The sequence below is a fragment of the Shewanella sp. SM73 genome, from assembly GCF_025653795.1.
GTDB lineage: Bacteria > Pseudomonadota > Gammaproteobacteria > Enterobacterales > Shewanellaceae > Shewanella > Shewanella oncorhynchi.
Window position 1 is genome coordinate 1 of sequence record NZ_JAKKRY010000023.1, and the last position, 47,037, is coordinate 47,037.

Consider the following 47,037-nt stretch of genomic DNA (forward strand, 5'->3'; position numbering starts at 1 on the left):
GGTATTACCTGTTACTTCATTATCTGTAGTCGTGTTTTTGGGGTGAGTTTAATACTCGATTTTTACATATTAACAAGGCCGATATTCGCTGCGATGAAACAGCATAGCCCAGATGATCCGCGCCAATTTGTTTGCAATTGCTACTGCCGCTTTCTGTTTACCTCGCCGCTCAATCACCTTTAAGGCCCATACGGAGATCCTGTCATTACTCTTACTTGCATAGCGAATAATCGACCAAGCTCCCTGGATMAGTTGCCGCCGCAGATAGCTGTTACCTCGTTTGGTTATGCCGCCCAATTTTTGTTTTCCCCCACTGGAAAACTCTTTAGGAACCAGTCCTAAATTTGCAGAAAAATGCCGAGCACCATGATAGCCAGAGCCATCTCCGGCAAATGACACCGCGGCAGTGGCAATGATTTCTGCAACGCCTCTTATACCCATCAGTCGCTTGGCATCTGGGTGCGTTCTTGCCTGCAGTTTGATGTCTTTTTCCAGCGAACCTATTGCAACGTTGATCGCACGCAACTCTTCCATCAGCTCACGCATGTATTGGCGTGCAATCGTAGTGAGTTGATTACTGGCATTCTCAAGTAATTCCGGCAGCAAAAGATTCAATGGATTACGTCCTTTAGGGAGGGCTATTCCATATTCACTTAGTAAGCCTCTAATTTGATTGGTTAGTGCAGTGCGTATTCTGATCCGACGCTCGCGAATTCTGTGGGTAATGATGATATCAACCTGCGCTAAGGTTCTCGGCTGGACGAAAATCAGGTTCGGTCTCTGCGCTGCCTCACAGATAGCGAAGGCATCATTGCGATCGTTCTTATTGCCTTTGACAAATGGCTTAACATGCTGAGGCGGGATCAGTTTGACGTCATGCCCGAGAGAAAGTAACTCTCTGCCCCAATAGTTAGAGCCACTGCAGGCTTCCATCGCAATAGTGGCATCAGGGTAAGTACGCAGAAAAGTCAGGAGCTGAGCACGTTTAATCGAACGGTTAAAAACACTCTTGCCTGCTTGATTAACTCCACATACTTGGAAGATATTTTTTGCGAGATCAATTCCTATTAGTGTAACTTTCATTTTGGACACCTTTTGTTGTTATTGAACGTGCAAATTCAATATGGCGTAAATGACGCCTACTTCACAAGAGGTGTCCATCCCATCATCCTGTAAAAAAATAAGTAGTTATAGCTGATAGCTAACATAATCAATGGTGAACAGCTTAGTTAATTCTCAATAAAATTCAATTTTTTATAAATAGTACGTAACATAGAACGATCTTAAATCATGCGCACTTTCTACCCAGAATGATTTTTGCTATCGTAGAAATCAAATTCTAAATCAGTGGGTTGCGACTTATGCTGTCAAGCGATCGGTGGTGAGATTTTGCGAACGATACAAATGTTAGAACAAAAGTGGAATTAGAGAATAAATGATGGATCAGAAATTAAATAAGCGAAGGATTCCGTCGGTTGCAATGCGGGCAAAACTAATTGCAAAGCACAATAATCAATGTGCAATGTGCACCATTTCTGGAGAGGAAATCCCTCTAGAGCTAGCTTCGATTACCCCTTTTAATGAAGGTGGTAGTATGACGGAAGAGAACTTCCTTCTGCTATGCCCGAATTGTCATAGATATATGACTATGGGTCCAAAAGAAATTGAATTTGTGAACTTCCTTTATCAGGTTATTAAGGAAACAAGCCCAGATCAAAAAATCCAACTGGAAGCGATAATTGGAGAGTCACAAAGAGCTAGAGCAGACATTCTCATAGAAGATAGTCGGAACGCGAAGATTCTTATTGAGTGTAAATCCAATAAAGCAATTACAAGAAGTCACAGCTCTAAAATAGTCGAACAGATTTTGGAATATGGCAAGCTAATAGGTGAATGTAAGAAGGTCCTAGCCATACCTGGTAGATTACCGAACGAGATAAAGCAAAACATAGAATCTAATGATATAGAAGTGTGGGACGCAGACTATCTCATTAAGAATTTTAAAGCGGGAATACAAAAGGCAGACAGTAGCTACTTTAAAATGCTTCTAACTGCCATTACTGGGGGAAAAGAAGGCAGTAGAGGTCAAGATTTGCTTAGCAAGTTAAAGTCATGTAATCCGGGCCGTAAAGATTGCTACATATATCAGCGCCTCATTGGTGAAATCATAGAAGAACTATTTTGTCCTCCACTTGATAAGCCGATTCAAGAAGTTAATGATTTTACCAAGTCAAATCGAAGGGATTTCATTGTCCCAAATTATGCAACTGATGGTTTTTGGTCATTTTTGCGCGAAAAATACTCTGCAGACTATGTAGTGATTGATGCCAAAAATTACTCTAGAAAAGTTAAGAAGAGTGATGTCCTTCAAATTGCGAATTATCTAAAACCTCATGGGGCGGGTCTGTTTGGCATTATCTTTTCTAGAAAAGGAGGTGATTTTGCAGGTTGTTTACACACTATTCGAGAACAGTGGATGGTGCATCAAAAATTGATCCTCGTACTTGATGATACTGATGTAGAAAATATGCTCTTATCATCTGGCGGTGCGGCAGATTTAATCGGAGCAAAAATTGAAGAATTCAGGCTATCTATGTAAATAAATCTGGCCATCCATTTCAAATCAAGAAAAGATCCGACAGGCATAACTTTTATTCCTTAAAAATTTACCAATAACACTTGAACCAAAGGAGTACACCATCCCCTCGGAGTTGCCGCAGGGCATTAGCGTTCGTTGCGTGATCGAGGCATGGATGCCGAGATAGCGTCAGTCGAATCAGGGACGAGCGTCTGACGCGATAGCATAAGGACGCTTAATGCCCAAGAGGCTTTCAACTCCGTTGGGGACGCCGAGGGATATCCAAAAGGGGAACAGGCGCTTTTCCCCTTTTGGTCGGGTGTGGGGTGAAACCCCACGACTTTGATTTTTGCTTTGATAAAAAGTTTGTGGCCTAGCATTTGCTTATCCACCATGGCGCATTGGCAAACAGACGACAAAGCGCGATGACGCCATTATGGATAAGCCACAATAATAGGGAGCACCCGATCTGCCATGAAATCCACCACAAGAGCCATGAAAATCACCTTAGATGACCTTAAAGGGCCTGAGATTGCGGCTTTACTGCAGGAACACCTCGACGATATGCGGGCAACCTCACCGCCTGAAAGCGTCCACGCATTAGATCTTGATGGCCTGCGTCAACCCAATATTCGCTTTTGGACCCTCTGGGATGGCAATAATTTAGCGGGCTGTGGTGCACTAAAATGGTTAGATGCCGAGCACGCCGAGATCAAATCGATGCGCACCGCCGCGCCCTATAAGCAGCAAGGTATAGCGTCTAAGATATTGCAGCACTTGATTAACGATGCCAAAAGCGCTGGCGTCAAACGCCTGAGTCTAGAGACAGGTTCGATGGACTTCTTTAACCCCGCTCGCTTACTCTACTGCAAATTTGGTTTTGAAATCTGCGGCCCCTTCGACACCTATCAACTCGATCCCAATAGCGTGTTTATGACGAAGAGAATCTAAAACACATGCGCCTTAGTCTTTGAAATTCATCTCTAAGGCGCTTTGCTGCAGTTAAGTATTCGCTCGCTTAACTACTGATGCAGTTCTGTGCCCGTTCCACCAATGGATAATAAACCCAAGCAACAGTCCCCAAAATGCGCTGCCGATGCCCAGCACACTAAAACCTGATGCCGTGACCAAGAAAGTGATCACCGCCACTTCACGATCTTCGGTTTTAGCTAATGCGGCGGTCAGACTATTGGCGATAGTGCCGAGCAGCGCTAATCCGGCGATGGCCAGAACTAACTCCTTCGGGAAAGCGGAAAACAGGCCAACCACAGTAGCGCCGAGTAACCCAGTGATAAAGTAAAATACCCCGCCCCACACCGCCGCCCAGTAACGGGTCGCCGGATTCGGGTCTGCTTCTCTACCCATGCAAATCGCCGCTGTGATGGCGGATAAATTAAAGGCAAAACCGCCAAAGGGCGCGAGGATAACCCCGATTAGCCCTGTGCTCGTGATCAAAGGTGAAATGGGTGGCCTGTAACCATTACCGTGCAGCGCAGCAACGCCCGGCATATTTTGCGAGGCCATAGTCACCACAAACAGCGGCAGCGCCACGCCAATCACACTCGCCAACGAAAACTCAGGTGTCGTCCACACCGGCATCGCCAGTTGTAACTGAACGGCATCTAGCTTGAGCAAATCTAATTGAAAACTCATGCCTATACCCACCAACAAGGTCAGTAAGATGATGTAACGCGGCGCAAAAGGCTTAACGACGACAAACACCAACAACATGATCAAAATTAGACTCAGCTGGGTTTGCATCGCCTGAAATAGCCCTAGGCCAAATTGCAGCAGAATCCCCGCCAACATGGCTGAAGCGACTGACTGCGGCATGATACGAATAAGTTTATCCATCCAGCCCGCAACACCGCAAAGAGTGATTAACATCGAACTCACCAGAAAAGCGCCTATGGCTTGATTGACGCTCAATCCCGCAAGGCTTGTCACCATCAGCGCCGCGCCCGGTGTAGACCAAGCCGTTAGAATAGGATTCTTGTAGTAAAGCGATAACCCTATGCTGGTCACGCCCATGCCCACACCTAAAGCCCACAGCCATGAACTGATTTGTGCTGGTGTCGCCCCCACAGCCTCCGCCGCTTGAAAGATGATCACAGCAGAGCTGCTATAACCCACTAATACCGCAATAAATCCCGCTGATATTTTTGATAAACTCCCTGCATCTCGCCACATATCCACTCCCTTTCTCTGCAATTGATGTCGCCATTACTTTGTGCGCTATAACTTATAAAATGAACAAGATAGCTTTTGTGCGCTATAACGTACGAGATGGACAAGATAACACCTGTGCGTTATAACGTACAAACTAAATTTTCATAAAAATGATGGGGCCATTGTGCAGACGATAAACAGCTATCTCGCCACCACGCTTAAAGCACTTCGCAACCAAAAGGGATGGAGTTTAGATAAAGCCGCCCAAGAGACGGGCGTTAGTAAGGCCATGATAGGACAAATCGAGCGCGGTGAATCAAGCCCAACCATTGCAACGCTGTGGAAAATAGCCAGTGGATTCAATATCTCGCTGTCGACCTTTCTCGAACCCACACCACAGAGCCAAGGCGCAGTATTCCGTAAACCCGACGAGTTACGCCAACAACCCGCTACCGACGGCATGCTAGTCGCCTCACTCTTCCCCTTTGAAGAGCGCTTCGGTTTCGAGATGTTTGAACTCACGCTGCTGCCAAACTATGAGCGCCTTTCTGAGCCCCATGAAACGGGTGTCACTGAGCATGTCATTGTCTTGAGCGGCACTATGGAAGTGCTAGTCGATGGCGAGTGGCAACCACTCAAGCAAGGTGAAGCAGTACGATTTGCGGCCGACAAACCCCATGGCTATCGCAATCTAAACGACCAAGCCGTGGTATTCCACGACATCATTCACTATCAAAGAGGCAATGAATTTAGCTTGTAGTAGCTTATCTAACGCCAGTAATGCAGAGTTCAAGTACCAACAACGCCAAAGACCAAACCATTCACTGCCGATAATCTGCAGCGCTTGCACTCGCCAATTCATTAGAATAAACTTATTGAAAATTTTCTAATGGTAGGAGCAATGCTATGTTTCAATCTTTACTGGCTAAGTTATCCGGCAGCCACTCGGGCGAAAAATGTTGGCAATTGATTGAGCAAGGCGCACGGGTGATTGATGTGCGTTCACCAGAGGAATTTGCCTCCGGTCACTTGCCCCAAGCCATTAATGTGCCATTGCCAACGCTCGACCAATGGTTACACCAAGTCGACAATAAGCAACATCCCTTCGTGCTCTACTGTGGCGCAGGGATTCGAGCACAAAAGGGCTGCGACATTCTCAAGGCCAATGGCTTTAGCTGCGTGGTAAATGGTGGCTCGCTTAAAGATTTAGTCTGCTGCCAGCCGAGCTAATTTAAGCCTTGGTTGTGCGGCGCTAATCAGGCCAGTCTGTACATTGTGATGACTTAAATATCTGCGAGGTGGTGTATGCATAAAACAAATCATGCCAAAACGTTACAGTTTGAAGCCACACAGGTTAACCCTGCTGAAAAGCCGCTTGGAACTGAACGCCATACACGCTTTATCATCAGTCGTAATCGCGACCAAGCCTGCACTAAGGTGCGTTATATTGAGACAAGCACCCTCGCCAATGGCTGCAGCCTTTGCGAATAAACAGCTAAGCGTGCCACTTAAAACTAGCCACTCGAGTCTAGCCGCTCAAACCTAGCCACTTAAGCCAAGCGTGCTTAGCTGAAATGCACATACAAAAATGCCAGCCTATTAAGGGCTGGCATTATTTATTCAGCTAAATCAAATGACTCAGCTAATCAACGGAACAATTAAGCTTTCAGCTGATCGATACTGTGTTTCGCTTCGCCCATGCCTTTGTCGTGGGCTTCAGGACCCATGTTCAGCGCTTCGGCGTAAACCACTTCAACATTGGTGATACCCATAAAGCCTAAAACCGTTTTCAAGTAAGGTACAACGTGATCCGTTGGGCCATCTTTGTGAGCGCCGCCACGGGTCGTCACCAACACAGCGCGTTTACCTTCCACTAATCCTTTTGGACCTGTTTCAGTGTAAGTAAAAGTCACACCGGCACGGGCGACAAAATCGATCCAGTTTTTAAGTTGAACCGGAATCGTAAAGTTGTACATAGGTGCAGCGATAACAATCGTATCGTTCGCTTTTAATTCAGCGACTAAGGTATCTGATAAGGCGAGCATTTCTTGCTGACGTGCGGATAATTCTGCACCACCGCGTAACCCAGAAGCGATTTCACCGTCTACCATAGGCAGTACGTCTTTACCGCCTAAATCACGCACTGTAATAGCGGCGCCTTGGGTTTCCCAGTGACTCGCTAAGTGGTCAATTAACACGGCAGATTGTGAATAACCGCCAAGAATGCTTGATTTTAAAATTAAGACTTTAGACATAATCTGCTCCGAAAATAGGTAAATGACTCAGAGTCAGATGGAATATCTCAACTCTATGACGCTAGTGTATTAGCCCATAAAAAAGAAATAAAGCGGATAAAATCTGAGATTAGCTTCGATTTTTCAGAAAGGATATACGTCATCTTCGACGTACAGATACACTAAGTTGTTTTCGACGCATTCATACTTTCGACGTACTAACATACAGACCTTCAAAAACCGCACACAGTGAATCCATACAATACAATTGCACTTCCAGCTTCACCTTAACTCTGCGCCCCCTTTGTAACGGGCTGAGATCCACATCTGGCCATTGTACTTTTACCACAGGGTCACAAGTCACAGGAGCAAGATAACGAATATGGGCATCGGCGAGCACAATATCACCCGCCACGCCCACCAACTGTTGATTTAGCCACACGGCACCCCAGCCTGTTAAGGTCATCAAGGTATAAATGCTGCCCGCAAACATGGTCTGATGCAGATTAAGATTGGGCGTCATCGGCGCTGTGACTCGAAACTCTCCCTCGATATAATCGAGTGGCACTATCTGCATAAACTCGCTAACGGGGATCGTACGATGCCAAGTCTGGCGTAATTTAATGAGTAATTGATCCATGTATATTCTCTTAATACTCCCTTGGTACAAGCGACATTGATTATGCCTAGCACCCCATCACCTAGACCCCTAGATAAACATCACGATAGAAGCTACACCTGCAGATTAAAGGTCACAGGGCCATCATTGACTAAGGACACTTGCATATCGGCGCCGAACTGTCCGGTTTCTGTGTGAACGCCCTTAGCGCGGCAGAATGCGACAAACTCTTCATACAAGCCTAAAGCTTGTTCCGGCGTACCCGCCCCTGAAAAACTCGGCCTCAAGCCTCGGCCTGTATCAGCGGCCAAGGTAAATTGTGACACGACTAATAAAGACCCACCGACTTGTTCTAGATTGAGATTCATCTTGCCATTTTCATCGGAAAAAACGCGATAACTCATGACTTTAGTCGCCAACTTTTCCATCTTCTCGCGGGTATCTTCTTGCTCGACACCGAGCAGAACCAACAAGCCTTTATTGATTTCACCTAAGGTTTGGTTATCAACCACCACACTGGCGTGACTCACTCTTTGAATTAACGCAATCACAACTTTTCCTTTTAGATTAAGGCTTAACGGGAACCATTTGCGGCATTAGCGGGAGCGGGCGGATATATTGCTCTACGCCATCAGGCAAAGATTGTACGACTTGCGCCAAGCCGCCATTAGTCCACAGCATAAAACGACGTAACTCTTCTATTTCAATACGGTCGGCAAAGGTCACTGTACCTTGCACTTGAATCACTGCGCCTTGGTCCAGCAACACAAACTTGGCAAAATTAAGCTTCTGATTCAAGGTGCCAATCACGGCAGGCAACTCTTGGCTAGCCTGCAATTGCGGGTGCACAGCATAGAAGCGATTCATTAAAATACGGTCAATGCCCGCCGAATTGATACTCGGCTCAAGCAAGAATTGGTTATTACCAAACTGCACAGCCACTTTAGTCGGTGCAACTTGGGTGGCCAGATAATTTGCGTCAATCAACGCTTGATACAAGCGCTCAGCGGCAGTTTCATTGGTTAACCCACCGAGTTCAACAACTTTGGGCGCGACAGGGGCACTCACGACCTCCGGAGTCGCAACTTGATCAATAGCGCTTGTTTCAGATGGGGCCGTAGTAGCACACGCGGTTAATCCGAGTAAACTGGCACTGATGAGCAATGTTTTCATTGTATTTCCCTTTGATGTATCCACGACCACATAGCATGGATTTCTGCTGTAACCGCCAAAAACAAAGACTCACTATTGAGCATATGTCCGCCATCGACAACAGATTGAATTGTAATAGCATGCTCCAACCCAGCCAAAAAATCGCGTAATAGCGTCGCTGGGCAAATCGCATCCTGCATTCCTTGCAATAACACACTACGCGCCTTCACTCTAGGCGTCACGCGCTGTAACACATTCATGGCATTGAAGTAATTATGTCGAGCAAAGTGTAACTCGATATTGGCTAATGCTAATACGGATTCGGGTAACAGCCTTGGTAGCACTAATCTCGCCCCCGCAAGCTGCAACTCCCACTGTACCCAACGCCGCGCAAAATGGTATCGCACATTTTCATCGGCCGATGCCAAACCTTGATGGTACGAATCCAGTAATTCAATCAGCGATAACTGAGCCGGAAAAATGTCATTGAAGAGTCGATAAGCAGCAGGTTGCAATTTTGCCGCGCCGTCAGCGCCATAGAGCCAGTCGAGACCTTCTTTGGATGGAATAAATAACGCCCACAGTACCTGTGCAATCACCCGCTCTGGGAATAATCCGCTGTAAATTAAGCCTAATGTGGCCCCAAAAGAGCCTCCGACTAAACACCAACGCTCAATACCCAATGCAAGGCGAATCGCCTCAATATCGCTAATCAAACCAGTGAGATGGTTATTGGCTAAATCGCCAAAGGGTAAAGATTGCCCAGACCCGCGTTGATCTAAAAGCAAAATCCAATATTGATCGCCATTAAATAAAGCTAAATCACCGATATCACAACCCGCTCCTGGACCGCCGTGCAAATACAGCAGTGGGATACCTTGTGGATTACCGTATTGCGCCAGATGCAATTGCTGACCATTGCCAACGTTAAACCAGTCGCGACGGATAAAAGATGGGAAGGATTCAGGCATTCAGTGTCATCGCCATTAATAATCCTCTAATGGGGTCATTCAGATTTAGCCACCGCCTTGAGTGCCGTCACCTCAGCCGAAGTTAACACCGCAGCGGAATTTTCTTGGGAGGCATTGTCTAGGGGCTTAGCATTCAGAACGGTTTCGTCATCATCTGAGCTCGACTCATAATCTAAATACTCAGGCATAGCGGCGGTAATTTCCGCGCCGAGTAATACTATCATCCACGATAAATACACCCAGACAAAGATAATGGGGATCACGGCTAAAGCACCATAAATCGCTTCATAACTCGGAAACTGAGTGACATACAAAGCAAAGGCTTTTTTGCCTAACTCAAACAAGATTGCGGCAACAATCGCCCCTAATAGTGCATGTAGAAACTTCACTTTTTGATTAGGCACCACCATATACAACAACAAAAATGCCGCCACAGAGAAAAGCATAGGTAAACGCTCAAGAAACACGGGCACCACACCCGACAACTGACCGTCAAAGACCTTCAATGACACCACGTAGGAAGTGGCGACCAAACTGGCCCCCACCAATACCGGGCCCAAAGTGATGACCATCCAATACATAGAAAAAGCCACCACCACTGAACGCTTCTCTTTAGTGCGCCAAATGTTATTAAGCGATTTATCAATGGCAGAAATCAGCAAAATGGCAACCACGACTAAGGCCGCAATCCCGACCGCAGTCCCCTTAGAGGCATTGGCCACAAACTCATTGATATACACTTGCACAGTATCGCCAGCGGCGGGTAAAAAATTCTGATAAACGAAACCTTCTATCTGTCCACGTATCCCCTTAAATACCGGAAAAGCTGACAGCATAGACATAGTCACCGCCACCATAGGCACGAGTGACAACAGTGTGACATAGGCTAAATGTCCGGCGCGGATATTGATTTGATCTTCAACTAAACGCCGTCTCAAATGCAGCAGGAAGTGCCAGATCCCGAGGAATAAGGCGCGAATTTGTGCCAGTTCTATCTTCTTAGTCACGGGTTTCTCTTGATTCTGTTGGTATAGACTCGTTATCTTCGTACAATAAACACTTAATTTACAAGTCTAAGGAGTGAATTGATGTCTCAACAAGGATCTGCAGGTAACGTTATTTCTGCTATTGCTAGCCTATTTTTTCCTGGGCTAGGCCAATTATTGCAAGGCAGAATAATGGCCGCACTGTTATTTTTCATTATCACAGTGGTGGGTTATGCCCTCTGGTGGCTGATTGTGCCCGCGGTAATAGGTGCTATCTTTCATCTGTGGAGCATTATCGATGCGGCGCGATTTAAAGCCGATTAATTAATTTCATTCAGCGACGGAACACCCAATGAAAAGACTGATAGCTTCAGGGCTGATTGCCACAAGTCTCCTGCTTAGTGGTTGCCAGAGTGCCTACTACGGCGCAATGGAAAAGGTCGGTTACCATAAACGCGATATTATGGTCGACAGAGTTAAAGATGCGAAAAAATCCCAACAGGATGCTCAAAAAGAGTTCAGCTCTGCCCTAGAAGAAATGCAAGCACTGCTCAATTACAGTGATGGCAACTTAGAAAAAGCCTATAGCAGAGCCAAAGATGAATACGAATCGGCTCAAAGTGCCGCCGATAACGTCAGCAACCGCATCAATAAAGTCGAAGATGTAGCCGAAGCCCTGTTCGATGAGTGGCAAAATGAAATTAGCGAGATCAGTAAAGCCAACCTACGCCGCAACAGTGAAACTAAACTCAAAGAAACGCGCCGCGCCTATGAACAATTGATCAAAAGTATGCGCCGTGCCGAGTCAAAAATGCCGCCGATACTCACCGCCATGAAAGACAATATGCTGTATCTCAAGCATAACTTGAACGCCCAAGCCATTGGTGCGATTAAAAGCGAATTTGCGAGTCTGCAAACCGATATTTCGGCCCTGATTAAAGAGATGAACACCTCGATTAACGAATCAAGCAAATTTATCGAAGCACTCGAAAAATCAAAAAATTAATCCAAATGCTCCACTGAATTCCTAAGCCCTAGCAACTAAATTGCTGGGGCTTTTTATTCTTTGTGTGACCTCGCCCTATGTCCCTGCAAGCCATACTTTATTTGTGCAAGACTAAAACACTTAGCTTTGTGAGCTATGGCGCGCTTTAATTGATTGATAGCGCGAATCTTAGATCTGACGCACAATTTCACTTATTACTCAAAAACTTATCCTCAGTTCACCACTCAGAGCCTGTACTTGTAACTTATTAGCTGTATTCATCACTATGACTTTTATCGAATCACTCACGCTGATGTTGGCACTCATGTATCTCGCCTCCCTCAGCTATTGGAGCGGCCAGAAATGGGGCGCGGTCGCCACACTGTTGCTCAGTATCGGTGCGGTGGCAATGAGTCTTTATTGGCCACTGGCTCTCGGGCTTCTTATTGCACTGCCACTGATGCTACTTGGGCATAAATTTGCGCCTGATGCACTCAAGGGTGAAATTAAAATCAATACCCTTCGTGAAGGGACTCAACATGTCTTAGCGCTATCGCTCTTGCTGGTTGCCATACAATACACAATCAATACCGTACTGCTTAAGCAAGGAATCACACCTTGGCTAATGCGCCCAGACGTAGTCGATGCCTTTTTACCGATTGCGGGTGGCATTGAGCTTAAAGCCATTATCAGCCTCAATTTGTGGGATCAAACCCATCCTGCGGCAGCAGTCATGCTAGCGGCGGTATTACTCACAGGTTTACTCTGCAAGCGGGCATTTTGCGGTTGGGCTTGCCCATTAGGTCTGGCAGGGGAATACCTGTATTCCTTTAGAAAACGCTTTATTAAATCAGAGCTTACACCACCTTCTTGGCTAGATTGGCCACTGCGAATGTTGAAATATCTATTACTCCTAGCACTTTGCTACATAGTCATTGGTATGCCAGCACAATCCATCCCCCATTATCTTGAAGGTAATTATCATAAGATTGCCGACTTAAAGATGGCATTGTTCTTCCTAACACCCAGCCTAATCACGCTACTGGTATTTGCGCTGATCCTCGCTTTAGCTGCATGGCGTCGTCAGGGATTCTGCCGTTACTTGTGTCCCTATGGTGCAATGCTTGGGATCTTAAGCTTTGCGAGCCCATTAAAAATCCGCCGCAATACCCAGCACTGCCTTATCGAAGCAAAAGGGATGAAATGCGACAAGTGTACCCGCGCTTGCCCAGCAAACATCATAGTGCACACTAAAACCACGGTTCGCAGTGACGAATGCCAAGCCTGCATGCGCTGTGTCGCGGCTTGCCCTAAATCTGCCGCCCTCGGCCTTGGGCTGAAATCCGGCCACAGACTCGGTCATAAGGGATTGCTCGCATTAGTGCTTATCGCATTATTTATCCTACCGCTGGGCGCTTACTTAGCAGGTTTCTGGCATAGCCAAACACCAGACAACATCCGCATGGAATTGATCCAAGTGATTAATAGAATTGGGCACTAGAACACGCGACATCACTAGAACACCTAAAATGACACATATGATGGGATCCAATTGCGATGGAATAAAACACTAACGAAATTGAAAAACAGCAGCAGATAAGACTAGAAAACCTCAAAATGGAAACCCTTAGGTACAACTAAAGGTTGACCCGCTTAGTAGGAGTAATCTGAAAGGATTAAAATAAAATCATATAGAACAGATGCTTAATTGACACAAAATCTAATTACTGGTCTAATTCGCGCGCATTTAATAAAGGAATGTATTAACCAAAGGAATTATTGTGTGAAAAAATCATTATTGATCGCTCTTACTGCTCTACCATTATTTGCTTATGCTGGCCCATTCGATTCAATCGTTAAATCAGCAACTCAATCTGTCACTGACACAGTGAATGATACGGCGACCAATGCGTTAGACAGCGCAACGAATGAAGCGATTAAAAATACATTCGGCATTAAAGAAGGCTCAACCAAGCAAACAATCACTGAAAAATTAGGTGCGCCTGCTAGTACTTATAATGAAGCGGATCTAGAAGTTTGGGCCTATGATCTTAGTGCATTAAATGCAGCTTCTCCAATGCTGGCAGAAACCACTAAGACTTTGCTAAAAGATAATGAAGTCGCTCAGAAAAATGTGACTATCAGCTTCAAAGGTGAAAGTGTCAATGCGGTAAAATTGGCAGATAAAGCTAAGTCATAAGCTTGACTGCTCACTCGATAGGGCTCTAAGTCCTATCGAGTATCCCGATGTCCTCGGCCGCACCACAGCCATGATAGGCGTTAGCAATAAAGCCACTGCCAAGTAATACTATCCAGAAAAACCTCACCTGCCGCCTAGTGACACACTCAGCTAACGCAATCCAGTAACCTCTCATCAGCAACCCCTGCTAAGCAATACCAACAAGCTTTGCCTGATTTTGAACCAACCCAACAGGCTGTGTTAAATAATACTTGGGCTAAATGATACATTAAGTGAATACAAAACAATTTTGTCTCACAGACCATACTGCAGATAATGGCTTACATCACTCTCTGCAGTATTTTTAATATATACGTCATAAAATTGATTACAATCAGGCAACAGCTAGACTTTATCGCAGATAATATTCCTATACGGATATTAGGAAAATGGTTTTATGTTCCCCAACGGAGCTAACCTATGCGACCCGACCGACAGCAATTGATCCATTCGTTATTTGACGAATATATTGAGATGTATGCCTCCCGTGATGACAGGCTAACTCGTCGCTTTAGTGATAACTTTAGCGGCTATGCAGGGAGCAGTGACCAGCTTGTCACCAGCAGGGAAGAATGGGTGCGAATCACTCGTCAGGACTTTGCACAAGTGCCTGAGCGAATCCACATCGAAATGTTAGATCTTTCTTTACAAGACCTTGCCGACAACCTCGTGGTTGTGACTGCCTTTTTCCATATCCACTTACCTATCCCTAATCCTATGCTTTCCCGCGAAACAGCACGGCTAGTGTTGATATTTCACCGAGAAAACAACGACTGGATGATTGTCCACAGTGGCATATCCATCCCCTACGGCTTAGCCCACAAAGGGGAAATTTACCCGATCGCGCGATTAGAGGAACGTAACGTCGAACTTGAATCCATGATCACAGCTCGAACTAGTGAGCTGGCAGAAGCCAATAGGCAACTTGAAATACTCAGCAATACCGACGGTTTAACCAATATCGGCAATCGCCGCCTATTTGACATGATGTTACAAACGGAGTGGAGTCGTGGACAAAGGAGCAATTCATCACTGGCCCTCATCATGCTCGATATTGACCACTTTAAACAATTTAACGATCACTATGGCCACCTCGCCGGAGACGATTGCCTTAAACAATTAGCGAGTACACTGTCCCAGTCCGGTCGCAGAGCGGGCGAATTAGTCGCTCGCTACGGCGGCGAAGAATTTGTCATTCTATTACCGAATGTCGATAATCAAACCGTACTTGAGACAGCGCAGCATATACATCAGTTGATCCAAGCCATTGCCATTCCGCATGCAAATACCGACCTTGGGATTGTAACAGTGAGCGCAGGCGTCGCCTATCTGCAACCCTCTAACAAACAAAATGCTCTAGAACTCGTTCGCCAAGCGGACGCCGCCCTCTACCGCGCAAAATCCGCTGGCCGCAATTGCATACGGGTGATGGATGAGGACGACTAATACCAATCGTATTAAATATCTGTTCATTCAGCGCGAGTTCAACGCGCTTTAGACAAGGCGAAGGCTTGAAGGCATAGTGGTGCTCTGTCGAAAGCCTTAAACGCACTATAAAGCGCGTTACCATGTAGTGAACATCAGCCGCCCTTCGGGAGCCACACAGGCATCCCACTCCCGTGTTGCATTGACTTAAAAGGGAATAACCATTTCTGCGTCAATGCGCCTTGGATTGAGATGCCTGTGAGGCTCTGAACTGATTAGCTATTTAATGTGATTGGTATAATACCCATTACTCAATTTATCCCAACAAAAAGCCCTGCACAGTTTCCTATGCAGGGCTTTTTAAACCGATTGACTCACCTTAAGGGCGTGTCACCTGAGTTAACAGGCTGGCATTAACCGCGGTTAAAGCGCTTACGATCGTTTTCAGTCAAGTGTCTCTTACGAACACGAATGTTCTTAGGCGTTACTTCAACTAATTCATCATCATCGATGAACTCAAGCGCTTGCTCAAGTGTCATTGTGATTGGCGTAGTCAGCACTTGGGCTTCGTCAGTACCAGAAGCACGCATGTTGGTCAGCTGCTTACCTTTCAAACAGTTAACAGTCAGATCGTTTGAGCGAGCGTGAATACCAACCACTTGGCCTTCGTATACTTCAGCGGCGTGGCCGATAAAGAGACGACCGCGATCTTGCAGACCGAACAGTGCGAAGGTCAGAGCCTTACCCGTTGCGTTAGAGATCAATACGCCGTTAGCGCGTTGACCGATATCGCCACCTTTATGTGGACCGTAATGGTCGAATGAGTGATAAATTAGACCAGTACCAGAAGTCGCAGTCATAAACTCAGTTTGGAAACCGATTAAACCACGGCTTGGGATGATGAAGTCGATACGGACACGACCTTTACCATCAAGCTGCATGTCTTTCATTTCAGCTTTACGGGTACCTAACTTCTCGATTACTGTGCCTTGATCTTCTTCTTCAACGTCAACAGTCAAGGTTTCAAATGGTTCACACAGTTCACCGTCGATAGTTTTCAGAATAACTTCTGGACGTGATACGGCTAACTCGTAACCTTCACGACGCATGTTTTCAATCAAGATTGATAAATGCAATTCACCACGGCCAGATACACGGAAGCGATCTGGACTTTCTGTTTCTTCAACACGCAGTGCCACGTTGTGGACTAATTCTGTTTGCAGACGCTCCAGAATGTTACGTGAAGTCACATACTTACCTTCTTTACCTGCAAAAGGTGAAGTATTAACTTGGAAAGTCATGGTCAGAGTAGGTTCATCAACAGTCAAAGGTGGCATAGCTTCTACTGCACCAACGGCACAGATAGTGTCAGAAATTTTCAGCTCGCCTAAACCAGTGATAGCAACGATGTCGCCAGCGTTAGCAATTTCAACTTCAGTACGGTCTAGACCCATGTAACCTAATACTTGGCCCATTTTACCGTTACGAGTTTTGCCATCTGCGCCAATAATAGTCACTTGTTGGTTAGTTTTAACGCTACCACGCTTGATGCGGCCGATACCGATAACACCCACGTATGAGTTGTAGTCGATTTGCGAAATTTGCATCTGGAACGCGCCTTCGGCGTCAGCATCTGGGAAAGATACTTTTTCAACGATAGTTTGGAACAGCGGCGTCATATCATCGCTCGCTACATCCGGATCTAAAGTTGCAAAACCGTTTAACGCAGAAGCGTAGACGATTGGGAAATCTAGTTGCTCGTCAGTTGCACCTAAGTTATCGAACAGGTCGAATACTTGGTCAATAACCCAATCTGGGCGTGCACCTGGACGGTCAATTTTGTTGATAACAACGATTGGCTTTAAGCCTTGAGCAAACGCTTTCTTGGTTACGAAGCGAGTTTGTGGCATTGGACCATCAACGGCATCAACCAGCAATAATACTGAGTCAACCATAGACAGAACACGCTCAACCTCACCACCGAAATCGGCGTGGCCTGGGGTATCAACGATGTTAATACGGTAGTCGTTCCACTTGATGGCAGTATTCTTTGCCAGAATCGTGATCCCACGTTCCTTTTCAAGATCGTTGGAGTCCATCACCCGCTCAGTGGCTTCTCCTCGGGTTGCAAGGGTGCCTGACTGTGACAGCAACTTGTCTACCAGGGTCGTTTTGCCATGGTCAACGTGTGCAATAATGGCGATGTTACGTAAATTCTCTAGCACGGATAAACCTCTTACCATCAAACAAAAATAGGGATATTTCAGTAATTCGTTATGGTGATCGAGCTCGATCTACCACAATAAAAAGCGTGCCATTCTACTCCAGAGCGGCCTTGGCGCACAGGATTATTTTTGAACACTTATAAAACAATCCGCCAATCCTTGGGTAATTTCCGTCAATCATCCACTGAGTGAAATCCTCTGTAGCCAGAGTTAACGCTCTGTTTAATTGCCATATTAGTAGGAAAAATCCGAGTTAAGCAGCTGAATTTGCTATTTTTCGTATTCAATGTTCGCACTGCTAATGTCGATTTAAGCATCAGCAAAATCGACTTAGATACAGAGAAATTACCACGTGAACACACTGCAATAAATTCTGCGGCACACTTAATCTAACGTTCATGTTGGCGTTTACACCCGATGGCATTAAGACTCACTTCATTGTCACGGGATACCTTTTTACGCATCACTGATTTCACTTGGTCTGTGAACAGCAAAGACATTTCGCACATGAGAACGAACTCTTTCCTAATAATATGATAATAAACCACTATTGGATTGATAATGCGTGGCATAGTTGGACAGACTAGCGTGGTTTTATGACAATTATGCGGCGGTTATGCGGTGGTAAATATTCCCGTTCTGTGCTGCAAGTATGTGCGAGCTTCAGTGAGGCAGTACTTACTTATACTGTGAAAGCCAAAGCGTCATTGCCATCTCAGTGCCATATAAGCGGTGCATGTTATCGCTGTGCATCCCAGCTTAAGGTTTGCATGAATCAATTCAGTGCGCACCAAAATGGAGTAATGCACCAAAATGCCACAGACAAAAGCACCATTATGGTGCGCACACGAATCCAATTAAGTGCAACAAAGATTTTAAATCATGTTAATCAGTAAGTTAAATTATTGGCATGGATATCGCTTTATAGCTCGTAAGTTTGGCTCAAGATAAATAACTTGAGTTAAAAGATTATAGAAGGGGCATCCCTTTACCCTACCGGAGGCTTGAGAATGTCAGTTGAATCAGTTTTAAAGCAACTTGAAGAATTAGAAGTTAAGTTCGTTGATTTACGTTTTACCGACACTAAAGGTAAAGAGCAGCACGTATCTATTCCTTCTCATCAGGTAGATGCTGATTTCTTCGAAGACGGCAAAATGTTTGACGGTTCTTCTATCGCAGGTTGGAAAGGCATTAACGAATCAGACATGGTACTGATGCCAGATCCAACAACATTCGTACTGGATCCTTTCACCGAAGAAACTACAGCGCTGATCCGTTGTGACATTCTTGAACCCGGTACCATGACAGGTTACGACCGTGACCCACGCTCAATTGCTAAAAAAGCAGAAGCTTACCTGATCTCTACTGGTATCGCTGATACTGTATTGATTGGACCAGAACCAGAATTCTTCCTATTTGACGATGTCCGTTTCGGTACTGACATGTCAGGTTGTTTCGTTAAGATCGACGCTAAAGAAGCGGCTTGGAACTCAGGCACTAGCTACGAAGGCGGCAACACAGGTCACCGTCCATTTGTTAAAGGCGGTTACTTCCCAGTTGCACCGGTTGACTCATCACAAGACCTACGTAGCGCTATGTGTTTAGTGCTCGAAGAAATGGGCCAAGTGGTTGAAGCGCATCACCACGAAGTGGCGACTGCAGGTCAAAACGAAATCGCAACTCGCTTCAACACCTTGACTAAGAAAGCGGATGAAATCCAAATTCTGAAGTACGTAGTGCACAACATGGCACACGCTTACGGTAAGACTGCGACTTTCATGCCTAAACCCATCGTTGGTGACAACGGTAGCGGCATGCACGTTCACCAATCTCTGGCGAAAGACGGTGTTAACTTGTTCGCTGGCGACAAATACGCAGGTTTAAGTGAAACGGCTCTGTACTACATAGGTGGTATCATCAAGCACGCTCGCGCGCTGAACGCTTTCACTAACCCAAGCACTAACTCTTACAAGCGTTTAGTGCCACACTTTGAAGCACCTGTTATGTTGGCCTACTCTGCCCGTAACCGCTCTGCATCAATCCGTATTCCAGTGGTACCAAGCCCTAAAGGCCGTCGTATCGAAGCACGTTTCCCTGATCCACATGCAAACCCATACTTAGGTTTCGCAGCGCTGCTAATGGCGGGTCTTGACGGTATCCAAAACAAGATCCACCCAGGTGAAGCGATGGACAAAGATCTGTACGATCTGCCTCCAGAAGAAGCGGCTGAAATCCCACAAGTGGCGACGTCATTAGAAAACGCCCTTGAAAATCTGCAAGCTGACCATGAGTTCCTGACTAAAGGCGGCGTGTTCAGTGAAGATTTCATCCAATCTTATATCGTACTGAAAACAGCAGAAGCTGAGCGCGTAGCACGTACAACTCACCCACTTGAGTTTGAAATGTACTACAGCCTGTAATGGCTAGCGCTATACAACCGGCTCGCTTTATGTAATTGATATAGAAAATATAAAAGCCTCGATAGCAACGCTATCGGGGCTTTTTGTATTTTGAAGGTATATACAACTTTTATTCTGATTCAATCATCGCATTGTTCTCTAAATAGGCATCATCGCCAATCACTCTTTTATCATTCAGAGAAGGCACGCCAGACACCGCGGCAACAGCAACAATAGAGATAGATAGTTAAAAACCGATCTAAACTAAACATGGATGCAGCAGAAAAACCACCTATATAGTCGGAAGTTAACTACCGCGCCATTATTGTTAAGTGTCCACGCTTTATTCAACTAGGCTGGTTATTGTCAGGGGCAAAATCTACCAGTTGGGCAGGTTCGCCTGACTCAAATGACGCAAATGGTACACCATCTAACACGCGCTCATTTTTAAATACACGGATTTCAGAATCAGGTAACTGCGTCATCAGCAATGACAAGATAATGTGCATCTTATCCAATGGGCAATGAAGACGGATACTTGCACGTAAGCCCATTGTTCGTACATCCGATTGGCAGGCAATAAATGGACGATTCCGCGTTACCTTAATCAAATGACGATACCCATTTTTTATAGGACTCTCGTAAGTAGTCTCTACATTTTTAAAACCAGTAAAGAAAAATGCCCCCAGAGCCATTCCACCTACACCAACCAGCGCTGCTGGGCCTAAAAAGGCCACCCCGACAATACAAACCACCACACCAAACCAAGCCAGCCCCCGCACTACCGCATAGGCTGCATCCGGAATAGCATCATGATAGGTGGTGACCAGCCCCTCGGTGGTGAGCCGATAGTGGTACTGTTTGTCAGCCAACCAGAGGTAGCGCATAAATGGCCCAAAAATCATCGCTATGATGAGAAAATAATACCATTGCTCAAATCCATACCAGTATGTCACCGACCCAACTAGAGCCGTAATCCCGCACGGAATAAGGACCATGATCCACCCAATGCCATACACAGTCGCTACCTTAATATCCCACTCATAGAGGGTGGGCGCCTCACGCACCCGCTGCTGACGCAGCTTATTGAGCCGGTCTTGCTCCTCTTGGGGTAATTGCAGGTACTCACTGCGCGGCAGGTCTTCATACCGACTGTCGTCCAACGGTTGTGTCTCTTGCTCTGTCGACGCCAACTGCTGCGGCGCTGCTCTCTTATTCATATAGCTATTCCTTTGCTGTACCCACGGACTGCACGGTCATCGTTAACCTACCCACACAGCTCGTACTTAATGTTTTCTCACCCTTGACGACCTTGCCGCTAAAAAGTCTGTTAGCATCTTGGTGGCAAAGCTGTCACTGATGGACACCGAGTCTCGCGCCAATAACAGGCGCGAGAAAAAACGTTAACTGGGCTGGGTATTGTCAGGGGCAAAATCTGATAGTTGGGCTGGTTTGCCTGACTCAAATGACGCAAATGGTACGCCATCTAACACGCGCTCATTTTTAAATACACGGATTTCAGAATCAGGTAACTGCGTCATCAGCAATGACAAGATAGTGTGCATCTTATCCAATGGGCAATGAAGACGAATGCTTGCGCGTAAGCCCATTGTTCGTACATCCGATTGGCAGGCAATAAATGGACGATTCCGCGTTACCTTAATCAAATGACGATGCCCATTCTTTATAGGACTCTCGTAAGTAGTCTCTATATTTTTAAAACCGGTGAAGAAAAATGCCATCACGGCAAAACCACCCGCGCCGACCAAGGCTACCGGGCCTAACAATGCCACGCCAACGATGCAAACCACTACCCCAAACCAAGCCAGCCCCCGCACTACCGCGTAGGCTGCATCTGGAATCGCATCATGATAGGTGGTGACCAGCCCCTCGGTGGTGAGCCGATAGTGGTACTGCTTGTCTGCAAACCAGAGGTAACGAGCAGATAGGCACATTATTAGGGCCATGATGATTAACCCCACACCCAAGCTAGTATCGCCAGATAGCAAATAGCTCCCTATAAGTGCTAAACAGCCACACGGGATCAGGAAGGTTAACCAAAATAGACCATAGACAGTCGCCACCCGAATATCCCACTCATAAAGCGTGGGCGCCTCCCGCACCCGCTGCTGACGCAACTGATAGAGCCGGTCTTGCTCCTCTTTGGGTAATTGCAGGAACTCACTGCGCGGCAGGTCTTCATACCGACTGTCGTCCAACGGTTGTGTCTCTTGCTCTGTCGACGCCGACTGCTGCGGCGCTGCTTTATTGTTCATCCTGTTACCTCTCGGTAGACTCTACTTGTAGCGTGGCCATCGCCAAGCAGTAAATCCAGTCATCCATTTTAAATCAGCAACATAATATGCTCTCGGCCTACCCTCAAGCGAATATTTACTGAAACAGTTTTAAGGAAAGTAATAAAAGTAGCTAGATGGCCAGTGAGGGAAGTGGAGACTGATTTTAAAGAGTATGTTCAAAACTCATCTGAGTTCTGCGAGGACACGGCATACAAACCTCCATGATTAATGCTTATCCAAAACAAGAGTCGCCGTTAACAACTAGGTTATTGAGCTTGGTTGTATCTCATTTCTGTTGATGAATAATTGACAGATATAATCATATAGTTAGAATGCCAAGCTGTTGAAACAAAACAGGTTGGCGTCAAATGAAACCAGATCTGGTTCCACATCACTAACGCTCTCAGTTGATCAAGTAAGTAGATCATACCGAAGCAATACAGTTTTTCACATATAAACAATGGAGTGGTTATGCGTTGGTTGACTTGGTTGGTCGTGTGCTGTTCTCTCACGGGATGTGCAACAATAACGTCGAGGATGGGAGAAGATTCAACTTGGGGTCATTCTTTCTCAAGTGTGCAAACGGCTGTTGATAATGGCGAGGAGTGTATGATTATCTCCGCGTTGGCGGCCCCGCCCTTGCTGCTCTTTACCATCCCGCTGACACTCGTTGATATGAGCAGTGCGTTGATCATCGATACTGTTATGCTACCTGCAGATTTAGCGATCACGCCCAGCGATCCCAAGCTCCACACCCCGCGACCTATGGTCTGCCGCTATGACTACAAGATTTAAGCATGATCGCACCCAATAAATAACCTCAAGTTGCCTGTGTGACGGTGAGTTAACGCCGGCATACGGGAACGACCATGTCGCGGTTTGCCTCCCAGAGTGTTGTGCCTTGTTAGTTGTAATTACGTAGTACAACCTAGCCTAGTAAGCCATTTTAAATCATTTAAGTTAGCGATTGGCTTTAATCACATCTAGTAACAGCTTGATATCGGCCATATTGTTATAAATATGCGGAGAAATCCGGATCCCCATACTGCGGGCGTCGACACTAATATTCGCGTTCGCTAATGCCGTCATCATTTGATGCTGCTGTTTACCAAACTGCAGAATAAGCGTGCCGCTGCGCTTTTCAGTATCCCGCGGCGACACAAACTCATGGTCGAGCTCTTGCGCCACAGCATCAATCAATTGCTGATTGTATTTACGCAGCAACGGAGTACCTAAACCAGCAAGATAATGAATGCTATGGGTGGCAATGGCATAAGGCGCGATTGATGGTGTCCCTCCCCAAAAGCGCAGCGCGGAATGCTGGTAACGAAAATCATGGATATCAAATTCGAACGGATTCTCGTGGCTAAACCAACCCACATCCTTAGGCTGACAACTCTCCAATATGGCGGGATTAACCCAAAGATAAGCAGCACCAGGGCCGCCGCAGAGCCATTTCACACTCGAACCGATTAAAAAATCGGGTTGTAGGCGCGCGAGATCCAGCGGAATAATCCCCGCCGATTGCGCTACATCCACTAAGCTCAAACAACCTCGCTCACGGGCTATGGTGAAAATATTGGCTAATGGCGCCTGCTGCCCCGTATTCGAGTAAGCATGGCTGACAAACACCAGATCCACATCGCGGCTGATATGCGTATCCCACACATTAGGGTCGGTGATATCGAGCCCTTTAGGAATAAAGCGTACTTCGCAACTGGCAGGCAGCGCTTTTTTAAGGGCAAAACCCATGCTGGGAAAATCAATCTCACTCATTAACACAACGGCGTGTTCGCGGTTCAATCTGTCGAGGGACATGACAATTTTAGTCAGCGCACTGGAAAGATTGACCTGAGGGCAAAAATCCTTCTGGTGGCCGTTAAATAGTTTAGATAAAGCAAAGGTAAAATCATCAATCACACCCAGCCACTGGCCCCAAGGTTCACGCCCCGACTCCTGCCAAGGCGCAAAAAAGGCTTCTTTAAAGACCTGCTCGGTCGATTTTAATGGCCGGCCAACGGAATGGTTTAATAGATATCCTGGACCTGCTAGGTAAAAGTCCTTTTTAAAATCTTCAAACATAGTGTTATCTCAAACTCTCTTTTAGTTTTTTAATATCACAATAACGAGTCCGAATATCGCTGCGTTGAGCGGCGGCGCGTCTGTCTCTGAGTCGCTCCAATGAGCCGAGTAGCACATGCAGTGGCGGACCACTCGCGGTAACTTTAGCTAAATGCTGCTGCTCCATACTTGTCGAAGGCTCAGCAATATATTTAGTCACTAACTCATTATGGTGCTGAATCGCAGTCTCGCCATGTAATTCGCAGACTTCGATAAAGAGTCGCAAGTTTTCTTGATACCAATCTTGGGTTGAGCAGTCTTTTGCCTGCAGGAAGTCATCCATCAAATTCGGCCGACGCATGCACTCGCGCAATATCTGTTGATCCTCCGGCATCATGTATAAAAACTTGTCCACCAGCATTTGCGAATAGGAGGCTTCGTTTGCAAAACAAAGACCTAGCGTTAAATCGATTACATTAATCCCCGCAAAATCCCCGGCGTTAGCGCCGCGATAAATGACCGAGCCCACCCGATAAGGTTTGTAGTAAGGGCGAACACAGTAAAAGAAACGGTCCGTATCTAGTCGATTAAATAATTGGGTATTCGACTCAATCACATCTTGCAAGGCCTGTTTAGCGACTCGCAGTAAATCGTGACTGATGGGATGGGAAATGCCCAAAGGCTGGATCTTCAATAGCGCATCGGCGGCGCGTTTATAGGCCAAAATGCCCTTAGTGTTGTAATCCACAAACAGCTTTTCAGCGGACAGATCGGTAAAGCGCTTATAAATGCCATTGTGGGCACGATTGTGAGTAGTTAAATGTGCGGTGGCAAAACGCGGCGTGACGCCTATTGAAGCGCCAATATGCATGGCGAGCGCAGAAGCCTCAGCTAATGGCGATGTCGTTTCCCGCGAGGGCTCAGTAATTTCATGGCGCCGACAGGCCGCCATATACAAGCCCACATTGCCGAGTAAATCGAAGGCACTGTCGAAACCTTCATCAGTATTCCCCTCATCGAGCAAGGTTTTAATCAACTCTCGCCCTTCGCTCTCCAGCGCCAACTTAGCTTCTGCGCCGATATCGAGCACATTGGCCCGATCTGTTTGTTGGTAGTAAAGCTGTTCTAGCTCGGAATTGAGTTCCACAAAGCGGCTGCGGATCCAATCATCAAAGGCTTCGGTATTAAAGGTGGCAGGTTTCACGGGCTTATCCTTGAGTATTGTTATCGTTCTTTTAAACGGAGTGAGCTCAAAGCGTTAGCCCAATCCGTAAAACTCGTAACCAGAATGCAACTTATCGCCACATGTTTCTAGCGTTAGGTCAAATTTCCGAAAAAACTAATGCCATTTTTTATTTACACCATGCGCCAGCGCAATTTTTCAAACACTTTTACTCCGCAGAATGTTCCTGAAGACACTCATCACTCAACTAATAGCTAAGCGGTAAGTTCCGCAGAGGTAAATCGGATGATTTTAATGGAATTTATAGTAGTGCTTAGCTGCCTACTGCTAGGTACCCGCTACGGCGGCATGGGATTAGGCCTCATCAGCGGTATTGGCTTATTTTTACTGATTTTTGTTTTCGGTTTAGCGCCGGGCCAACCGCCAGTGCAAGTTATGCTAACGATACTTGCAGTCATTGGCTGTGCGGCCGTATTGCAAACCGCGGGTGGATTAGATGTGATGATGCAGTATGCCGAGCGCTTACTGCGCCGTCATCCACAATACATCACGATTCTAGCACCACTGACCACGTGGACGCTGACCTTCCTTTGCGGTACTGGTCATGTGGTTTACACCATGTTCCCGATTATTTCCGATATCGCGCTGAAGAAAAATATTCGCCCAGAGCGCCCAATGGCGGTGGCATCTGTCGCCTCGCAAATGGCGATTTGTGCTTCGCCCGTGTCGGTAGCTGTGGTGTCTATGGTGTCGATTCTGGCATCACAACAGGGTGTAGGCCGCGCTTACAATCTGCTCGAAATTTTAATGGTGTCAGTGCCAGCATCGCTTTGCGGTGTCATGGCCGCTGCACTTTGGAGTCTGCGTCGTGGTAAAGATTTAGATAAAGATGAAGAATTTCAAGAACGCATTAAAGATCCAGTCCAAAGAGCCTTTATCTATGACAAGAGCGAAACCCTGTTAAATCAAAAATATCCGAAGGAAGCTTACTGGGCAACGGGGATTTTCTTCACCGCTATCGCTGCTGTGGTACTGTTAGGTTCATTTAGTGAATTGCGTCCCGCCTTTGACGTTAAAGGTAAGTCGACCTTGCTCTCGATGAACTTAGTGATCCAGATGATGATGTTAATTGCAGGTGCTTTTATCCTGATGACCTGTAAAGTCAAACCGACCAACATCTCTAACGGTCCCGTTTTTAAAGCGGGCATGGTAGCAATTTTCTCAGTATTTGGTGTGGCTTGGATGAGTGATACTTTCTTCATCAGCCATATGGATGTACTGCAGGAAAACCTGTCCCATGTAGTACAAAGCCAGCCTTGGACCTATGCCTTAGTGCTGTTTCTCATCTCTAAGCTTGTTAATAGCCAAGCGGCAGCACTCACAGCAATCGCACCTATGGGACTCGCCTTAGGGGTCGATCCAAAACTCTTAATCGCCTTCCTCCCTGCAAGCTACGGTTATTTCGTGCTACCAACCTATCCAAGTGATCTGGCCTGTATCGGCTTTGACCGTTCAGGTACGACTAAAATAGGTAAGTTCATTATTAACCACAGCTTTATCATCCCAGGGTTTATAGGTGTAGCGACAGCATCGGCTGTCGGTTATCTACTCGCAACCGCTTTACTCTAACCGCCACAAATAACAAAGGCCGCTGATGCGGCCTTTATTTTAGATAACCTTAGATCACCCAAAAGTATTAACCTGTGCCAATATAAAACCCATACCCTAGACGCCCATATTCTTCAGAACATAAAATACGCAGCCCGAAAGTGAGATAAGTATCTTACTCAACAACTCTTTTTAGCTTGCCGTACTAAAGATGATTAGACGCTTATCCATTCTATTAGCTTTTTTCGCGATACTGATGGGGCTCGTATACTGTGCCTACAGTCTGATAACTCGGATTAACTTTAATTCCCACCATCAAGTAGGAGAAGTCATCGACACTCTAAACGGGGTTAATATCTATTATAACGGAGGAGTTAATACCCATTCAGGACGCAACCTATCTATAGATGGTTATAACTTAGGTATTCAATATCAATGTGTTGAATTTGTTAAGCGCTACTTTTACCAACGCTACCAGCATAAAATGCCTGACGCTTTAGGCCATGCTAGAGACTTTTTTGATAACAAGTTAAGCGATGGCATGTGGAATGAAAAACGCGCTATGTGGCAATACACTAATGCGAGTCAGACCAAACCTATGCAGGATGATCTACTCGTGTTTTCTCCATGGATATTTAACCCCTACGGTCACGTTGCAATCATTGCCTCAGTTACCGATAGCAGTATTGAAATTGCCCAGCAAAATCCCGGCCCCTTTGGCCCATCACGCGAACGGTTGGCATTAATTCAACAAAACGGCCTCTGGTATATTGATGCGCCTCGAGTAAAAGGTTGGTTAAGATGGCAGGCCCCGGAAATCACAGCATCCCCGATAGCAGAATCCGCAAATACGCCATTCCCCAGTAAGCTTCACTGAGAAATAACAATAATGTCAGTATTAACTTGGATTAAACAACGCCTTGTGCGTAATAGTGATAGCCTCAAGCAATCTAGGCCACAAACTGAGTTACGCACTGTTTTTCATCAAACCCAGATGCCCAATATCAGCTTGCCAATCATACAAACCTATCCACTCGTTGTACCTATGAACAGAGAAGATATTTTTGCTTATCAATTGCATTGCTTGCTGACTTACCAAGGGAAAGAGGCCTTAAACACTTTACTTAGCCAGGCAGGCTTTAACACATTGCCCGAGCAAACGGTCAACTTTAACGGTTTTATCGAACACCCAACCCAAGCGACCTGCGTATTACTGAACCAATATGACGATTTTGCGGGTGTGTGCATAACCTTAGTGACCAATGACAAACCCTTGCTAGAAGCATTAATCAGATTCAAATCCGCCCCGCCCAATCCATGGGAAAGCTTTCCCAATATCGATCCCGATACTCTCGGCAGTCTTCAAGGTAATATCGACTTTTGGTGCAGCTATTTTTGGCGCCCCTATTGGCTATCACTCTCAGAAGCCGAGCACTTGCAATATCCTGAAAGTTGGCGGGAATTTAGCGAGTTTCATTAAAACTTAAGGTACGCAAACACTTAATGCAGGATAAAAAATGAAATTGAAATATGTTGGATTAGCACTGACGTTACTGCTACTTGGTGGTTATCTGATCCCTGAGTCACCCGCGATCCCAGTAAAAGGTGCCAGCAGTAAAGATTGGAACAGCCAAACCTTTTGGTATGAACCTTGGGGTCCATCGGGCGTTCACAAGGGGATAGATATTTTCGCCGCCAAAAACACCGCAGTGATTGCGCCAACGCCTATGCTGATCTTGTATCGAGGTGACTTCTTCAAAGGAGGAAATGTAGTGGTTGGTTTAGGTCCTAAATGGCAAATTCATTACTTTGCCCATTTAGCACAAATTGAATCAGCCACAGGATTGATTGCCTACCAAGGTGACACTTTGGGCACTGTCGGCGATACGGGCAATGCACAAGGTAAACCGCCCCATTTGCACTATTCCATTTTGAGCTTATTACCTAAACCTTGGCTGATGGATACTTCAACCCAAGGTTATAAAAAGGCCTTTTATCAAAACCCTATCAAGTATTTAACTGCACTATAGGCTTAACAACTTACTTTAATCAGCTTATTGGCAGTGCAATATCAAGCTGAGGTTCTGCGGTTTTTGATGGGATTTCATGCTCAACTGCCGCAGCTAATGCTTCTCTCTCTGCCTTCGCAATATATTTAGGTTTATTGCTAGATTGCAGTTTGGCATTGGCCTTTTTTGCCTTGCTCTTCAAGGTTTGATTAATCTTCTTTTTACGGTTCATCAGAGTACCAATGCGAGATACGGTATAAAGGGGCGCGATTATAGCCTTCCATCAACACGCCAGACAATCGAAGCACTAAGGCAAACGCGTAGCCCAATCAAATAATCAAACCTGCGACTAAAACATAGGTCTCCTAAATCAAAGACAAATGCCAAACAAGGTAATGCTTTACCGACATGAACTCGCACTATATGCATGGCCTTTACAGTAAAACCTCTCGATACCGAGTGCTGTGTCGCAATTTATTCATACTGTCGTCAAATCATGCAATTTCCTGTATGGCGTGACTAGACAAGCTGTAATTCCTCCCCTAAAATCGCGAATAATAAAAATCGTTATCATTTGTAATACAATTTAATGGAATATTAACCTATGCCAAGGGAGCCGGTGTAACAAACTCATTCGCCCTTAGCAGGAAGTTATATGACATTCAAAACCTCGTTTGTTGCTTTAGCCGTATTGGCAGCGTTAACCCAATCCGCTGCGGCCCAAGATGCCACCGACAACAGTCCAAACAACAAAAATAAAGACATAGAAAAAATCACTGTCACCGCGAGTCGAATGGATAAATCCCCCAGCTCGATCCCCAATACTGTCACTATCATCGACCGCGCCCAATTAGAAGAACAGTTCCGCACCACTAAAGATTTATCGACTATTATCGGTAACTTAGCGCCTAGCTTTTCACCGAGCCGCCAGAAGATGAGTAACACAGGTGAAACCCTGCGTGGTCGTCCGCCATTGATTATGATCGACGGCGTGCCTCAATCGAACCCACTTCGCAGTGGTGGTAGAGAGGGACAAACTATAGATCCTGCCATGATTGAGCGCATCGAAATCATTCACGGCGCCAATGCCATGCACGGTCTCGGTGCCCAGGGCGGTATCATCAACTACATCACTAAAAAGCCTACAGGCGACAGCGAACAGGTTGCTAGTTTCGATGTCACAGTGCCTGATTCAATGAAATCCAATGGCTTAAGCTTTGGTGCTAGCTATGCGTTTTCTGGCGAGTCAGAATTTATCGACATGATAGGTTCGGTTAGCTACCGCAATAATGGCGTCTATTACGATGCCAATCATAACGTAGTGGGTGTCGACACGACTCAAGGCGAGTCGATGGATAGTCAAAGTAAAGACTTCTTCATCAAGCTTGGCCATAACTTCGATGAGTCACGCCTTGAATTAATGGTTAACCATTACAATGCAGACAACAATGGCGATTGGATGCCCGTTGCAGGTGACAAGCCCAATGGTGTACCCACAGGTGCAGTTAAAGAAACTCAGCCATGGGAAGCCGCCAACAACCAAGTGACCACCACAAGTTTGACTTACACCCACGCCAACATTGGTGGCCAGCAACTTAGCCTGCAACTCTTTAATCAAGATTTTAAAGCGGTTTATGGTGGCGGCTGTTTCGATAGCTTCTACGATCCATCCTTCGAAGGCAGCGACCAAGTCATCCAATGCGGTGTCGGCAGTAAAGGTGAAAGCTTGTACTACGAGCAATCGCGTAACTCTTCGGTTAAATGGGGTTTAAAAAGCGCCTTAATCGCTAAGGATATTGCAGGTTCAGGAATTGATGCGGCCTACGGTGTCGACCTTTTCCGCGACACCACTGAGCAAGATTTAGTAAAAACAGGCTTTTCATGGGTTCCCGAAAGTACCTATGACAACGTTGCGCCATACTTGCAGTTAGATTATGACTTAATTGAAAATTTAACCTTATCGACTGGTGTTCGTTACGAACATGCCGAGTTAAGTGTAGATGACTACAAAACCCTATGGGGTGCAGGCAATAAGCAAATTGCGGGCGGTTCAGCCACCTTCGATGAAACCTTATTTAACGTCGGTATCTCTTATAAAATCACTCCTGACATTCGTGTTTATACCAGCTATAACCAAGGTTTTGGCATGCCGGATATCGGCCGAATTCTGCGTGATGGTAAAAGCTTCCCCGGCGACAATCCTAGCATAAATGGCTCACTGGCACTCACGCCGATAGTCACAGATAACGTTGAAGTCGGCGCCGATTACCAAGGTAAATACTTAAGCGCTAAGCTAGCTTACTATCGTTCCGCCACTGATTTTGGTTCACGTTTGGCCTTAAATAGTGATGGTTTCTACGACGTGAAGCGCGAAAAGAGTGTGATCGATGGTATTGAAGCCAATGTCACCGCCTACATTACCAGCAATGATGATCTCGGCATGAATATCGCCTTCCAGCAGGGCGAATACGATTCAAATGGTGATAGCCAAGTCGATACCGATCTCGATGGTGCAAATATTTCACCAAACCGTATCAACCTGTTCTGGACCCATAGCTTCGATAATGAAATGTCGACCCGCGTTCAAGCCAATTACTACATGGACCGCGATTTTAAAAACGCGGCGGGCAATAAGTATGCAGAGTTTGATGGTTACACGACAGTCGATGCTTCCTTCTCAATGCCGCTTTACACTGGCACCCTGAGCCTAGGTTTGCAAAATCTATTTAATAAGGATTATTTCAATTATTACTCACAAACCATGGGTACGAATGATCGTTATTTCAAAGGGATGGGACGTACTGCAACAATAGGCTACACCTTACCTTTCTAAGTGAAAGGCCCATTTTGAAACATAAAAAGGCGCAATTAAATTGCGCTTTTTTATTGTGTGGAAGAAAGCAAATTATGCCTTGGTCACGACCCAGAGTGCGTGTAATAAACCAGGGAACCAGAACAGTAAACATAACACGATGTTTATTAGCAGATCTTTACCCGCTCCCGCCTTCAAAAATACAGCAACTGGGGGCAATAAAATCGCAATAATGACTAAAAGTAGTTTATTTGTATCCATAACAGAACATCCTCAAAACGGAGATTGTAGGCAAATCAACAAGATCTAACTTCGCAGGAAGACTCAGAATTTGCAAACCTTTTAGTTTGCAAGGCGTAAATAATCCCAGCCGCAGCCTAAATGAAGGCCCTTACCATTCCCTAAAATGAAAAAGGATATTCAACCCATTATCTGTCCAGAGTAGACTAAGATATCCACTAAACTCCAACCGAAAATCCCTAAAAGCATCTATAGTTAAAGAAAAATATGAAGTAAAAGAATGATATTTGATCCCCAAGCCTTATTACTCATCAAGTTTATTTGCCTGCTTACTAGCACGGCTGCCATCGCATGGGGACTCATTGCACAACCGTTAAAAATTGCCACTCAAGCCAGTATGCGCTTTTCTCTGGCGAACTTGTTCGTCCTCCTTGGCATCATACTCAACAGCCAACGCACCGAAGCCTCCAGTTACTTTTTTTGGTTCTGCTCGGATATGGCGATTTTATTTGGCTTCATTCTAGCGCGTTGGGGAACGAAGGCGCTTTTTAGACTCAAGCCCAGCGTAAAATCGGATCTTATTCTTTTAGCACTCACCGCTGGTGTGATGCTCTTGGTTCCACCTAATTTCAGCTCCGAACGCATTTTGGCCATCGCATTCTCAGCCTGCGCCGCGCTCATTTTCGCCATGTTAACTCGAGATAACTATCTTGCCATCAAACGCGATACGGGAAATCGAGTTGCCATCGCTATGGTCATGCCCTTAGTCGCCATGGTGGGTATTTTTATCATTCGTATCTTCATCGCCCTGCTTTCTCCCGAAGAAAGTCCGATGTTTATCGCCATGCACACGCAAGAAGCCATACCTGTGCTTTGGTTCTATGTATTTCTGGCCCTATTGATCAATATCGTGATGATAGGTAATGCCATGACGCGGCTTGTCAGTAAAATCCGCATGTTAGCGGAGCGAGACCAACTCACAGGCCTGTGGAATCGCCGTGCTATGCATAAGTTTTTAAACAATATCCATCAACGCTGGCTGCGGGATAAAGTACCTTACAGTATGATTTTATTGGATCTTGATCATTTTAAAGACATCAACGATCAATACGGGCACGATGCGGGCGATCTCGCCCTGCTGACGGCGGCGAGACTGTTTGGATCAGTATTGCGAGAAAATGACGCCCTATGTCGTCACGGTGGAGAGGAGTTTCTGGTAATTTTACCCGCAACTGATGCCCCCGCGGCCAGAGTCGTCGCCGAGAAATTACATCAAGTACTTAAGGACAATTCATTTATCTGGCAAGGTGTTACGATAAAAATTCATGCCAGTTTAGGTTACGCCACGATTTATCAAGGATGCCAACCTGACAAACTACTCATTCAAGCAGACCAAGCTATGTACCGCGCAAAATCTGAGGGCCGAGACCGTATTTGCCAAGCTTGTTAGGCTTTTGCAACATAACGCTGCAAAGATTAATCTCCTTTCGCAGGCCAAGCCAAAGTATCGGGCTCACGCCATGAAACTAGCGCCTCAGTGACACCTTCAGCGTCAAAATGCTCACCTTGAGTCGGCAAATCCCGATAAGCGTAATCACGCCAACCTGTCACGTCATCACCATAGCGAAAATGCAGACAATATGCATGCAGATAACACCGATCCGCGGCCTCTCCGCCGTATAAATCATCCCCTAAAATGGGTACACCTAAGCTCGCCAAGGCGACTCTTAATTGATGGGTTTTACCTGAGTGAGGTTTAAGCAAATATAAACGCAATCCCTCGCCAACACTCAAGGAGAAAAACTGCGTAATCGCTGGATTCTCTTTAGTCCGCAGTAACTTAAACATGCTACGACGCGACTTTGCCATGTCACCAATCACCCAGCCTTGCTTCTTCTTCGGCTTGCCTTTCGCGAGGGCGAGGTAATATTTCTGCACTTTATGGGCGGTAAACAGCTCAGTAAATTGCTTGGCGGCGACCGCGCTCTTAGCCAGAATCAACAGACCGGACGTGGGTGTATCGAGTCGATGAACAGCAAAAAGCTTAATCCCTAAATCTTGCTCAGCCTGCGCCACCACGCCTGCAGTCCCATCCTGACTGTGGAAATGCACTTTGGCTGATTTGGAAATAACAATAAAATCAGCCTCATCGGCTATGATTCGATACATGGAGTACTCGGCGTTGTAATGCGGATCATCGACTTAAAACTGAATAGTGACGACTAAGCCAGGATGATTATCCGTGAGATTAATTTTGGCATTGTGCCGTGAGAGAATCGCTTTGACCATAGATAATCCTAAACCAGTGCCCTGTAAATGCCGGCTAGGGTCGAGGCGCACTAAGCGTTCGAACACTCTTTCTTTACTCTCGTCTGGAATACCGGGCCCATTATCGCGGATCTGAATTTGTGGGCCTGACTGAATAATCTCAATCCGCGCACCTTGGCCAGAATACTTCATCGCATTATCGACAAGATTATATAAGGCTTGGAATAATAAGTATTTGTCCCCAAAAACCTTATGATCTGTCAGTAGCGATAAACTCAAGGTTTGCTCGTTAGATTCAGCCACAGCATCGGCCATATCCAATAAGTCAGTACACAGTTGCGCTAGGCTTAGCTCCTGCAAATCGAGTGTCTGCTGACCTTCTTCGATACGCGTGAGCGACAACATGGCATCAAACGTCGCTAAACAATGATCGAGCTCCTCGGTCAAAATGGCGCAACCTTCGCTAATCTCATTGCTCGGCTTACTCGCCAACTCTTCAATACCAATACGGATATGTGACAGTGGAGTACGTAAATCATGGGCGATATTATCGGTCGCACCACGCACTGCCATCAGGTTATTTTCGAGAATATCCAGCACATTATTAAACTGCAGCGCCAACATATCGAACTCATCCTGACGCCAACTCAAGGGTAAGCGGGTGTCATAATGACCGCGTTCAATCTGTTCACTCAAGCGGTTGTATTGCACTAATCGACGTAAAATCGCCTTAGAAAACAGATAGCCGAGCGCTAAAGTCAACACTACGGTAAGCATGACAGCCGTCGCGGCGGCACTGATAAACTTATCAATTAACGTCGCTAAGTTATCGGTACGGGTCGCAATCAATACTGGGCCGTAGCGGGTCATCACCAGACCGCCGGTAAGAATATGCAGCTTATCTGGACCACCGGTTAAGATAGGAAAATCCCGCGTTTGCGGCAGCATGGGCATGCCTTCGGGCATAAAACTCAAGGCACCGACCATATCGTAGCTATTACGCCAAGCGATCAGGGCCGTTTGTGGATCGGCGGCGCGGATTTGAGCGGCAAAACTACGGCGATCAACCGTTAGGGCAAGTTGCTGATAACGTTGGGTCTCTGACTCTAAATATTGAGTCACTTGATACTGCTGCTCAATAATCAACTGCCGATAAAGGGCAAATAGCAACGCCCCGATGATCACTATCACTAAGGTCGAAAAAACGATTGTGATGCGCCAGGCGCTGCTTTGGTAAGGCTTAATGCCTTTGTCGTAAGCGATAACCCGCTCCCCTCACGGTTTCGATAAGCTCGCCATGGCCTAACTCTTCAAATTTACGGCGTAATTTTGCGATATGCACATCGATGACGTTCGTGCGCGGGTCGAAGTGATAATCCCACACTGCTTCGAACAATAAGGTGCGGCTAATAACTTGATTAGCATGTTCCATGAGATACTTAAGTAGCTGAAACTCTTTAGGCTGTAGCATCAACTCCTGCCCGTCTAAAGTGACATTACGGGTCAGTAACTCCATCTTCAAACCACCAACAACGAGATCAGTTGTCACAGGCACAGATTGCCCACGGTGCATCAGTTTTTCAGCGCGGACTAATAACTCGGAGAAAGCAAACGGCTTAGTCATATAGTCGTCGCCACCTGCCCGCAAGCCTTTTACTCGCTCATCGACGTGCGCTAAAGCGGATAAAATCAGCACTGGTGTTTGATTACCCGTTGCCCTTAAGGCAGCCAGCAATTTTAAGCCATCGAGCTGAGGTAACATGCGGTCGAGGATCACGAGATCGTACTGACTACTCGTCGCGAGTGACAGACCTTGGTGGCCATCGCTCGCTGTTTCGATATTGTGGCCCTGCTCAAGAAATCCTTTGACGATGTAATCAATCGTCGTCGCATCATCTTCAACTAAAAGTATTTTCATCTGTATGTTGCGCTCCTCAATCTTAAGCACTCGTGTGAGCACTCGATTGACTTAGATATTTCAATCCCACTTGAGTAAAGGTAACGGTCGTAAATTTTCGACATCAAAGGCCAACTTAAACTTACCCGTATCGTCTAGCAGCTTAAGTTCTAAGTAACTGATACCTAAGTCGTGGTCTAACTTTGCTTCGGTTAAGAAGGCTTTATGATCTTTAGTGGCCTTAACTATTAGACCTGAAAAGGTTTGATCTTTTGCCGCGATCATACGCGTTGCCTCAACCTCACCCAGATCATCGGCGCTTACTTTACTCGCCTTTTGTTTCAGTAACTTACCATCACGGGCACGATATTCAAACCGCGTTATAGAGTTTGCTAAAGGATTAATTAACTCAAATTGATAGACTAATTCACCCTCTTGCTCTTCCATATGAAATTCGGCAATCACACCGGAGAACCCTTTTTCAATCTGCTGCATAACGCTCAACGGCGGTACATAGTCTCCACCCGCAAACATCGAATACATGCTCTGAGCCGCCGTTGCGACACCAGATACCAACATGAATCCTAGCAACCATAGTCTCATGGCCCCTCCATTTAAATCAGCTAAGTTTGTATCTTATGAGACAATCAGTTAGAAGTCGATGGACCTATTGCGCCTGTATGCAATACCAAGCTAATCCCTCACAATTTACCACTGGATATAGAATCACACTGTGTCAGCATTAATTCTGGTTCGGCCATCAATTGATCTGAAATCCAACGTCAACAGAACCTAAATCGCTGATAAGCCAAACACTAAATCATTTTGTGGCTAATGTGTTAAGTCTACCTAATACCAGCTTAAACACCGATGGAAACAAGATTAAGCTTTGATCATCTGAGGATTTTTAAACATGACATTTTCAGTGATAACACTCAATTTCGCCATTTAGAATCAAGAGGATTGAATTTTAGCGGGTATTTTAGTCTATCTGTGTCATTAAAAAGTGGGATTGGCAAATAAATCGCCCTCGACTAAAGTCAGATAACTTACCATCAGGTAACGGTATTTTTTAATCGGAGCGAAAATGAAACCAGTCATACGATGGATAAGCTTAAGCTTGTTACTAATAGCAGCATTAAGCGCTTATGCCTATGGCAGCGCCACCAGTGCATTGGTGTTCATCATCTTAGGCATGCTATTGGAAGGGACATTTTGGATTGGATTACTCGGTAAGCGAAAAACGAAATAAACAGCCTCAGTTAATTTGCAGCTAGTGCGTGATTCGCCCTAACGATCCCAGTGTGAAATCGGCGCAGGCATAGCATGGGCATACCCCTGTTGATAATCGCATCCCAATAAAGTTGCCACATCAATGTGCGTCAAAGTCTCCACACCTTCACAAACAACCTGCATTCCTAATCGCTGTAAATACTCAACTAAGCTCGACAACATACGCATTGAATGTGAAGAGCGACAAGCTTGCAGCAAAAGGGAACGGTCTAACTTGATGACATCATAGGGCAATACCATCATACGCAAGAAATTACATTCTTGGGTGCCAAAATCATCCAGTACGATGCTTGCTCCTCGTGCCCGTAACATTTCAATCAATTCATGCTGTTTATCATCTAATAAAGTGTGTTCTAACACTTCAAACCAAATTTTGATGCACAGCACTTTTGCTTGAAGCAACAGCATTTGTAATAAATTTTGGTAAGTCACACTGTATGGCATAGGATTTAAATTAATGGACAGTATGCCAACGCCTTGATCGGCTAATCGAGGTAAGTCTTTGATAATCGACCTCAACATCCATATATCAATATGCAAAGAAGCATTTTTATCTAACAATAAAAAATCAATACCTGTATATGCATGACGCTTGGCATCCCAACGGCGTGCAAGTGCTTCATATCCTATAACGGTCTTATCAACCCCGATAATAGGCTGATAAAAAGGCATAACCACATCAGACATAATGCAGCTTGCAATATCTTCACTCACTTTTTTACGCTTAACTGACAGCATAGATACCTACAGAATATTAATATATCTGACTTATTTTTAACTAAATTGGCACTCGCTTCTATCAGATAAATCCTAAAAACAAAAAATCACTTCACTTTATTATAGGACTATTCCTATTAACGCATAAAAATCACCCATATAAAATACAGCTAAAATGTTGTTCCAATCGAAAAGCAACATCAACTAAAAATGAAATCAAGGTAACTCAATACAAGGTAACTCAATAATAATGCGATTATATTTAGCGCTGTTTGGTATTATTTTTTATAGCTCTCAAGTTTATGCTGCGGCAGAAATAAGCATAGGAACCTTATTTGACTATATGCCTAGCAATAAAACCACTTATTTGAAAAAAATAATGAACATGGGCGATTCAACCGCATTTATTAAAATATCGATTAACGAAATAAAATATGATGAACATGGCCTACCCTATGAAGTGCCTGAACAAGACGCAGAAAACCGCGCCTTGATAGCAAGCCCGTCTCGCTTAATTATCCCAGCCAAGGGAGTACAAGCAACGAGATTGTTATTCTTAGATAAAAAAGACACAGAACGTTACTTTAGAGTTCGCTTTGTACCAGTGCAGCCAAAAAACAATGATGGATTTGATGAGCAAAAAACTGAAAAAACGCATGAAGAACTCACTGCCGGAATACAAATACTAACAGGTTATGGGGCATTTTTATTTATCACCCCAGAAGAACCTAAATACTCGACTGAAATAACGGAAGACACAAATAACGCAGAAATAAAAAATAACGGGAATACAACTATTATTTTAGATTTTTTTGAATCATGTAACAAAAAAACCAAAGAGTGTTCCACAGCGACCAAATTGCACATCTTACCCGGTTCAAAAAAACAACTGGTAAAAAATAGTAACGAAAGCTATCACTTTCAATTGATTGAAGGTGATAAAACCAAAAGCATAGTTATTGGTAACTAATGCATCCCTAAAAGGAGACTGTAATGAAAATATGGAAGGCGGCCCCAATAACCTTATTAGTGGCCATGAACTCATTTGCGGCTGAAAAGATTGAACATCAAGTCACTGTGATTGCACAAATTCCGTCAGAGAACTTTTTTGTGCAACCAACAGGCAATGATAACTGGATCAACAGCCAGCAAAAGTTAGCATATAACGTCCATACAAAAAAGCTAGATCAATTAAATAAGCAACTAGAAGTGAAAAGTACCATTGGTGCTATTACGGGTTACTTATCAAACCCAGCCATTATCGCCAGTGGCAATGATAATATTGCACTAACAGTTAAAGTGGGCGGTATTGAACTGAAGACATCTGCGACAGAATTAGTCGATGTCGACAATGCTAAAACGGGTAAAACCCTTGCACTAGAGATCATTCCAACTGTCCCAGCAAGCGGCTATGTCGCAGGTAACTACCAAGGTATGGTCAATATGATTTTCGAATCTGAAACACCACCTAAAAAACCATAGAGATTTATTAAGTTAAATTTCAAAAAAGCTCCCGCAAAGGGAGCTTTATTAATTTTCAAGTTAACGACTCATGCTTTTCATTTTTTCGATATGAGGCAGCACACTTGTCATCTTTGATCCTGACGATTCTGATCGCAACGCTAATCTTTAGCTCTTGCTCTTTAGCTAATAATACGCCATCAGACTCACTCAAGCTGCTAAAGCAATATCAAGACTTGCCTGATGGATTTTATGAGCATTTTTTTAATGCCCCATTAACAGTAAGAATCACCATCGATAATAAATTGCTTGGCGAAGGTGAAATAGTGTTAGGACTCGATACCAGTGTGCAACTATTAAAACTCGTTGACGTGAGCGAAAGCGATCTTGACGAACGTCAGCAACAATTATGGATAGCGCAATTAAACCAAAAACATAAGTTGGGTTTGTGCTCAAAAGGCTGTCAGGGCGGCATATTAGCGATTGAATATAATTTGGAGAACTCTCAATTATCTATTTTAACGGCCAATATCGAAAAGCAGCCATCAAACTCACACTACTATGCCTTGCCTGAACAGGGAAGCTACGGCGCGCTATTTCGACAACAACTCAATTGGAGTCAATCCAATGAGAGCGATTACGCAGGCCGTTATAATTTGCAAGCCCAAGCAAGTTTAGGCCAGTGGACCACACTACTTGAAGGTGAAGTCACTCAAAATAATGAAGAGACACTCAACTCGACTATTCAACAGTTGTATACAGAACGTCAAAACGAAGGACACTTCTATCGACTCGGGTATTTCTCCCCTTATGCCCAAGGTTTAGTTCGTCAGCCCATCATTTATAGCGGCAGCTCACAAGCTGTGATGGGGGTGATGTTGGGTGACTCTAATCAGTTATTGGTCGATCAAGCCTATGCCAGTGCAACACCCATTTATGTCACTCCGAATCGTGCAGGTGTGGTAGAAATCTACCAAAATGGACAATTGATCAACTCACAACAGATTAACGCAGGCTTACAAGCCATTGATACTAAAGTATTACCATCTGGCATATATGAAGTTGAAATTCGGATTCTAGAAGATGGCCAAGTCACTGAACGTCGTCGAGAAATCATTAACAAACCCATTCAATGGCAAAACACTGAAGAACCCTTTCGGGTGAACTTGTTTGCTGGAGAAAAGTTACAAGACATAACGAATTGGGATGATGAAAGCAGACGCGGACTCAGCACGGGGGTACTCGCAAACTACTTATTAACACCGGCGATCATCCTTGGCGCCGCGGCTCAATTTATGGATAAAGGCTGGCACTACAGCGTTTCGGCCGATTGGGACTGGAACCAACAACTGCGCTTTTTTGGTAATTGGGTGATGAATGAACAACAGGGCAGCGATTTTGATTTGCAAGCAGTTTATAGCTACAGGCAAGGTAGTTTTGTACTCAGCCATCAGCAACAACTCAGCCAATCGCAAAGCAGTGATATTACGAACTCTAATCCCAAAAAGACGAGTGCATCTCTGCAACATAACCTAGGGAGAGGTCACTCTGTTTCGGCCTATTTGTCACATCAATCTGAGCAAGGTCAAGGCATTGACTTAGGTTGGCAGTACAACGGCAAACTCTGGGGACGCCAAATGAGCTGGAGTTTAAATGCGTTCGATCGTCCCGGCAGCATTAACACTTCAGGCCAGCGCGACCAAGGCGGAGCACTTTATTTCAGTATGAACTTAGGCGATCAAACGCGTCGAATGGGTGGTGGCTTAGGCAGCAGAACTTCACGTTCTGGCGGGCAAGAACAGCATGCCTATGTTGATTACCAACAGCAACTAGACTGGTGTGGCATTGAAACCATAGGGATGGGACTAAACACGGATAGCTATGGTGTTGGCGCAACCGCCAATAGCCGCTTTAGCAACAATATTGTTAGCGGGGATGCCTATGCACAGTCATCGTCCTATAACAGTGGCATCACAAGCGGCATAAACCTCGATAGCATGGTTGCACTAGGGCAACAGGGTGAACTCAGCATCTCAGGCCAAAGCCAAAACCACGATGCGGGCATGATAATCGATGTCATGGCTGATACCCCAGACATCCTTTTACAAGCAGAAGATGAGCACGGTGGCAGTGTCACCTTAAAGCCTGGGCGCAACTTAGTGCCAGTGACCGCCTATCGCAGTGGTAGCGTACAGCTCGCCATACAGGACTTTGATGACACACCTTCAGTTATCCAACCGAGCGTATTGCATTACCACCTCAATAAGGGCGGCGTCAGTTACCAACAAATCAGAGTCATGAAGACTGTCACTGTGATTGGCCGCTTAGTGAATCAACAGGGATTGCCGCTTAAAGGCGCGCTCATAGCCAACCATGCGGGGCGCAGCTTGAGTGAGGCCGATGGCTTTTTTGCCGTTGAAATGAGTGAACACCATCCGAGCTTGCAAGTGGAGTATCAAGGTATACAAGAGTGCAACCTTGAACTCGACTTACACCGAGTGAAACGTGAACAGAACCTATTGCTATTAGGCAATATCACTTGTAATACCCAAACATGGGCACAACAAACATTAACAGAGAACCTAGCCAAGTGAATTATCGTTACGCTTTATATGTTTTGATGGGATATCTACTACTCAGCCCATTAACAGAGGCCGCCACCATTCAGGTTACTGCTGAATATAAACCTGCACCCTATGATATTAATGGTAGTAAGTTTATTAATACCACCCCTTGCTCAGTATCAACAAACAGCTCAGGTCCTGAATTTTGGTGTAATGGCACAGCATCTTTAGACAAAGAACAAGCAATAAAAGTAGAGACTAAAATATTAGAAAAATTAATAAAGAATGATCAAAAACTCGAACATGCTATTACCTATCAGAAGTTTTCTGGTGAAAAAACAGTAGAGCTAATAAAAAAAGGGAGCAGCACAACACATAAAATGAAGTTCAAACTAACACAAATTGGGGCATCTCAAACTCCGAATGCAGTTAAAGAAGCTGGAAATACAGGATCATATTGGTTGAATAGCGTTCAAGGCGATTGCAATCTTAGATTGGAAATATGGGCAAGCATTGGTATTTTAGATTATTTTTATGATATAAAAAATGCTAACCAACAGTCTGGAGGCATTTGTTACAACAATAAATTTAACCCGGAATTCACATCATCAAAGAATGTCACCCTTCAAAGGATTTATATTGGTTATAAACTGCAACCTCCCGATCCTTTAAAAATGGAAAATGGCACTTATAAGGGCAGCTTAACCTTGAGCCTTGGACGCAATAAAGATCTCGACTTTGGTGATGCAACCTATTCAGACTCAAACGTAACCATAGAATTTACCTTAAGGGTCACGCATCAACTTAAGGTTGAGTTCCCTGCTGGTAGCAATAAAGTGATCTTGCAACCACCCAAAGGTTGGGCACCATGGATTAACAGCGGTAAAACACCCACCAACTTGAAAGCTGAATTGCCGTTTAAGCTTTGGTTTAGCGCACCATTTGATGTTTCATTGAGTTATTGCCAATATCAAAACAATGGCCAGTGCCAACTTAAAAACATTAAAAACAGTCACAAAACAAATATAGAAATCAGTTATATAAATGGTATAGGAAAATCAGTGCCGCTATCGACATCAAAGTACCATTTTACAAATACAGATGGGGAATATATCAATGTTGCAAGAAAGCTATTGTTTGAAATTAACAAAACCAACTTAACTGAAATGATGAAATATCCAGGAAGCACTTACCAAGGGGATGTAACTATTATGTTCGAGGCTGAAATCCCTCCATTTTAACATTAAAATAATCCCTGTTGCTGTGCATAATGAAACAATTCACTGTCACTTTTTAAACCGAGTTTTTGCATCGCATTGGTTTTTTGGGTACTTATGGTTTTTACACTGCGGTGTAAATAGCTGGCAACTTGAGTCACTGACATGCCGTTTGCCAGTAAACGTACCACTTCTATTTCTTTCAGTGAAAGTTCAACTGGGATGGTATATTGATTAATACCTTGTTCATTTAATAATTCACGGACAGTTTCGCCAATGTAAACAGAACCTAATAATACTTTTTTAACTGTTTTCTCTAATTCGGCAATGACTGATTTTTTTAATAATAAGCCTTGTATTCCAATCTGTAACAGCGCTTGTAATACACCTAAATTATGTACTTGGGTCAATACTATTATGGGTAAATTTGGATATTTTCGTCTTAGCTGTTTAATCATGGCCATACCATCGACATTGTCATCATTAGGCATACTAAAGTCTGTGATCAATAAGTCACATTCATGTTGTTCTAATGTACGCCATAATTCGGAAACATTATTTGCTTCAGCAACAATGTCACAACTTGGCTGCATTTCAGCCATCAAACTACGCACGCCAGTGAGTATAATAGGGTGATCGTCGGCAAGGATGATCTTAAAAGCCATATATAACTCCTCGTGATAATGTGAACTTATGGATGCCTTATCTATACTACTTGGCATCGGTGTTTTTTTCGAGACTTAATACACTTTGGTCATAGAGATGAGTGCGACTCAAAAATTGCGTTACCAACTTCTTTGCATCTTCAGTTGCTTATCCCTGCTATGCATGACTTTTATCACTCATGCCGAACAGCCCAAAACCACAACAATTAGAGTAGGCGTACTCGCCAATGGCTGGGGACCTTTTCAACAAATTAATGACCAGATAACAACGGGATTTAGTGTCGAACTCATACAACTGCTCGCCAAAAATCTTAATTACCAAATTGACTGGAAGGTTTATCCCAATTGGATGAGCCTCTATTCTGCTGGCTGTAATGGGGAAGTCGATGTCTTGCTTGACGCTTTTCGTACTGTTGAACGTACTCAATGCCTTATGTTTAGCCGCTCATACTACACCTCCCCCACTGTTGTCGTTATTCGTTACGACAGCCGATTTTTTCGCGATGTGAGTGAATTTGGCCAAGCTCGGATTGCCGTTGAAAAAGGATTCTCGACGGAGAAATTAGTCAAATTGCATTATCCAACCGTAACAGAAGTAACATTTTCTAATACAGAACAAGCACTTTCCTCCGTCATTGATAAAACGACCGATGCCTATATCGGTAATCTTCATGTTGCTAACCAATACATTAGCGCACACCCTGAACTTCTTATCGTTGCCCAAGCCCCCCTGATGATGGAAAACTTACATTTAGGGATCACGAAGAACAATAGCCTGCTTGTAACACAACTCGATAACGCCTTAATGGCTCTGAGTGTAGAAGAGCGCAATGCTCTCGAAGTGACTTGGCTAGGTATGGGCGATCTTCATTTTTTAGGCCACAGTAATTTTCTACTTAGACCCAATGAACGCGAATGGCTGGCAGGTTTACCTTCACTCAGAGTCGGATTTGTAAGTCATTGGATGCCATTCTCTTCGGTTAACAATAAAGGCATCTTGGTTGGTTTACTTGCTGATTATCTTGAACAGTTCAGAGAAAAACTAGGGCTTGATTATGCGGCACAAAAAACCAGAACGTGGGATGAAATCCAAACCGCACTCGTTAATCATGAGATTGATCTCGCCATTATTCCAACACGATTGAAAGCACAATATCCAGACTGGCACATGAGCGAAGTGTTTACGTCTTTCCCTATTGTTATAGCCACTGCCCGCAACAGTCCGCGAATCGCGGGGTTGTCAGAACTGAACTTTCAACGCGTGGTCATCACAGATAATCTACTGCTGCCAAGCATTAAAAAAGCCTATCCGAATATCGATGTTGTAGTTTCTGCCAATCCCGACGAAGGTCTGACCTTAGTCGCAAAGGGCAAAGCAGCGGCTTACATAGGTAATTTGGCCGTTGTGACCATGCTTATCGACGACAAATTTGACGATGAATTACGAGTAGCGGCACCAACGCCTTATAAAGATGAACTCGCTGTTGCCGTTCGCGAACCTTATTGGCCACTTATCCCATTAATTAACCGTGTTTTCTCCAGTATGAGTGAGAAAGAAAAACAGCAGATCCGCAATACTTGGCTAGCCGTAAATTACAGCGAAGGCATCTCTTGGCACACCTTACTCAAAACACTACTGCCGATTGCGATAGGTTTACTGCTTTTCATTGGCGGCTTAACCATAGCCTATTTAAAACTCAGGCAAGAAATCAATAAACGGCGCATCGTCGAAAATGCTCTAGCCATCGCAAAAGAAAACGCCGAGCAAGCTACTAAAAGAAAAGCTGAATTTCTCGCAGCCATGAGCCATGAGATCCGCACGCCCATGAATGGGCTCGTGGGTATGGCAGAGCAACTCAGCTTTACCCCTCTTGGCATAGAACAAAAACAAATGGTGCAAATCATTAGTAATGGCGCGAAAGAAATCCTCCAGATCATTAATAACATTCTCGATTTTTCTAAAATAGACATGGGAAAAATGCGTCTAGAATCGACACCAATACTATTGCGTGAAGTTCTCGATAGTACGCTTAATATGGTCATGAATGATTTACGCACTAAAGGCTTAAGCCTCTACTTACACGTTGACCAAGGCGTAGCAGCACGGGTAACAGGAGACAGTCTTCGCATAAAGCAAATCCTATTCAACTGGGTAAATAACGCCATTAAATTCACTGAACGCGGGTTTATTGAAGTCTCAGTCAAGCTTGAAGCCGAACAAGAAGGTCAACAATTACTGCTCATTGGCGTACAAGATACGGGTATCGGCATGAACACTGAGACTCAAGCGCGAATATTCAATATTTTTGAGCAAGCTGATGTCTCGACAACACGTAGCTATGGTGGTGCAGGTTTGGGCCTTGCCATTAGCCATACACTCGCCGAAATGATGGGCGGCGACATCATCCTGAATAGCGCCCCTCATTTAGGCACATTTATTGGTTTACGCATTCGGTTACCTGTGGTGGCTCAGAATGAATTTGATGAGCAATTACAGGGATTAAAAGCATATATCCTGTCTCTTCTACACAAATAATTAGTAAAAAAACGGAACTCTCTTGACTGCCGATGATCTGATCATGCAAATTCATTTACTTCACCATTTTCCATGTCAATTTTTAACCCGAGCCAATGGGCAGCCGATCACTTTCATCATGCTGAGCTAGGTGATAAACGAAGAGCGGCAAGGTTAACCGTCGTTGCTGAACATATGGCGGTTGGCAGCGGCAAATCGGTTGCCAGATCATGTAATGGTGAAGATGC

The 47,037-nt window shown here is 44.9% G+C and carries 47 protein-coding genes; 25 read left to right on the forward strand and 22 right to left on the reverse strand.

The window, feature by feature from the left end; genetic code table 11:
* Window positions 1-69: 69 nt before the first annotated feature.
* A complete protein-coding gene (locus L5M51_RS21515; protein ID WP_263174569.1) occupies window positions 70-1,083 on the reverse strand; it encodes an IS110-like element ISShes7 family transposase in 1,014 nt (337 codons plus the stop codon).
* A gap of 352 nt (window positions 1,084-1,435) precedes the next feature.
* Here L5M51_RS21515 and L5M51_RS21520 point away from each other — a divergent pair, with 352 nt between their 5' ends.
* Together L5M51_RS21520 and L5M51_RS21525 are read left to right on the forward strand one after the other, a co-directional pair.
* The gene (locus tag L5M51_RS21520; protein ID WP_011787678.1) at window positions 1,436-2,599 is read left to right on the forward strand and encodes an HNH endonuclease; all 1,164 of its coding nucleotides are present in this window, start codon (window positions 1,436-1,438) and stop codon (window positions 2,597-2,599) included.
* A gap of 453 nt (window positions 2,600-3,052) precedes the next feature.
* Window positions 3,053-3,529: a GNAT family N-acetyltransferase gene (locus L5M51_RS21525; protein WP_263174572.1), complete on the forward strand. Its 477-nt coding sequence runs from the start codon at window positions 3,053-3,055 to the stop codon at window positions 3,527-3,529.
* Window positions 3,530-3,580: 51 nt separating this feature from the next.
* Here L5M51_RS21525 and L5M51_RS21530 read toward each other — a convergent pair whose 3' ends face one another.
* Window positions 3,581-4,768, reverse strand: coding sequence for a benzoate/H(+) symporter BenE family transporter (locus L5M51_RS21530; protein WP_263174574.1), 1,188 nt, complete (start codon window positions 4,766-4,768; stop codon window positions 3,581-3,583).
* A 163-nt stretch (window positions 4,769-4,931) separates the two neighbouring features.
* On the opposite strand from L5M51_RS21530, the gene L5M51_RS21535 reads away from it, so the two are divergent.
* The 3 genes from L5M51_RS21535 (at window position 4,932) to L5M51_RS21545 (ending at window position 6,238) form a co-directional block, all read left to right on the forward strand.
* Window positions 4,932-5,507 (forward strand): helix-turn-helix domain-containing protein, encoded by a 576-nt coding sequence (locus tag L5M51_RS21535; protein ID WP_263174576.1) that lies wholly within the window; start codon window positions 4,932-4,934, stop codon window positions 5,505-5,507.
* Window positions 5,508-5,653: 146 nt separating this feature from the next.
* Window positions 5,654-5,977, forward strand: a complete 324-nt coding sequence (locus L5M51_RS21540) for a rhodanese-like domain-containing protein (RefSeq protein ID WP_105251132.1) — start codon at window positions 5,654-5,656, stop codon at window positions 5,975-5,977.
* 75 nt (window positions 5,978-6,052) lie between these two features.
* Window positions 6,053-6,238 (forward strand): hypothetical protein, encoded by a 186-nt coding sequence (locus tag L5M51_RS21545; RefSeq protein WP_212600269.1) that lies wholly within the window; start codon window positions 6,053-6,055, stop codon window positions 6,236-6,238.
* A gap of 167 nt (window positions 6,239-6,405) precedes the next feature.
* Here L5M51_RS21545 and azoR read toward each other — a convergent pair whose 3' ends face one another.
* From azoR to L5M51_RS21575, 6 genes are all read right to left on the reverse strand, one after another.
* Window positions 6,406-7,002: an FMN-dependent NADH-azoreductase gene (gene azoR, locus L5M51_RS21550; protein WP_105251130.1), complete on the reverse strand. Its 597-nt coding sequence runs from the start codon at window positions 7,000-7,002 to the stop codon at window positions 6,406-6,408.
* Window positions 7,003-7,183: 181 nt separating this feature from the next.
* Entirely contained in the window at window positions 7,184-7,621 is a 438-nt protein-coding gene (locus L5M51_RS21555) for a thioesterase domain-containing protein (protein ID WP_263174581.1), read from the reverse strand.
* 92 nt (window positions 7,622-7,713) lie between these two features.
* On the reverse strand, window positions 7,714-8,151 hold the full coding sequence (gene dtd, locus L5M51_RS21560) for a D-aminoacyl-tRNA deacylase (protein WP_263174584.1): 438 nt from the start codon (window positions 8,149-8,151) through the stop codon (window positions 7,714-7,716).
* Between the two features lie 16 nt (window positions 8,152-8,167).
* A complete protein-coding gene (locus L5M51_RS21565) occupies window positions 8,168-8,773 on the reverse strand; it encodes a hypothetical protein (protein WP_263174586.1) in 606 nt (201 codons plus the stop codon).
* Entirely contained in the window at window positions 8,770-9,723 is a 954-nt protein-coding gene (locus tag L5M51_RS21570) for an alpha/beta fold hydrolase (protein WP_263174588.1), read from the reverse strand. The genes L5M51_RS21565 and L5M51_RS21570 overlap by 4 nt, the downstream gene beginning before the upstream one ends.
* A 35-nt stretch (window positions 9,724-9,758) precedes the next feature.
* A complete protein-coding gene (locus L5M51_RS21575) occupies window positions 9,759-10,730 on the reverse strand; it encodes a virulence factor BrkB family protein (protein WP_263174590.1) in 972 nt (323 codons plus the stop codon).
* 81 nt (window positions 10,731-10,811) lie between these two features.
* On the opposite strand from L5M51_RS21575, the gene L5M51_RS21580 reads away from it, so the two are divergent.
* The 5 genes from L5M51_RS21580 to L5M51_RS21600 all read left to right on the forward strand — a co-directional run bounded on the left by L5M51_RS21580 (window position 10,812) and on the right by L5M51_RS21600 (window position 15,379).
* Window positions 10,812-11,033, forward strand: a complete 222-nt coding sequence (locus L5M51_RS21580; RefSeq protein ID WP_006079786.1) for a hypothetical protein — start codon at window positions 10,812-10,814, stop codon at window positions 11,031-11,033.
* A gap of 28 nt (window positions 11,034-11,061) precedes the next feature.
* Window positions 11,062-11,715 carry a DUF2959 domain-containing protein gene (locus tag L5M51_RS21585; protein ID WP_263164370.1) on the forward strand — a complete coding sequence of 218 codons (654 nt, stop codon included), beginning with the start codon at window positions 11,062-11,064 and terminating at the stop codon, window positions 11,713-11,715.
* A gap of 265 nt (window positions 11,716-11,980) precedes the next feature.
* Window positions 11,981-13,195 (forward strand): 4Fe-4S binding protein, encoded by a 1,215-nt coding sequence (locus tag L5M51_RS21590; protein ID WP_263174592.1) that lies wholly within the window; start codon window positions 11,981-11,983, stop codon window positions 13,193-13,195.
* A 282-nt stretch (window positions 13,196-13,477) separates the two neighbouring features.
* Window positions 13,478-13,894, forward strand: coding sequence for a hypothetical protein (locus L5M51_RS21595; protein ID WP_105251122.1), 417 nt, complete (start codon window positions 13,478-13,480; stop codon window positions 13,892-13,894).
* Between the two features lie 459 nt (window positions 13,895-14,353).
* Complete coding sequence (locus L5M51_RS21600) at window positions 14,354-15,379, forward strand: GGDEF domain-containing protein (RefSeq protein WP_263147818.1); 1,026 nt, start codon at window positions 14,354-14,356, stop codon at window positions 15,377-15,379.
* On the opposite strand, the gene L5M51_RS21605 is transcribed toward L5M51_RS21600, so the two are convergent.
* Both L5M51_RS21605 and typA read right to left on the reverse strand, forming a co-directional pair.
* Complete coding sequence (locus L5M51_RS21605; protein ID WP_263174594.1) at window positions 15,273-15,503, reverse strand: hypothetical protein; 231 nt, start codon at window positions 15,501-15,503, stop codon at window positions 15,273-15,275. The genes L5M51_RS21600 and L5M51_RS21605 overlap by 107 nt on opposite strands.
* Before the next feature lie 268 nt (window positions 15,504-15,771).
* Window positions 15,772-17,583, reverse strand: coding sequence for a translational GTPase TypA (gene typA, locus L5M51_RS21610; RefSeq protein WP_105251119.1), 1,812 nt, complete (start codon window positions 17,581-17,583; stop codon window positions 15,772-15,774).
* 1,010 nt (window positions 17,584-18,593) lie between these two features.
* Here typA and glnA point away from each other — a divergent pair.
* A complete protein-coding gene (gene glnA, locus L5M51_RS21615) occupies window positions 18,594-20,003 on the forward strand; it encodes a glutamate--ammonia ligase (RefSeq protein WP_113941334.1) in 1,410 nt (469 codons plus the stop codon).
* A 326-nt stretch (window positions 20,004-20,329) separates the two neighbouring features.
* Here the strand turns inward: glnA and L5M51_RS21620 are convergent, their stop codons facing one another.
* Complete coding sequence (locus L5M51_RS21620; RefSeq protein WP_263174597.1) at window positions 20,330-21,202, reverse strand: hypothetical protein; 873 nt, start codon at window positions 21,200-21,202, stop codon at window positions 20,330-20,332.
* 183 nt (window positions 21,203-21,385) lie between these two features.
* Window positions 21,386-22,258, reverse strand: a complete 873-nt coding sequence (locus L5M51_RS21625) for a hypothetical protein (protein ID WP_263174598.1) — start codon at window positions 22,256-22,258, stop codon at window positions 21,386-21,388.
* Between the two features lie 558 nt (window positions 22,259-22,816).
* On the opposite strand from L5M51_RS21625, the gene L5M51_RS21630 reads away from it, so the two are divergent.
* Window positions 22,817-23,074 carry a YceK/YidQ family lipoprotein gene (locus L5M51_RS21630; protein ID WP_251068942.1) on the forward strand — a complete coding sequence of 86 codons (258 nt, stop codon included), beginning with the start codon at window positions 22,817-22,819 and terminating at the stop codon, window positions 23,072-23,074.
* A 165-nt stretch (window positions 23,075-23,239) separates the two neighbouring features.
* Here L5M51_RS21630 and L5M51_RS21635 read toward each other — a convergent pair whose 3' ends face one another.
* Both L5M51_RS21635 and L5M51_RS21640 read right to left on the reverse strand, forming a co-directional pair.
* Window positions 23,240-24,361 carry an aminotransferase class V-fold PLP-dependent enzyme gene (locus L5M51_RS21635; protein WP_105251112.1) on the reverse strand — a complete coding sequence of 374 codons (1,122 nt, stop codon included), beginning with the start codon at window positions 24,359-24,361 and terminating at the stop codon, window positions 23,240-23,242.
* Between the two features lie 4 nt (window positions 24,362-24,365).
* Window positions 24,366-25,544, reverse strand: a complete 1,179-nt coding sequence (locus L5M51_RS21640; RefSeq protein WP_105251111.1) for a PrnB family protein — start codon at window positions 25,542-25,544, stop codon at window positions 24,366-24,368.
* Between the two features lie 264 nt (window positions 25,545-25,808).
* Between L5M51_RS21640 and L5M51_RS21645 the strand changes: the two genes are divergently transcribed.
* The 4 genes from L5M51_RS21645 (at window position 25,809) to L5M51_RS21660 (ending at window position 29,161) form a co-directional block, all read left to right on the forward strand.
* A complete protein-coding gene (locus tag L5M51_RS21645) occupies window positions 25,809-27,152 on the forward strand; it encodes an anaerobic C4-dicarboxylate transporter (protein ID WP_105251110.1) in 1,344 nt (447 codons plus the stop codon).
* A 235-nt stretch (window positions 27,153-27,387) separates the two neighbouring features.
* Window positions 27,388-28,008 (forward strand): CHAP domain-containing protein, encoded by a 621-nt coding sequence (locus tag L5M51_RS21650; protein ID WP_411569259.1) that lies wholly within the window; start codon window positions 27,388-27,390, stop codon window positions 28,006-28,008.
* A 12-nt stretch (window positions 28,009-28,020) separates the two neighbouring features.
* Window positions 28,021-28,611, forward strand: coding sequence for a hypothetical protein (locus L5M51_RS21655; RefSeq protein ID WP_263147834.1), 591 nt, complete (start codon window positions 28,021-28,023; stop codon window positions 28,609-28,611).
* 37 nt (window positions 28,612-28,648) lie between these two features.
* Window positions 28,649-29,161, forward strand: coding sequence for a M23 family metallopeptidase (locus tag L5M51_RS21660; RefSeq protein WP_263174601.1), 513 nt, complete (start codon window positions 28,649-28,651; stop codon window positions 29,159-29,161).
* A gap of 19 nt (window positions 29,162-29,180) precedes the next feature.
* On the opposite strand, the gene L5M51_RS21665 is transcribed toward L5M51_RS21660, so the two are convergent.
* Window positions 29,181-29,372 carry a DUF2986 domain-containing protein gene (locus L5M51_RS21665; RefSeq protein WP_263174604.1) on the reverse strand — a complete coding sequence of 64 codons (192 nt, stop codon included), beginning with the start codon at window positions 29,370-29,372 and terminating at the stop codon, window positions 29,181-29,183.
* A gap of 423 nt (window positions 29,373-29,795) precedes the next feature.
* Here L5M51_RS21665 and L5M51_RS21670 point away from each other — a divergent pair, with 423 nt between their 5' ends.
* Complete coding sequence (locus L5M51_RS21670; protein WP_263174606.1) at window positions 29,796-31,973, forward strand: TonB-dependent receptor; 2,178 nt, start codon at window positions 29,796-29,798, stop codon at window positions 31,971-31,973.
* A gap of 72 nt (window positions 31,974-32,045) precedes the next feature.
* On the opposite strand, the gene L5M51_RS21675 is transcribed toward L5M51_RS21670, so the two are convergent.
* Window positions 32,046-32,213 carry a YqaE/Pmp3 family membrane protein gene (locus tag L5M51_RS21675; protein WP_006079767.1) on the reverse strand — a complete coding sequence of 56 codons (168 nt, stop codon included), beginning with the start codon at window positions 32,211-32,213 and terminating at the stop codon, window positions 32,046-32,048.
* Window positions 32,214-32,472: 259 nt separating this feature from the next.
* Here L5M51_RS21675 and L5M51_RS21680 point away from each other — a divergent pair, with 259 nt between their 5' ends.
* Window positions 32,473-33,642: a GGDEF domain-containing protein gene (locus tag L5M51_RS21680; protein WP_198572502.1), complete on the forward strand. Its 1,170-nt coding sequence runs from the start codon at window positions 32,473-32,475 to the stop codon at window positions 33,640-33,642.
* A gap of 26 nt (window positions 33,643-33,668) precedes the next feature.
* Here L5M51_RS21680 and L5M51_RS21685 read toward each other — a convergent pair whose 3' ends face one another.
* The 4 genes from L5M51_RS21685 to L5M51_RS21700 are packed head-to-tail and all read right to left on the reverse strand — an operon-like array spanning window position 33,669 to window position 36,960.
* Entirely contained in the window at window positions 33,669-34,361 is a 693-nt protein-coding gene (locus tag L5M51_RS21685; protein WP_263174609.1) for a TIGR01621 family pseudouridine synthase, read from the reverse strand.
* 33 nt (window positions 34,362-34,394) lie between these two features.
* Complete coding sequence (locus L5M51_RS21690) at window positions 34,395-35,651, reverse strand: sensor histidine kinase (protein WP_105251097.1); 1,257 nt, start codon at window positions 35,649-35,651, stop codon at window positions 34,395-34,397.
* Window positions 35,652-35,700: 49 nt separating this feature from the next.
* Window positions 35,701-36,378: a response regulator transcription factor gene (locus L5M51_RS21695; protein WP_006079763.1), complete on the reverse strand. Its 678-nt coding sequence runs from the start codon at window positions 36,376-36,378 to the stop codon at window positions 35,701-35,703.
* Between the two features lie 60 nt (window positions 36,379-36,438).
* Window positions 36,439-36,960: a hypothetical protein gene (locus L5M51_RS21700; RefSeq protein WP_113941345.1), complete on the reverse strand. Its 522-nt coding sequence runs from the start codon at window positions 36,958-36,960 to the stop codon at window positions 36,439-36,441.
* Between the two features lie 484 nt (window positions 36,961-37,444).
* On the opposite strand from L5M51_RS21700, the gene L5M51_RS21705 reads away from it, so the two are divergent.
* Window positions 37,445-37,609, forward strand: coding sequence for a hypothetical protein (locus L5M51_RS21705; protein ID WP_105251095.1), 165 nt, complete (start codon window positions 37,445-37,447; stop codon window positions 37,607-37,609).
* Between the two features lie 38 nt (window positions 37,610-37,647).
* Here L5M51_RS21705 and L5M51_RS21710 read toward each other — a convergent pair whose 3' ends face one another.
* Window positions 37,648-38,388 (reverse strand): EAL domain-containing protein, encoded by a 741-nt coding sequence (locus L5M51_RS21710; protein ID WP_263174611.1) that lies wholly within the window; start codon window positions 38,386-38,388, stop codon window positions 37,648-37,650.
* A gap of 229 nt (window positions 38,389-38,617) precedes the next feature.
* Here L5M51_RS21710 and L5M51_RS21715 point away from each other — a divergent pair, with 229 nt between their 5' ends.
* From L5M51_RS21715 to L5M51_RS21730, 4 genes are all read left to right on the forward strand, one after another.
* Complete coding sequence (locus L5M51_RS21715) at window positions 38,618-39,337, forward strand: hypothetical protein (protein ID WP_263174613.1); 720 nt, start codon at window positions 38,618-38,620, stop codon at window positions 39,335-39,337.
* A gap of 23 nt (window positions 39,338-39,360) precedes the next feature.
* A complete protein-coding gene (locus L5M51_RS21720) occupies window positions 39,361-39,849 on the forward strand; it encodes a CS1 type fimbrial major subunit (protein WP_198572499.1) in 489 nt (162 codons plus the stop codon).
* Between the two features lie 104 nt (window positions 39,850-39,953).
* Window positions 39,954-42,422: a fimbrial biogenesis outer membrane usher protein gene (locus L5M51_RS21725; RefSeq protein WP_263174614.1), complete on the forward strand. Its 2,469-nt coding sequence runs from the start codon at window positions 39,954-39,956 to the stop codon at window positions 42,420-42,422.
* Entirely contained in the window at window positions 42,419-43,633 is a 1,215-nt protein-coding gene (locus L5M51_RS21730) for a hypothetical protein (RefSeq protein WP_263174616.1), read from the forward strand. The genes L5M51_RS21725 and L5M51_RS21730 overlap by 4 nt, the downstream gene beginning before the upstream one ends.
* 2 nt (window positions 43,634-43,635) lie before the next feature.
* Here the strand turns inward: L5M51_RS21730 and L5M51_RS21735 are convergent, their stop codons facing one another.
* Window positions 43,636-44,274, reverse strand: coding sequence for a response regulator transcription factor (locus tag L5M51_RS21735; RefSeq protein WP_168826430.1), 639 nt, complete (start codon window positions 44,272-44,274; stop codon window positions 43,636-43,638).
* Window positions 44,275-44,371: 97 nt separating this feature from the next.
* On the opposite strand from L5M51_RS21735, the gene L5M51_RS21740 reads away from it, so the two are divergent.
* On the forward strand, window positions 44,372-46,810 hold the full coding sequence (locus L5M51_RS21740; protein ID WP_263174619.1) for a transporter substrate-binding domain-containing protein: 2,439 nt from the start codon (window positions 44,372-44,374) through the stop codon (window positions 46,808-46,810).
* 72 nt (window positions 46,811-46,882) lie between these two features.
* On the forward strand, window positions 46,883-47,037 hold a 155-nt coding region (locus L5M51_RS22860), incomplete at its 3' end, for a transposase DNA-binding-containing protein (RefSeq protein ID WP_411569244.1).

Bases quoted from the DNA above. Each gene is read 5' to 3' on its own strand.
- L5M51_RS21520 (WP_011787678.1), top strand. From the start codon at position 1,436: ATGATGGATCAGAAATTAAATAAGCGAAGGATTCCGTCGGTTGCAATG.
- L5M51_RS21525 (WP_263174572.1), top strand. From the start codon at position 3,053: ATGAAATCCACCACAAGAGCCATGAAAATCACCTTAGATGACCTTAAA.
- L5M51_RS21530 (WP_263174574.1), bottom strand. From the start codon at position 4,768: ATGTGGCGAGATGCAGGGAGTTTATCAAAAATATCAGCGGGATTTATT.
- L5M51_RS21540 (WP_105251132.1), top strand. From the start codon at position 5,654: ATGTTTCAATCTTTACTGGCTAAGTTATCCGGCAGCCACTCGGGCGAA.
- L5M51_RS21545 (WP_212600269.1), top strand. From the start codon at position 6,053: ATGCATAAAACAAATCATGCCAAAACGTTACAGTTTGAAGCCACACAG.
- azoR (WP_105251130.1), bottom strand. From the start codon at position 7,002: ATGTCTAAAGTCTTAATTTTAAAATCAAGCATTCTTGGCGGTTATTCA.
- L5M51_RS21555 (WP_263174581.1), bottom strand. From the start codon at position 7,621: ATGGATCAATTACTCATTAAATTACGCCAGACTTGGCATCGTACGATC.
- L5M51_RS21565 (WP_263174586.1), bottom strand. From the start codon at position 8,773: ATGAAAACATTGCTCATCAGTGCCAGTTTACTCGGATTAACCGCGTGT.
- L5M51_RS21570 (WP_263174588.1), bottom strand. From the start codon at position 9,723: ATGCCTGAATCCTTCCCATCTTTTATCCGTCGCGACTGGTTTAACGTT.
- L5M51_RS21580 (WP_006079786.1), top strand. From the start codon at position 10,812: ATGTCTCAACAAGGATCTGCAGGTAACGTTATTTCTGCTATTGCTAGC.
- L5M51_RS21585 (WP_263164370.1), top strand. From the start codon at position 11,062: ATGAAAAGACTGATAGCTTCAGGGCTGATTGCCACAAGTCTCCTGCTT.
- L5M51_RS21590 (WP_263174592.1), top strand. From the start codon at position 11,981: ATGACTTTTATCGAATCACTCACGCTGATGTTGGCACTCATGTATCTC.
- L5M51_RS21600 (WP_263147818.1), top strand. From the start codon at position 14,354: ATGCGACCCGACCGACAGCAATTGATCCATTCGTTATTTGACGAATAT.
- L5M51_RS21605 (WP_263174594.1), bottom strand. From the start codon at position 15,503: ATGGTAACGCGCTTTATAGTGCGTTTAAGGCTTTCGACAGAGCACCAC.
- glnA (WP_113941334.1), top strand. From the start codon at position 18,594: ATGTCAGTTGAATCAGTTTTAAAGCAACTTGAAGAATTAGAAGTTAAG.
- L5M51_RS21620 (WP_263174597.1), bottom strand. From the start codon at position 21,202: ATGAATAAGAGAGCAGCGCCGCAGCAGTTGGCGTCGACAGAGCAAGAG.
- L5M51_RS21625 (WP_263174598.1), bottom strand. From the start codon at position 22,258: ATGAACAATAAAGCAGCGCCGCAGCAGTCGGCGTCGACAGAGCAAGAG.
- L5M51_RS21630 (WP_251068942.1), top strand. From the start codon at position 22,817: ATGGGAGAAGATTCAACTTGGGGTCATTCTTTCTCAAGTGTGCAAACG.
- L5M51_RS21635 (WP_105251112.1), bottom strand. From the start codon at position 24,361: ATGTTTGAAGATTTTAAAAAGGACTTTTACCTAGCAGGTCCAGGATAT.
- L5M51_RS21645 (WP_105251110.1), top strand. From the start codon at position 25,809: ATGATTTTAATGGAATTTATAGTAGTGCTTAGCTGCCTACTGCTAGGT.
- L5M51_RS21650 (WP_411569259.1), top strand. From the start codon at position 27,388: ATGGGGCTCGTATACTGTGCCTACAGTCTGATAACTCGGATTAACTTT.
- L5M51_RS21655 (WP_263147834.1), top strand. From the start codon at position 28,021: ATGTCAGTATTAACTTGGATTAAACAACGCCTTGTGCGTAATAGTGAT.
- L5M51_RS21660 (WP_263174601.1), top strand. From the start codon at position 28,649: ATGAAATTGAAATATGTTGGATTAGCACTGACGTTACTGCTACTTGGT.
- L5M51_RS21665 (WP_263174604.1), bottom strand. From the start codon at position 29,372: ATGAACCGTAAAAAGAAGATTAATCAAACCTTGAAGAGCAAGGCAAAA.
- L5M51_RS21670 (WP_263174606.1), top strand. From the start codon at position 29,796: ATGACATTCAAAACCTCGTTTGTTGCTTTAGCCGTATTGGCAGCGTTA.
- L5M51_RS21675 (WP_006079767.1), bottom strand. From the start codon at position 32,213: ATGGATACAAATAAACTACTTTTAGTCATTATTGCGATTTTATTGCCC.
- L5M51_RS21680 (WP_198572502.1), top strand. From the start codon at position 32,473: ATGATATTTGATCCCCAAGCCTTATTACTCATCAAGTTTATTTGCCTG.
- L5M51_RS21685 (WP_263174609.1), bottom strand. From the start codon at position 34,361: ATGTATCGAATCATAGCCGATGAGGCTGATTTTATTGTTATTTCCAAA.
- L5M51_RS21695 (WP_006079763.1), bottom strand. From the start codon at position 36,378: ATGAAAATACTTTTAGTTGAAGATGATGCGACGACGATTGATTACATC.
- L5M51_RS21700 (WP_113941345.1), bottom strand. From the start codon at position 36,960: ATGAGACTATGGTTGCTAGGATTCATGTTGGTATCTGGTGTCGCAACG.
- L5M51_RS21705 (WP_105251095.1), top strand. From the start codon at position 37,445: ATGAAACCAGTCATACGATGGATAAGCTTAAGCTTGTTACTAATAGCA.
- L5M51_RS21710 (WP_263174611.1), bottom strand. From the start codon at position 38,388: ATGCTGTCAGTTAAGCGTAAAAAAGTGAGTGAAGATATTGCAAGCTGC.
- L5M51_RS21715 (WP_263174613.1), top strand. From the start codon at position 38,618: ATGCGATTATATTTAGCGCTGTTTGGTATTATTTTTTATAGCTCTCAA.
- L5M51_RS21720 (WP_198572499.1), top strand. From the start codon at position 39,361: ATGAAAATATGGAAGGCGGCCCCAATAACCTTATTAGTGGCCATGAAC.
- L5M51_RS21735 (WP_168826430.1), bottom strand. From the start codon at position 44,274: ATGGCTTTTAAGATCATCCTTGCCGACGATCACCCTATTATACTCACT.
- L5M51_RS21740 (WP_263174619.1), top strand. From the start codon at position 44,372: ATGAGTGCGACTCAAAAATTGCGTTACCAACTTCTTTGCATCTTCAGT.